Annotated in this window: 49 protein-coding genes and 7 pseudogenes (1 of these 56 cut by a window edge); 29 read left to right on the plus strand and 27 right to left on the minus strand. The window is 70.3% G+C overall.

Going from position 1 to position 57,466, the window contains the following annotated elements:
• A pseudogene (locus HN013_RS23905) lies at positions 1–723 on the plus strand (Tellurium resistance); the annotation flags it as partial.
• A 72-nt stretch (positions 724–795) separates the two neighbouring features.
• On the opposite strand, the gene HN013_RS23910 reads toward HN013_RS23905, so the two are convergent.
• Positions 796–1,956 carry a glycosyltransferase gene (locus tag HN013_RS23910; protein WP_212764745.1) on the minus strand — a complete coding sequence of 387 codons (1,161 nt, stop codon included), beginning with the start codon at positions 1,954–1,956 and terminating at the stop codon, positions 796–798.
• A gap of 349 nt (positions 1,957–2,305) precedes the next feature.
• Here HN013_RS23910 and HN013_RS23915 point away from each other — a divergent pair, with 349 nt between their 5' ends.
• From HN013_RS23915 to HN013_RS23930, 5 genes and pseudogenes are all read left to right on the plus strand, one after another.
• Positions 2,306–3,094: a glutamate racemase gene (locus HN013_RS23915; protein ID WP_171169595.1), complete on the plus strand. Its 789-nt coding sequence runs from the start codon at positions 2,306–2,308 to the stop codon at positions 3,092–3,094.
• A gap of 98 nt (positions 3,095–3,192) precedes the next feature.
• A complete protein-coding gene (locus HN013_RS23920) occupies positions 3,193–3,750 on the plus strand; it encodes a hypothetical protein (RefSeq protein ID WP_171169597.1) in 558 nt (185 codons plus the stop codon).
• Positions 3,751–4,293: 543 nt separating this feature from the next.
• On the plus strand, positions 4,294–5,727 hold the full coding sequence (locus tag HN013_RS23925; protein ID WP_171169599.1) for an MFS transporter: 1,434 nt from the start codon (positions 4,294–4,296) through the stop codon (positions 5,725–5,727).
• Between the two features lie 190 nt (positions 5,728–5,917).
• Positions 5,918–6,211, plus strand: a pseudogene (locus tag HN013_RS34225) (aldehyde dehydrogenase family protein); the annotation flags it as partial.
• 110 nt (positions 6,212–6,321) lie between these two features.
• Positions 6,322–7,428, plus strand: coding sequence for an aldehyde dehydrogenase family protein (locus HN013_RS23930; protein ID WP_398980614.1), 1,107 nt, complete (start codon positions 6,322–6,324; stop codon positions 7,426–7,428).
• Here HN013_RS23930 and dhaK read toward each other — a convergent pair whose 3' ends face one another.
• The gene (gene dhaK, locus HN013_RS23935; RefSeq protein ID WP_171169601.1) at positions 7,429–8,421 is read right to left on the minus strand and encodes a dihydroxyacetone kinase subunit DhaK; all 993 of its coding nucleotides are present in this window, start codon (positions 8,419–8,421) and stop codon (positions 7,429–7,431) included.
• Positions 8,422–9,343: 922 nt separating this feature from the next.
• Between dhaK and HN013_RS23940 the strand changes: the two genes are divergently transcribed.
• Complete coding sequence (locus tag HN013_RS23940) at positions 9,344–10,063, plus strand: hypothetical protein (protein WP_171169603.1); 720 nt, start codon at positions 9,344–9,346, stop codon at positions 10,061–10,063.
• A gap of 277 nt (positions 10,064–10,340) precedes the next feature.
• Here HN013_RS23940 and HN013_RS23945 read toward each other — a convergent pair whose 3' ends face one another.
• Complete coding sequence (locus tag HN013_RS23945) at positions 10,341–11,183, minus strand: DUF4231 domain-containing protein (RefSeq protein ID WP_171169604.1); 843 nt, start codon at positions 11,181–11,183, stop codon at positions 10,341–10,343.
• Positions 11,184–11,517: 334 nt separating this feature from the next.
• Between HN013_RS23945 and HN013_RS33215 the strand changes: the two genes are divergently transcribed.
• Both HN013_RS33215 and HN013_RS33220 read left to right on the plus strand, forming a co-directional pair.
• Complete coding sequence (locus tag HN013_RS33215) at positions 11,518–12,060, plus strand: hypothetical protein (protein WP_249375329.1); 543 nt, start codon at positions 11,518–11,520, stop codon at positions 12,058–12,060.
• Positions 11,996–12,241: a hypothetical protein gene (locus HN013_RS33220; protein WP_249375331.1), complete on the plus strand. Its 246-nt coding sequence runs from the start codon at positions 11,996–11,998 to the stop codon at positions 12,239–12,241. The genes HN013_RS33215 and HN013_RS33220 overlap by 65 nt, the downstream gene beginning before the upstream one ends.
• A 214-nt stretch (positions 12,242–12,455) precedes the next feature.
• Here HN013_RS33220 and HN013_RS23955 read toward each other — a convergent pair whose 3' ends face one another.
• The 3 genes from HN013_RS23955 to HN013_RS23965 form a co-directional block, all read right to left on the minus strand.
• Complete coding sequence (locus HN013_RS23955) at positions 12,456–13,484, minus strand: hypothetical protein (protein WP_171169606.1); 1,029 nt, start codon at positions 13,482–13,484, stop codon at positions 12,456–12,458.
• Between the two features lie 523 nt (positions 13,485–14,007).
• Complete coding sequence (locus HN013_RS23960) at positions 14,008–15,054, minus strand: hypothetical protein (RefSeq protein WP_312018701.1); 1,047 nt, start codon at positions 15,052–15,054, stop codon at positions 14,008–14,010.
• A 290-nt stretch (positions 15,055–15,344) separates the two neighbouring features.
• Positions 15,345–15,701 (minus strand): hypothetical protein, encoded by a 357-nt coding sequence (locus tag HN013_RS23965; protein ID WP_171169608.1) that lies wholly within the window; start codon positions 15,699–15,701, stop codon positions 15,345–15,347.
• Between the two features lie 510 nt (positions 15,702–16,211).
• Between HN013_RS23965 and HN013_RS23970 the strand changes: the two are divergent.
• A pseudogene (locus tag HN013_RS23970) lies at positions 16,212–16,472 on the plus strand (TrmO family methyltransferase); the annotation flags it as partial.
• Positions 16,473–16,652: 180 nt separating this feature from the next.
• On the opposite strand, the pseudogene HN013_RS33225 reads toward HN013_RS23970, so the two are convergent.
• Positions 16,653–17,162: pseudogene (locus HN013_RS33225) on the minus strand (cation transporter); the annotation flags it as partial.
• A gap of 86 nt (positions 17,163–17,248) precedes the next feature.
• Positions 17,249–17,899 (minus strand): hypothetical protein, encoded by a 651-nt coding sequence (locus HN013_RS23975; protein ID WP_171169609.1) that lies wholly within the window; start codon positions 17,897–17,899, stop codon positions 17,249–17,251.
• 654 nt (positions 17,900–18,553) lie between these two features.
• Here HN013_RS23975 and HN013_RS23980 point away from each other — a divergent pair.
• Positions 18,554–19,303: pseudogene (locus HN013_RS23980) on the plus strand (transposase family protein).
• Between the two features lie 547 nt (positions 19,304–19,850).
• Here HN013_RS23980 and HN013_RS23985 read toward each other — a convergent pair.
• Positions 19,851–21,113, minus strand: a complete 1,263-nt coding sequence (locus tag HN013_RS23985; protein ID WP_171169611.1) for an MFS transporter — start codon at positions 21,111–21,113, stop codon at positions 19,851–19,853.
• A gap of 163 nt (positions 21,114–21,276) precedes the next feature.
• On the opposite strand from HN013_RS23985, the gene HN013_RS23990 reads away from it, so the two are divergent.
• The 10 genes and pseudogenes from HN013_RS23990 to HN013_RS24035 form a co-directional block, all read left to right on the plus strand.
• Positions 21,277–22,311, plus strand: coding sequence for an ABC transporter substrate-binding protein (locus HN013_RS23990; protein WP_171169613.1), 1,035 nt, complete (start codon positions 21,277–21,279; stop codon positions 22,309–22,311).
• On the plus strand, positions 22,301–23,419 hold the full coding sequence (locus HN013_RS23995; RefSeq protein WP_249375333.1) for an iron ABC transporter permease: 1,119 nt from the start codon (positions 22,301–22,303) through the stop codon (positions 23,417–23,419). Before HN013_RS23990 ends, HN013_RS23995 begins: the two co-directional genes overlap by 11 nt.
• Positions 23,416–24,201, plus strand: coding sequence for an ABC transporter ATP-binding protein (locus HN013_RS24000; protein WP_171169615.1), 786 nt, complete (start codon positions 23,416–23,418; stop codon positions 24,199–24,201). Before HN013_RS23995 ends, HN013_RS24000 begins: the two co-directional genes overlap by 4 nt.
• Positions 24,202–24,208: 7 nt before the next feature.
• Entirely contained in the window at positions 24,209–25,057 is an 849-nt protein-coding gene (locus HN013_RS24005; RefSeq protein ID WP_171169616.1) for a Rossmann-like domain-containing protein, read from the plus strand.
• Positions 25,054–26,097: a GHMP kinase gene (locus HN013_RS24010; RefSeq protein WP_171169618.1), complete on the plus strand. Its 1,044-nt coding sequence runs from the start codon at positions 25,054–25,056 to the stop codon at positions 26,095–26,097. Before HN013_RS24005 ends, HN013_RS24010 begins: the two co-directional genes overlap by 4 nt.
• Positions 26,018–27,037, plus strand: coding sequence for a pyridoxal-phosphate dependent enzyme (locus tag HN013_RS24015; RefSeq protein WP_171169619.1), 1,020 nt, complete (start codon positions 26,018–26,020; stop codon positions 27,035–27,037). Before HN013_RS24010 ends, HN013_RS24015 begins: the two co-directional genes overlap by 80 nt.
• Before the next feature lie 109 nt (positions 27,038–27,146).
• A pseudogene (locus HN013_RS24020) lies at positions 27,147–27,224 on the plus strand (chemical-damaging agent resistance protein C); the annotation flags it as partial.
• Positions 27,225–27,272: 48 nt separating this feature from the next.
• Entirely contained in the window at positions 27,273–28,421 is a 1,149-nt protein-coding gene (locus tag HN013_RS24025; protein ID WP_171169621.1) for a DUF475 domain-containing protein, read from the plus strand.
• A gap of 131 nt (positions 28,422–28,552) precedes the next feature.
• Positions 28,553–29,434, plus strand: a complete 882-nt coding sequence (locus tag HN013_RS24030; RefSeq protein ID WP_171169623.1) for an LLM class F420-dependent oxidoreductase — start codon at positions 28,553–28,555, stop codon at positions 29,432–29,434.
• A gap of 123 nt (positions 29,435–29,557) precedes the next feature.
• Positions 29,558–30,190 (plus strand): annotated as a pseudogene (locus HN013_RS24035) (histidine phosphatase family protein); the annotation flags it as partial.
• A gap of 45 nt (positions 30,191–30,235) precedes the next feature.
• On the opposite strand, the gene HN013_RS24040 reads toward HN013_RS24035, so the two are convergent.
• From HN013_RS24040 to HN013_RS24065, 6 genes are all read right to left on the minus strand, one after another.
• Positions 30,236–31,597 carry an aldehyde dehydrogenase family protein gene (locus tag HN013_RS24040; RefSeq protein WP_171169627.1) on the minus strand — a complete coding sequence of 454 codons (1,362 nt, stop codon included), beginning with the start codon at positions 31,595–31,597 and terminating at the stop codon, positions 30,236–30,238.
• Entirely contained in the window at positions 31,597–32,655 is a 1,059-nt protein-coding gene (locus HN013_RS24045; protein WP_171169629.1) for an AMP-binding protein, read from the minus strand. Before HN013_RS24045 ends, HN013_RS24040 begins: the two co-directional genes overlap by 1 nt.
• A 43-nt stretch (positions 32,656–32,698) precedes the next feature.
• Entirely contained in the window at positions 32,699–33,811 is a 1,113-nt protein-coding gene (locus HN013_RS24050; protein WP_171169631.1) for an FAD-binding oxidoreductase, read from the minus strand.
• A complete protein-coding gene (locus tag HN013_RS24055) occupies positions 33,808–34,776 on the minus strand; it encodes a hypothetical protein (protein WP_171169633.1) in 969 nt (322 codons plus the stop codon). Before HN013_RS24055 ends, HN013_RS24050 begins: the two co-directional genes overlap by 4 nt.
• 94 nt (positions 34,777–34,870) lie before the next feature.
• Positions 34,871–35,164 (minus strand): hypothetical protein, encoded by a 294-nt coding sequence (locus tag HN013_RS24060; protein WP_171169635.1) that lies wholly within the window; start codon positions 35,162–35,164, stop codon positions 34,871–34,873.
• Between the two features lie 706 nt (positions 35,165–35,870).
• A complete protein-coding gene (locus HN013_RS24065) occupies positions 35,871–37,067 on the minus strand; it encodes a glycosyltransferase (protein ID WP_171169637.1) in 1,197 nt (398 codons plus the stop codon).
• 285 nt (positions 37,068–37,352) lie between these two features.
• Between HN013_RS24065 and HN013_RS24070 the strand changes: the two genes are divergently transcribed.
• Genes HN013_RS24070 through HN013_RS24080 form a run of 3 tightly spaced genes read left to right on the plus strand, consistent with a single transcriptional unit; the run spans position 37,353 to position 40,070 of the window.
• Positions 37,353–38,483: a glycosyltransferase gene (locus tag HN013_RS24070; RefSeq protein ID WP_171169639.1), complete on the plus strand. Its 1,131-nt coding sequence runs from the start codon at positions 37,353–37,355 to the stop codon at positions 38,481–38,483.
• A 28-nt stretch (positions 38,484–38,511) separates the two neighbouring features.
• Positions 38,512–39,303, plus strand: coding sequence for a glycosyltransferase family 2 protein (locus HN013_RS24075; RefSeq protein WP_171169641.1), 792 nt, complete (start codon positions 38,512–38,514; stop codon positions 39,301–39,303).
• Positions 39,303–40,070, plus strand: a complete 768-nt coding sequence (locus HN013_RS24080) for a glycosyltransferase family 2 protein (RefSeq protein WP_171169643.1) — start codon at positions 39,303–39,305, stop codon at positions 40,068–40,070. Before HN013_RS24075 ends, HN013_RS24080 begins: the two co-directional genes overlap by 1 nt.
• Before the next feature lie 7 nt (positions 40,071–40,077).
• Here HN013_RS24080 and HN013_RS24085 read toward each other — a convergent pair whose 3' ends face one another.
• Genes HN013_RS24085 through HN013_RS24105 form a run of 5 tightly spaced genes read right to left on the minus strand, consistent with a single transcriptional unit; the run spans position 40,078 to position 45,986 of the window.
• Positions 40,078–41,484, minus strand: a complete 1,407-nt coding sequence (locus HN013_RS24085) for an MATE family efflux transporter (protein ID WP_171169645.1) — start codon at positions 41,482–41,484, stop codon at positions 40,078–40,080.
• Positions 41,484–42,509 carry a cysteine synthase family protein gene (locus HN013_RS24090; protein WP_171169647.1) on the minus strand — a complete coding sequence of 342 codons (1,026 nt, stop codon included), beginning with the start codon at positions 42,507–42,509 and terminating at the stop codon, positions 41,484–41,486. Before HN013_RS24090 ends, HN013_RS24085 begins: the two co-directional genes overlap by 1 nt.
• 39 nt (positions 42,510–42,548) lie before the next feature.
• Positions 42,549–43,949: a Y4yA family PLP-dependent enzyme gene (locus HN013_RS24095; RefSeq protein WP_312018702.1), complete on the minus strand. Its 1,401-nt coding sequence runs from the start codon at positions 43,947–43,949 to the stop codon at positions 42,549–42,551.
• Entirely contained in the window at positions 43,946–44,962 is a 1,017-nt protein-coding gene (locus HN013_RS24100; protein WP_171169649.1) for an ornithine cyclodeaminase family protein, read from the minus strand. Before HN013_RS24100 ends, HN013_RS24095 begins: the two co-directional genes overlap by 4 nt.
• 31 nt (positions 44,963–44,993) lie before the next feature.
• Entirely contained in the window at positions 44,994–45,986 is a 993-nt protein-coding gene (locus tag HN013_RS24105; RefSeq protein WP_171169651.1) for a TauD/TfdA family dioxygenase, read from the minus strand.
• A gap of 411 nt (positions 45,987–46,397) precedes the next feature.
• Between HN013_RS24105 and HN013_RS24110 the strand changes: the two genes are divergently transcribed.
• The 4 genes from HN013_RS24110 (at position 46,398) to HN013_RS24125 (ending at position 51,299) form a co-directional block, all read left to right on the plus strand.
• Positions 46,398–47,909: an ABC transporter substrate-binding protein gene (locus HN013_RS24110; protein ID WP_212764744.1), complete on the plus strand. Its 1,512-nt coding sequence runs from the start codon at positions 46,398–46,400 to the stop codon at positions 47,907–47,909.
• Entirely contained in the window at positions 47,894–48,916 is a 1,023-nt protein-coding gene (locus HN013_RS24115) for an ABC transporter permease (protein ID WP_398980636.1), read from the plus strand. Before HN013_RS24110 ends, HN013_RS24115 begins: the two co-directional genes overlap by 16 nt.
• On the plus strand, positions 48,913–49,770 hold the full coding sequence (locus HN013_RS24120) for an ABC transporter permease (RefSeq protein WP_398980626.1): 858 nt from the start codon (positions 48,913–48,915) through the stop codon (positions 49,768–49,770). Before HN013_RS24115 ends, HN013_RS24120 begins: the two co-directional genes overlap by 4 nt.
• Positions 49,771–49,835: 65 nt before the next feature.
• Entirely contained in the window at positions 49,836–51,299 is a 1,464-nt protein-coding gene (locus HN013_RS24125) for an ABC transporter ATP-binding protein (RefSeq protein WP_171169656.1), read from the plus strand.
• Positions 51,300–51,352: 53 nt separating this feature from the next.
• Here HN013_RS24125 and HN013_RS24130 read toward each other — a convergent pair whose 3' ends face one another.
• From HN013_RS24130 to HN013_RS24155, 6 genes are all read right to left on the minus strand, one after another.
• Entirely contained in the window at positions 51,353–52,219 is an 867-nt protein-coding gene (locus HN013_RS24130) for an alpha/beta fold hydrolase (protein WP_171169658.1), read from the minus strand.
• Positions 52,216–52,809, minus strand: coding sequence for a TetR/AcrR family transcriptional regulator (locus HN013_RS24135; RefSeq protein WP_171169659.1), 594 nt, complete (start codon positions 52,807–52,809; stop codon positions 52,216–52,218). Before HN013_RS24135 ends, HN013_RS24130 begins: the two co-directional genes overlap by 4 nt.
• Positions 52,810–52,905: 96 nt before the next feature.
• On the minus strand, positions 52,906–53,313 hold the full coding sequence (locus HN013_RS24140; RefSeq protein WP_171169660.1) for a hypothetical protein: 408 nt from the start codon (positions 53,311–53,313) through the stop codon (positions 52,906–52,908).
• A gap of 58 nt (positions 53,314–53,371) precedes the next feature.
• Positions 53,372–53,788, minus strand: coding sequence for an SHOCT domain-containing protein (locus tag HN013_RS24145; protein ID WP_171169662.1), 417 nt, complete (start codon positions 53,786–53,788; stop codon positions 53,372–53,374).
• Positions 53,788–55,146, minus strand: coding sequence for a hypothetical protein (locus HN013_RS24150; protein ID WP_171169665.1), 1,359 nt, complete (start codon positions 55,144–55,146; stop codon positions 53,788–53,790). Before HN013_RS24150 ends, HN013_RS24145 begins: the two co-directional genes overlap by 1 nt.
• A gap of 187 nt (positions 55,147–55,333) precedes the next feature.
• Positions 55,334–56,200 (minus strand): SCO6745 family protein, encoded by an 867-nt coding sequence (locus HN013_RS24155; protein WP_171169667.1) that lies wholly within the window; start codon positions 56,198–56,200, stop codon positions 55,334–55,336.
• 99 nt (positions 56,201–56,299) lie between these two features.
• Between HN013_RS24155 and HN013_RS24160 the strand changes: the two genes are divergently transcribed.
• Positions 56,300–56,869: a TetR/AcrR family transcriptional regulator gene (locus HN013_RS24160; protein ID WP_171169669.1), complete on the plus strand. Its 570-nt coding sequence runs from the start codon at positions 56,300–56,302 to the stop codon at positions 56,867–56,869.
• 7 nt (positions 56,870–56,876) lie between these two features.
• Here HN013_RS24160 and HN013_RS24165 read toward each other — a convergent pair whose 3' ends face one another.
• Positions 56,877–57,466, minus strand: partial view of a LuxR C-terminal-related transcriptional regulator gene (locus HN013_RS24165; RefSeq protein ID WP_171169671.1) — the 3' portion only. It continues 2,074 nt past the right edge of the window; the window shows 590 of its 2,664 coding nt (coding positions 2,075–2,664); its start codon lies beyond the right edge, outside the window; it ends in the stop codon at positions 56,877–56,879.

Below are 57,466 nucleotides of genomic sequence, written 5' to 3' on the forward strand. Positions count from 1 at the left end.
GTGAGCCCGCCGGCCGCGCCCGCCGCCCCGGCGACGCCGCCCCCGGCCCCGCCGCAGGCGGTCCCGGCGGCGCGGCCCGTGAGCCTCAGCAAGGTGACGCTCACCAAGGAGGCCCCGTCCGTCTCGCTCACCAAGCAGGGCGGCACCTCCGGGTCCCTGCGCGTCAACCTCAACTGGCAGATGCGGCAGCAGGAGCCGGCCAAGGGCGGCGGCTGGGGCCGGCGGCTCAGCCGGGCGCTCCAGGGTGACCTGGACCTCGACCTCGGCTGCCTTTTCGAGCTCAACGACGGGACCAAGGGCGTGGTGCAGGCCCTCGGCAACTCCTTCGGCTCGCTGCAACGGCCGCCCTACATCCACCTCGACGGCGACGACCGCACGGGCGCGGCGGCGGCCGGTGAGAACCTCACCATCAACCTCGACCACACCCGTGACTTCCGGCGCATCCTCGTCTTCGTCACGATCTACCAGGGGGCCAGCAGCTTCGCGGGCCTCCACGCCACGGTCACCCTCCAGCCGCAGCACGGCGCGCCCATCGACTTCTCGCTCGACGAGTGCACCGTGCCGTCCAACGTCTGCGCCCTCGCCCTCATCACCAACAACGGCGGCGACCTCGTCGTCCAGCGCGAGGCCCGCTACCTGGTGCCCGACCGGGGCACCAGCCCGCAGCGCACGCTCGACCACGCGTACGGCTGGGGGATGAACTGGACACCCGGGCGGAAGTGACGCCCGGCCGGGAGTGAGGGTGTGGGGGCGCGGGCGCGGAGCTGCCCCGGCCCTCACTCCCGGATTCCGGCTTCAGGGCGCGGCCTCCGGGCGGGCGTAAGTCCGTCCCTTCCAGGCCGCGCCCCGGCCCCGGTAGTGCTGGACCGCCGAGTCCACCGTCATCAGCAGGTAGAGCACGGCGGTGAACGGGAGCAGGGGAGCGAGCCACAGCGGCTGCCGGTAGTAGCGCAGCATCGGGAAATACGTCCCGGTCATCACCGCCCACGCCGCCGCCCCGGCGGCCAGTGGCAGGGCGCTTCCGGTGAGGGCGCCGGTCACCACGGCCACCGGCGGCGCGAGGTAGACCGCGGCCAGCCCCGCCACCGTGGCCACCAGCAGCAGCGGTTGGTACAGCAGCTGCGCATAGGCGCTGCGGGACACCATCCGCCACAGCTGCCCCAGGCGGGGATAGGGGCGGACGCTGTCCACCTGCTCGGCGAGGCCCAGCCAGATCCGGCCGCCCGTGCGCTTGACCGCCCGCGCGAGCGTCACGTCGTCGATGACCGCGTGGCGGATGGCGTCCGGGATCCGGGCCCGCTCCGCAGCCTCCCGGCGCAGCAGGACGCAGCCGCCGGCCGCCGCGGCCGTCCAGCCGCCCGGCCGGTTGACCCACCGGAACGGATAGAGCTGGGAGAAGAAGTACACGAAGGCGGGGACGATCAGCCGTTCCCACCCGGTGGCCACCCGCAGCCGGGCCATCTGCGAGACCAGGTCCAGCCCGTTCGAACGGGCCGCCGCGACCAGTTCGCGCAGACTGCCGGGCGCGTGCGCGATGTCGGCGTCGGTCAGCAGCAGGTACTCGGAGTCCGTCCGGGCACGGGCCAGCGCCATGCCGTGCCGGACCGCCCACAGCTTGCCCGTCCACCCGGGCCTCGGCTCCCCGGGGGAGTCCACGGTCAGCGGCAGCCCGCCGTGCTCCTCGGCCAGCGAGCGGGCCAGAGCCCCCGTGCCGTCCGTGCTGCCGTCGTCGACGAGGAACACCTCCGCCCGCCCCGGGTAGTCCTGGGCCAGCAGCGAGGGCAGGCTCACCGGCAGCACCTCGGCCTCGTCCCGGGCGGGCACCACGATCGCCACGGACGGCCACGCGTCCGGTGGCGTACGGCGCGGCAGACGCACGTCCGTGCGCCAGAAGAAGCCCTGGCCCAGCAGCAGCCACACCCACGCGGCCAGGGAACCGACGGAGATCCATGTCAGCGCGTTCACCTGTCGCAGTCTGCCGGACGGGCCGGTCGCGCGGGGGGATCCGGCGGATGGATCAGGGGGAGATCGGGGGGTGCCGGACGGGTGCCGTCGAACAGAACCCGGAGAAACCCGGGGACGGAAGACGGAAGCCCCGAAGCCCCAAGCCCCGAAGCCCCAAAGCCCCAAAGCCCCAAGCCCCGAAGCCCCAAAGCCCCAAGCCTCGAAGTACTAAAGCTCCGAAGCTGTCCGGGGATGGGGAGGGGAAGCCGCCGGGGGAAAACGGAGGCCAAAGCCGAACGGACCGTGTCATCAGGCCGGGATCCGGCGGTCCCGGGCGCCGGCCATCCATTAAAGTGACCGGGTGAAGATCGCGCTCATGGACTCCGGCAACGGCCTTCTGGCGGCGGCCGCCACCGTGCACCGGTTGCGGCCCGACGCCGATCTGGTCCTCTCCTCCGACCCCGGCAGCATGCCCTGGGGCCCCCGCACCCCGCAGGACGTCACCGAACGCGCCCTGGCCTGCGCCCGCGCGGCGGCCGCGCACCGGCCGGACGCCCTGATCGTCGCCTGCAACACGGCCTCCGTCCACGCGCTGGCCGCGATCCGGGCGGAGCTGGAGCCCGGCCTCCCGGTGATCGGCACCGTGCCCGCGATCAAGCCCGCCGCGGCGGGCGGCGGCCCGGTGGCCATCTGGGCCACCCCGGCCACCACCGGCAGTCCCTACCAGCGCGGGCTCATCCGTGACTTCGCGGCCGGCGTCGAGGTCACCGAGGTGGCCTGCCCCGGCCTCGCCGACGCCGTGCAGTGGGCCGACACCGCGGCCGTCGACGCCGCCATCGCCTCGGCGGCGGCGCGCACCCCGCGCGACGTCCGCGCCGTCGTCCTCGGCTGCACCCACTACGAGCTGGTCGCCGAACACATCAGGGCCGCCGTCCAGAGCCCCACCGCGCCGCCGCTCGTCCTGCACGCCTCGGCCGGGGCGGTGGCCGCGCAGGCGCTGCGCCGGATCGGTGCCGGTCCGGCGCCGGACGCGGAGCCGACGGGACGGCTCACGGTGCTGCTCGGAGGGCAGGAAGGGGTCCTGGACGCGGCCTCCCTGAGCTACCCCGAGGGCCGGTCCCTGATGACGGTCGGGGCCGGGCGCCCGTAGGAATTCCGGGCGGGGCCCTACGGGAGGGACCCCGCCGCCGCGGCCCGTCCGCGCGGAGACCCCTGCCCCCGGAGCGGAACCTCGGTACGCTGCCTGATATGAGGGACCACCCGAAGGCCCCGCAGGGTCACGACGACAGTGAGCCGGCCGTCTGGACGGGACGTGCCACCAACCGCGTGCAGTGGCTGCTGGCCGCGGTGGGCGCCGCCTGCATGGCGCTGGGCATCGACCTGGCCGTGGCCCACCCCTGGACCTCGGGCGTCATCCCTCTCGTGATGTCGGTCGTCGGCTGCGTCGCCGCCGGGCTGCTGATGCTCTACGGCACGCTCGCCTTTGTGCACGTGGCCGTGCGGGTCGACAAGGAGACCCTGGAGATCCGCTGCGGCCACATCGGGCTGCCCCGGACCCGTATTCCCCTCTCCCTCGTGGTCGGCGCCGATTTCGCGCCCCGGGTCACCCCCCGCCAGTGGGGCGGCTGGGGTTACCGCTGGCGCCCCGAGAAGGGCACGGCCGTCGTGGTGCGCCGGGGCGAGGGCTTCGTGGTCCGGCTCGGCGACGGCCGGTCCTTCACGGTCACCGTGGACGACGCGGAGGCCGCCGTGCGGGTGATCCGCGATCGTCTCGGCCTCGGCGGCGGACGCCCGGCATCCGTCTGACACGGGCCCCCTTCGGCCGCTCCCCGGTTCTGAATGCCCCCGTCGTGTGACGTCCGCGGGCTCCCCGGGCCCGTCGCCGCCTGATGCCCCGGGCGTCGGAGGCCAGTTCACAGTACGCGAGTTCCAGTGCTCGAAGAAAAAGGCGGAAATAAATTCGGCCAAGCCTCGGCCCTGTCACTTGAAGTCCCCGCCTTCCGCTCTATCCGGGAACCGTTTGCTTTGCTAACGTGTGGGGTGCGTATTCTTCCGAGCGCAGTCGGGAGTCGTTGAGGATGCACCGCAAAAGCATATGATCGACCGCTCGATCCCACGTCAGTAAGTGCGGCTTTTCCCTTTGGGTTTCCCGGGGGAGGGGCATTCTGACGAACCGGACGGCGGGGGTGCCCCCGACCCCTGATCACACCTGTTGATCAGGAAGAAGCACGAGGTCAGGACGGCAGCCGTCCCTATCGCATTGCGCACTGTCAAACCCTCCGGGCCTATCTGCCCACCTCGGCGCAGGGAGATTATTCTCGCCTGTTCGAGCTGAATGCAGGGACGCGCATGAAAGCTTTTCGGGTCACTCGCGAGTTTCCCCTCGCATTGCGACTGCTATTGATCAATCAGTTTGGCATCGACATTGGGTTCTATATCCTGGTGCCCTTTCTCGCGGCATACCTGGGCCAAGAACTCGGAATGTCGGACGCGCTCGTCGGCCTGGTGCTGGGCGTACGCAACCTGGGCCAGCAGGGCCTGTTCCTCCTCGGCGGATCCGCCGCCGACCGGCTCGGTCCGCGCGCGGTCATCATCGCCGGATGCACCCTGCGCACCCTGGGGTTCTCCCTCTTCGCGTTCGGCACCACGCTTCCGGTCGTCCTCGGCGCCTCCCTGCTCAACGGGCTGGCCGCCGGCCTCTTCTACCCGTCCGCCCGCGCCTACGTCGCCCTGGAGGCCGGCGACCGCAAGGCCGAGGCGTTCGCGATGCTCAACGTCTACGCGACCATCGGCTCACTCATCGGGCTGCTGCTCGGCAGCGTGCTGATCCGGACCGACTTCCGGATCTGCGCCGTGGCCGCCGCCGTCGTCTACGGGCTGCTGACCGTCGCCCAGGCCATGGTCATCCCCGACCGGCCGGCCCCCTCGGCCGACCGCAGCACCGTCCTGGGCGACTGGCTGGAGGTCTTCGGCAACCGCCGGTTCCTGCTGTTCTCCATCGCCACGACCGGCATGTTCACCGTGGAGAACCAGCTCTGCCTGCTGCTGCCCGCCGGCGCGAAACAGGCGTCCGGCTGGGAAGGGGCGGCCGGGATCCTCCTCGGGGCCGGAGCCGTGGCCAACCTCTTCCAGATGCCCATCACCCGCGCCCTGGAACGCCACGGCGGCGGCACCCGCTGGGTGGGCGGCGGGCTGGTGGTCATGGGCCTGGGCTTCGTCCCCCCGCTGCTGATCTGCGCCGACGGCCCGCCCGAGGGCCTGCGCGAGATCGTGCCGCGGATGCTGGTCATGCTCGTCGGATCCCTGCTGCTGTACGTCGGCACCATGGTCGCCCACCCGGCCGTGCTGGAGATGATCCCCCGGTTCGGCCGCGAGACGCTGGCGGGCACCTACTTCGGCCTCTTCTACGTCTTCGCCGGACTGACCGCCGCCGGCGGCAACGCCGTCGTCGGCTGGACCATGGACGTCGGCAAGCAGTACGCCTGCCCGTGGCTGCCCTGGCTGGGATGCCTGATCTTCGGACTGTCCTCCGCCGCGGCCGTCACCGCCCTCTACCGCACCCGGCTGCTCCCGGACCAGCCCGAGGTTCCCGCGATGGAGGGCAGGATCATCTCGTCCGGACTGCCCGAGCGGAGCGGGGCGGTGGCCGCGGAGGCCGCCTCCGGACCGGCGGGACCGACGGCCGAGGGCGTCGGCCGCTGGGAGACGGGCCTCTGGGGACGGGCCCGGTTGCCCGGCCCCGGGCGGGCCACCGACGACGCGACGGAACAGCCCCCCCGCTGACCCCGCGCCCGAGGGAGGACGCCCCGGTGGTCACGGACCACCGGGGCGTTTCGCGCACCCTGACGACCGGCCGCTCCGCCCGCCGTCTTGCGCGGCCGGGCCGGGCACCGCAAGGTCGAGTCGAGGACCGCGCCCGTTCGGACCGGCCGGGCGCGCCAGGTCCGTTCCGGCCCGCTGAGGAAGGACGCCCATGCCCATCGCCACGGTGAACCCCGCGACCGGCGAGACCCTCAAGACCTTCGAGGCCCTGTCCCCCGAGGAGACCGAGCGCCGGGTGGCCACCGCGGCCGCCGCGTTCCGCCACCACCGCACCAGGGACTTCGCCGAGCGTTCCCGCCTCCTCCGCCGGGCCGCGGACCTCCTGGAGGAGGACCGGGACGACATCGCCCGCACCATGACCACCGAGATGGGCAAGCCGCTCGCCGCCGCCCGCGCCGAGGCCGACAAGTGCGTCAAGGCCATGCGCTGGTACGCGGAGCACGCCGAGGCCCTGCTCGCCGACGAGCGGCCGCCGGACGCCGCGGTCGCCGACTCGGGGGCGTCCGCCGTCCGCGTCCACTACCGCCCGCTGGGTCCCGTCCTCGCCGTCATGCCGTGGAACTTCCCGCTCTNGCGGTCGCCGACTCGGGGGCGTCCGCCGTCCGCGTCCACTACCGCCCGCTGGGTCCCGTCCTCGCCGTCATGCCGTGGAACTTCCCGCTCTGGCAGGTGGTCAGGTTCGCCGCCCCCGCCCTCATGGCCGGCAACGTCGGCCTGCTCAAACACGCCTCCAACGTGCCGCAGACCGCCCTCTACCTGGAGGACCTCTTCCGCCGGGCCGGATACCCCGAGGGCTGCTTCCAGACCCTGCTCATCGGCTCCGGAGCCGTCGAATCCGTGCTGCGCGACCCCAGGGTCGCCGCCGCCACCCTCACCGGCAGCGAACCGGCGGGCCGTTCGGTCGCGGCCGTCGCGGGCGACGAGGTCAAGAAGACGGTCCTGGAGCTCGGCGGCAGCGACCCCTACGTGGTGATGCCCTCCGCCGATGTCGCCCGGGCCGTACGGACGGCGGTGACGGCCCGGGTCCAGAACAACGGCCAGTCCTGCATCGCCGCCAAACGCTTTATCGTGCACGCGGACGTCTTCGAGACGTTCCTGGAGCGGTTCACCGCCCGGATGGACGGGCTGGCCGTCGGCGACCCGCTCGACGAGACCGTCGACGTCGGCCCCCTCGCCACCGAGCAGGGCCGCGCCGACGTGGAGGAACTGGTCGACGACGCCGTCCGGCTGGGCGCGGTGGCCCGCTGCGGCGGTGGACGTCCGGCCCTGCCGGGACGGCTGGCCGACGGCTGGTTCTACGAGCCCACCGTGCTCACCGACATCACCCCCGAGATGCGGATCCACCGCGAGGAGGCGTTCGGCCCCGTCGCCACCGTCTACCGCGTCGAGGACCTCGACGAGGCGGTGGCTCTGGCCAACGACACCCCGTTCGGCCTCAGTTCCAACGTCTGGACCCGGGACGAGGCCGAACAGCGCCGCTTCGTACGGGACCTGGAGGCGGGCGGCGTCTTCTTCAACGGCATGACCGCCTCCCACCCCGCCTTCCCCTTCGGGGGCGTCAAACGCTCGGGCTACGGGCGCGAGCTGTCCGGGCACGGCATCCGCGAGTTCTGCAACGTCACCACCGTGTGGTACGGAGCGGAACCGGGCGCCGGCGGCTGATCAGCTGCCCCAGCGCAGGGCGGCCGTCCGCACGGGCGCGTCCCACAGCCGCAGCATCTCGTCGTCCACCTGGCAGAGCGTCACCGAGGCACCGGACATGTCGAGGGACGTGATGTAGTTCCCCACCAGCGTCCGGGCCACCGGCACCCCCCGCTCGGCCAGCACCCGGTGCACCTCCGCCGCGAACCCGTACAGCTCCAGCAACGGCGTCCCGCCCGCGCCGTTGACCAGGACCAGCACCGGCCCGCCCGGCCGCAGGTCCTCCAGCACCGCGTGCACGGCGTAGTCCGCGATCTCCCCGGACGTCATCATCGCCCGGCGCTCGCGCCCCGGCTCGCCGTGGATGCCCACCCCGAGCTCCAGCTCCCCGGCCGGAAGGTCGAAGGTCGGACCGCCCTTGCTCGGCGTCGAACAGGCCGAAAGCGCCACCCCGAAGCTCCGCGCCGCTCCGTTCACCCGCCGGGCGATCGACTCCACCCGCTCCAGCGGTGCGCCCTGTTCTGCCGCCGCCCCGGCGATCTTCTCCACGAAGAGCGTGGCACCCGTGCCCCGCCGGCCGGCCGTGTGCAGGCTGTCGGTCACCGCGACGTCGTCGTTGACGAGCACGCTCGCGACCTGGATCCCCTCGTCCTCCGCGAGCTCGGCGGCCATATTGAAGTTCAGGACGTCACCCGTGTAGTTCTTCACGATGAACAGCACCCCCGCCCCACTGTCCACAGCCGCTGCCGCCCGCACCATCTGATCCGGCACCGGAGATGTGAACACCTCCCCAGGACACGCGGCATCCAGCATCCCCGGCCCCACGAACCCCCCGTGCAACGGCTCATGCCCCGACCCACCCCCCGACACCAGCCCCACCTTCCCCGCCACGGGCGCGTCCCGCCGCCGGACGACGCGCCCTTCGACGTCGACCGAGAGCTCGGGGTGGACGAGGGCCATACCGCGCAGGGCGTCGGGGACGACGGATTCGGGGACGTTGATGAGCATTTTCATGTGGGTCTCCTCCAGTAACAGGCGGTTAGGTCGCCGACCTGCATTTCCGCAGGTCAGCCGGAGTGGTGAAGAGAGTCGTTGATCTTGACGGGCTCTGACGGCCGGTGACGGTCTGTGACGGTACTGATGCTGACCTAATGCTGACTTTACTGACGCTCCATCAGTTGAGTCATGGGCTACTCAGCGTGATGGTTTTAGCGTACTGAGGCTGGTGCGCCGAGGAACTCGGGTGCCTCAAGAGCCGAGCCCCATCTGGTGGAGGCCGTCTCGACTGCTGTGGTGAGTGTGGCGGCCAGGGGGAGGGTCGCTGCGAAGGTGATGGCTGCGCGGGTCAGCGCTTGGGGATGGCGGATTCGCACATCGCCGACACTTCACGAGATGGCGCCGCCCCCGCTGCTGCCAGCCGGCCTACGCCGAATGCCTCGAGGCCCTGGGGCTGCGGCTGTACAACCTGGGACAGCTCGCACAGGCCCGCCGAGTCTGCGCGTCGGCAGCGCGCGAGTGGAAGCAGATCATCCGCAAGGATGTCCGCCCCGCTCGCCGGCTCATCGACGCGCTGCTGGGTGTGGGGCGGCTGTGGTCAGAGACGGGGTGCGGCGATCGTACGCTGTCCGCGTTCCAGCACGCCGCCAGCCTCGCCTTCGAACTGGCCAAGGCCGACCAGTTCGCAGACGCATCCCAGGTCCCGCGTCTGGGAGATGACGCTCGCACCGTTGTCGCCGCTGACACCACGAGGTGTAGGCTGCCGACAGCCATGCGGATCCCGGGCTGAAGCGCCGGGTTCGACAGCACCTCACCTCCGATCCACGCGGACGAACCAGTAGCTCGTGCGACACATCGGATGCCAGGGTTCCCTCATTCTTCTGCGGCCCAAGCACGTGTGCGTGCTGGGACCGCTCCTGAGATGCGATGTGAGACAGAGATGACCCATTCGTTCATCGCCCACACCAGCCCCGGACGCAGCAGGGTGTTCGCCCTTGTGAGGAGTCCTGCAGACGAGCTGGAGGCAGTGACCACACTGGGAGCGGGCGATCTGCACCTGACCGGGGAACTGGTCAGCGCGCTCAACTCCTTCCTGTACGACCGAGACGACAGCGCTCTCGGAAAGGTGCTGGACCGTGTCCCGAAACCGGTGCGTATGGCCGCACAGCAGTACCTCAGGAACCGGTGCGAACCGGTGATGGGGGCCTTCACCGAATACGGGCCGGTGGAGGTCGTCCGTGAGGCGGTGTACTTCTCGCAGATCGACGCGGAACTTGAGGAGTACCTCGAAAGTGCCTACATGATCGGACTCGGGATCCGCATGTCGAATGAGAGGCTGCGCGATGGCGGCGTCGGGTGGGTCATCCGGCTGCTCAACGACGAGGTTTCCGTGCGGGCCAGCGCCGAGCCGCGTACCTGGGCCCTGCCTGAAGGGGCGAAGCTCGTACGGACCTGGACGAGTAGGCAGATGACCGGCAGTGTCAGTCCTGTGCGTGGCGCGCTCCAGGTTGCGGTGGATGCGACGGATCGGGGCCGGTGGGTGCGGATCCACACGCTGCTGCACAGCCGCTACGACGTCGACTTCGAGGGCAGCGGAACCTCGGAGTTCGTTGTCGACGTCTTCGACTCTCCCATCCCGCTGAAGCAGCGGGGCGAGTGAGGCCGGGGGCTGTTGCCCCGGCCGCTCGCCGGGCCGCCTGGGGCCGGCGGGAGAGATTGCCTGTAGCCGTTGCCGCCACGAACGTGAACGAGGCGGCAACGGCCGGCCGGTCCGCCTTGCTCTGGCCGTCTCTCAGCTATGTACGGGGCTGTGCTGTCCGCAGTGGCGCAGGCCATGCCGAAGGTCCTCATCGCTGGTGATCAGCCGGACGACCTGCTCGCGGGGCTGCGGCCTCTCGGCCATGCGGCAAACCTTGCCGGGCGGCTTCGACGGAGTATCAGACGGCCGGTTCGCGAGCTTCGGGCGGCTGGTCCAGTTGTTGTTCCCGGCGCCTTTGCTCCACCCTGAGGGTTTCTACTCTGGCGGTGAGCAGGGCGAGGTTGGCTGCAGGGTCTGCACTGTCGTAGGGCGGCAGAGCGAGTTGGAAGGCGTTGGCGTGCTCCTCGATCGAGTCCGCTGTCTGCTGCAGGTTGAAGCTGCGTTCGCGGAACTTGTAGTACCCGGTGATTCCCGCGCAGATGGCGACCAGCATGGTCAGGCCGATGATGATCGATTTGAGTGGCTGGGCGGTGTCGCTGAACGCTTGTGCACCAGCGTTGGCGATCGAACCGACGATGATCAAGAGCTGGAAGAAGTTGTGCCGCCGACGGTAGCGGTGGCTCTCCTTGCGTAGCTGATCCAGCTCCTCGGGGATGGACTCGCTGTAGGCGAACTGCCTGTTGCGGATCGGGATGTCGAGCGGAGGGGCATCGATGAGCCGGTTCTCGATTGCGACTTCGAGATTCAGCTCCAGTTCCTCGCGGGTGAGCCGGTTGCCGGGTGTCCCGGGCTGCGGGCCTGCGTGCCTGATCGTTTCTATCCACGAGGACCCGACGAACCCGATGACACATACGATGCCCAGGAGGATGAGCACCGTGTTGATGGGGGCCATGTCGAAACGGCGCCACGTCAGCGCTGTGGGGACAGCGACGCCAAGGACGCAGAGCACGCCACCCGCACCGAAGCTGTACATCAGGCGCTGCCTGAACCGGACGTCCCGAATATGCTGACGCCACTGCAGAACCCGCTCGTTATGCTCGCGCAGGCGTGTGGCTGGCCCTCGCGACAGCGGAGCCGACATCCATCTCCCCCTACCGTTTTACTCTTCCCGATCCCGCCTCGGCCTCGATCTTCAGCGCGGCAAGCCCGCAGGCAGATCGTCTTCGTCCGCGTATCGGCACGATAGGGCCACGGCCTTGTTCAGGGGGTGGAGATGCATCAGTTGGCCACAACGCGATCCTCGGACCCTGCGTGGCTTCGTTTCCGTCGGCTCGCCGTAACGGCCCCTGCTGTGATGCTGGCCGCGTTGTCAGTGGGAGAACGTAGGATCTGCCGATCCGCGAGGCGTCAGCATCCTGAGACCGCGCGAAGGAGGCTCGTCGGTGGGTCAAGGAACGCGGGGGGGGGGGCGGTCGGTGAAGGCGGAGCTTGAGGAAGCCGTGGTCTGGGGGCGGCAGAAGCTTGGGGAGATGGGGGTCTTCGCTGTCGATGACGGTCTGCGCTGGGCTGCTGCTCACGGACTGGTTCTGTCTGTGTGGCGTAATGGCCCGGTCGAGGACGCGCATGTCGCTCGGCCGACCAGCCGACGCAAAGACATGCCTGACGGGGTGATGTTCGCCCGCAACACCTGGCTTACCCGGCAGGCATTCGATGTGTTGGGATCGACGCGTCAGTACCGTCTGTACGGGCTGGAGCGTCTGAACCTGGACCGCGACACCGAGTGGCCCAGATGCGGCGGAACGCTCACGGACTTCGGCTGGGGCATCCTCGGAGAGATCCAGAAGCACGTGACGAAGCGCATCGACCAGTTCGCGTACTTTGAGGAGATGCTGGAGCCGGAGGACTTCCTCGTCTTCGCCGCAGCTCCTCAGATCGGCACCCATATTGATCACTATGGCATGCCAACAGTGGCCGACCTGCGTGGAAGCGGCCCTGCGCCGGCTGCGCGGCGAGGATGAGGAGTTCCTCCACAAGTGGGGCGACTTGATGGAGCGCATCGGGCCGGCGCCCGACCGCGTCACCGCGGACATCAATACGGCGGGCCAGCTTCTGCTGGAGTCGCCCTGGGAGCTGGGCGCCGACGTCCTCGAGTGGTTCGCTTGGAACCCTGTCCTGAGCAAGCCGGACATTCCCTCGTAGCGCCTCGCGCCGCCCGCTCGATTCGAGGGCTACGGCGGCGGGCGGCGTCAGCGGTGTTGCGCGCGAACGGTGTCGACTCGCATGAAATCGTCAGGCATCTCGTCCATGAGCAGGCCGCCGGGGTCCACGAGTGCCGCCACCATGGGGTGGAGGTCCTGGCCGGCGGGGTCGTCCTGGCCGGCGTGCCATCGCGCAACCGCCCGGCCGGCGCCTGCTACCAGGTCGGCAAGCTGGAGGGAGGGTGGTCCACCGAGCGGCCGCGGACCAGGCTCTGAAGGTGGCTCTGCTTGATCAATCCTTGCACCAGGCCCACGGCTGTCGCCCCGCGTTCCAGGACGTCGAGTTTGTCGTCGGTCAGCAGCCGTTGGTCGTCCGCAAGGACCTGGAGCTTGCCGCCGTAGCGGATCGAGGCGTGGAGAATGACTGTCGGCACGGCGGTGACGAGCGGATCGGTGGAGTCGTCGAGCAGTCCGTGCTCTCCGGTCGGAGTGGCCTCGGCCGGACGTTCACAGGCGAAGGCTTCGGCTTCGGCGCGGGTTTCTCGCAGTATCTCCAGGACCCGTGTCGCCTTCTTCGCCTGCGGGGCTTTACGGCGGCGGGCGTAGGCGTGGCACTGCTGGATGACGGTGAAGAGGTCGTCGACGGTGACATGGTCGCCCGTACGGTTCTTCTTGGAGAAGAAGCCCACGGCGGTGGCAATGAGTCGGTCGAAGCCGTCGCGGCCCATCGCCCGGGGGCCTTCGGTGGCCAGGTCCAGGGCGAACTGCCGGGCGACGCCGTTCATGACGATGTCGATGCCCATGGCGTTGAACCGCTCCTCCAGCAGGAGGTCGACAAGTTTGGCCGCGACGAAGTAGTGCTTGTCGATCACGTATACCGAGGCGCGGTCATGGAGCGGACCACCGGGTGCCAGCAGGTCGCCCAGGAGGTGACGGCGCCGGCCCGCAGCCGGGTCGGCGAACATCTTCTGGAACTTCAGCTCTGTCGCGGACTTCTGGATCCCCGCCTCGACACGCAGGGTGTCCACGATGGCGGCAGCATCGGCGTCATCAATGGCCACCGAGCCCAGGATCATGGAGCGGTCGCCGCCGTGCAGCTGATCGCCGTGGTAGCCGGACTCGTCGATGGCGATCCACCGCCCGGCCCCGGCCCGGTCGTCGGTCGGTTCCAGACGGCTGCGACGACTGAAGTTCGCTCCGAGCAGTCCCGTCCCGGCGTTCGGCGCATGGTCACGTTCGATCATCCCGCCATCCTCGGCGCACGACGCCGCCCCGACAAGCTGCCCGACTGCTCCACCCGACTCCCGTGCCTGCTGCTGCGCTGCAGGCACGACGAGCATGCCGGTGAAGTCTCTTTCTCGCAGCTGGGCAGGGATGACGGGGTGTATCGCAGACGAGGGGTGCGCCGCGCAGTTGTAGCGTCGGTGTACCGGTCCGGGGAGGACTGGACCGGGCGCAGGAGACATCCCGGATGCTCCGTGGCGCCGGCAGCGGGTGCGGGGCACCCACTTCGCCCTTCATGATCGTTCTCGATCCGCACCATGTAGTCCTCCAGCCGGCCGGGCAGCACCGAAGGGCTCACCGTGCCCTCCTCGCTCCGCCGCCGGGCAGACCACCTCCGTGCCGCCGGCGAGATCCGTTCCCTTGCCGGCGCCGGCATCGCCGGCACGACGTCGACGCTCCCGACGCCGACCGCGGCCTTGCGGCCCGGGTGCAGGCCGCATGCCGTGAGCTGCTCCTGTCGGCCTGCGGGAATTGCTGTGCAGGTCAGCGCTGCATGAGCCGGATGTCGGGGTCCTGGCGTTCGTCGGCAGGCCATGGAACGGCCCAGGGCTGGTTGTCCCCGTCCCGCAGGAGGGTGACGATGTTGCGTCCGTCGTACAGCTCCTCGAGGGGCTGACCCGTGACATGGGACAGAACCTGTGCGTAGTCGCCCACGTCGAAGGCATCGAAGACGAACTTGGTGGACATGCCCTGGAGGGGCAGCGTCATGACATCGACGTGGTTCTCACCTGCATACAGAAGGTGCTTGGGGACGCGGTTGAACAGGGTGGTCATGTAGGCGGCCAGGGCAGCCACCTCACGGAACTGCTGTGGGTGGAGGACGAGTTGTCGGGCCGCCTCGAAAGCCGGGACAGTCACGGCCTGGGCAAGGGCACCCCAGTCCTGGAGCACGGCGACGACGGCGGTCGCTCTGACTCTGATGGCGAAGAACGGGAAGTTGATGATGTCCACGTAGTCGAAGCAGTGGCGCGGGTCGGTGGGCTCCTGCGCCTGGAAAACGAACACGGAGGCCGGATGCTGATCTTTTTGCCAGCGTACGGCGCCGCGGGCCGCCTGCAGCAGCAGGTGGTGCATGCGGAAGGTGGTCAGGAATTCGGGCGAGACGATGGAGCCGCCCTGCGGGTCGCGCCGGTCAGCGAGGAGCGACAGTTCCCGGAACATGAGGCCGTAGTAGATCTTGCCCATCCACAGGAACAGGGTGGTGGCGTCCAGGGCCGCAACCGCTTCGGGGCCCTCCGCGAAGGCGTCGCCCACGGCTTGTTCGATGCGGGACAAGTGTTCGTTGTTGCAGGTGCTGCAGCAGGGAATCTTCATCTGCTTGTACGGCATCAGGGTGCCGTTGAGCAGTGTGATCTTCTCGTTCCACAGGTCGCACCGCCGCAGCAGCCACTGGGGGAAGACATGCTCGTCGGTCCGGCCTCCGGCAAGGTCGGCCCCGCACAGGAAGCATCGGTCCTGGGTGAGCGCCTGGTCGCGGTCCCACTGGTAGAGGAAGCCCGGTATCTCGTTCTGATCGTCGGTCTGTGACACGGGCCGACCCTAGACCAGCTGGCGAGCCTTATGGGCAGGGCAGCGTCGCGACCGGCCGCGCCAGACGGTTCAAGGCTGCCGAACACGTCGTGACAAGTTCCTTGAACCCTTGGCGTCCGTCCTGCAGATTCCGCGGCTCAATCTTCGTTCGTGTTACGGCCAGTACCGTGGTCACGAGGTTGTGTGAGGAGCCCGTACGCCACATGTCGCAACTCGGCCGGACCATCGAACGCGGCTGCGCATCATGGTCAGGAACCGGGCGCGGCCAAGCCCTACGGCGCCGTACACACTCACATGCGGTGACTGTCGTTGATCACGACATGCCGGGGTGCGGGGTCTGTTGCCTTGGTGCGGCTGGCAAGGGAGAGGATATGGCCGGGGTGCGGATGGAGTACCGGACCGTGACAGCGCGGCTGCGTCCTCCGCGTTTCGCCGTAGCCTACCGCCCAGGGGCTGACTGGATTCACATGGCCCGCGGTGCTGTGGCGGTGACCGCCAGGATCTGGGGTGGATCCGGTGGTGTCGTGCTGCCCGCTCGTGGTGATACGACGCAGGGCCAGGTCGATCGCGGTCTTCTGCCGTCGCTCGCGCACTACGATCCTGACATTGTGGCTGGTTTGCTGAGGATGCTGGCCGATGCCGCGCATGCGGATCCGGCGATTGTCGGCTTGGTGACCGCACGTTGGGTGGCCGACGGTGAGGACGGGGCTGCGACGTGGAGCCAGATGCAGTCTCAGCTGGTTCAGTCGGGGCTGTCGAGGATGAAGGGGATTCCCGGGCGGGGGCGGGTGGGGTGTGCAGGGCAGCGAGGTCCTGGTCGGTGTCGAGGAGTTCGGTGGCCCGGTCGTGGAGCATTTCCCCGGCCGGCAGAAGCTCTGCCACAGGTCCCCGGTATTCGGGGTTGCCCGAGGCGTGGTGGTAGGAGCTGATGCGTGCGGCGCCCTGGACCAGGGACAGATGGCTGAGTGCGTCGTTGTGGTCGAGGACCGGGGCCAGGAGCTGGGCTGCTTAGTGTGCGGAGATCTGGCCGTCGAGTGTGCGGGCGAGGCGTAGCAGGGGGTGGGAGGCCGCGGGGGCGCGGAGTTGGTGGTGGCGCCGTCCGCTGGCTGGTGTGTACGGATCGGTCGTGGCGGGGGTGGGTGCGGTGCTGCCGGAACAACCCGGAATGGCCGACGACGGGAACGTTCGTTCACCGCAACCACCGACGCCCTGCTCAGATCGCGACGTCGTTCCCGCGGCTGCTCGGGGTGGATGGGCGCGACCTGCACGTGACAGATCTTGACGCGGTCGACGGCACACCGGTCATCGACATCGCTCCCTACTTTCAGGAGATGGGCCCTCGGGGACCTGTGAGGGAGCCGGCGTGGCCTTCCGAGATGCTCCAGGACTACTGGAAGGATCCGCGGGAGCGAAGTTGAGCCCGATCACCTAATCCGACTGCTCTCCTCGGGTGTTGATGGAGGGGCGGCGTCCACCGCCTGCTGGAGTACTTGGCGTGTCCTCCTAGTGCCGCACGGCCAGCCACGCCCATCTCAGCCTCATCCCCAACGGGCGGTGAATCAAGTGGTCAGTGGCTGATCGTGTCGCTCGGACCTGGCTCAGCCGCAGCACTCACCTCCGGGACGACAACCACAGGCATCCGTCTCCTGGCGTTGGGCCGGGATCGTGGTCTCGGGGGCCGCGCATCAGCCCTTGCCCTGCCAGGCATCACGGCCTTCCTTCACGGCGATGGCGGCGATAACCAGGGCGGCGATCGGATCGGCCACGACAATCCCAGAGCGGCGTTGAGGACCAGGCCGACCAGCAGCACCGCGGAGAGGTAGGTGCACAGCAGGATCTGCTTGGAGTCCGCGACTGCCGAGGCAGAGGTGAGTTCCCGTTCGACCTTTCGCTGGGGTGGCAGACAGGAACGGCATCACCAGCAGGGAGAGGGTGGCGAGCACGATGCCGGGGATCGAGAGGTCCGCTTCCCCGGTACCGGCCAAGGCGCGGGCGGCGTCGACGGTGGGCTACGTGGCGAGCAGGAAGAAGGAGGAGGCGATGATCCGCCGTGCATCGCGTCGGGCATGGTCGCGGGCGAAGAACTGCCAGGCGACGGCGGTCCCGGTGCGCAGGGACGGGGCCTATCCGTACCGGTACCACCGCACCAGCACGAGGGCTTCCACGCGCAGGCCGTGACGAGCGGCCGAACCCGTCAGCCGAGAAGCTGTCCCAGCTGATCGGCGGCCGCTGTTACCTCAAGCGACAGCGCCGGCACCAATCGAGTGGCCACCCGTGTGATTCGGGTCAGTCGCCGCCGGGCCGTGCCGGGTTCGACCTCACCGTCCTGGATATCGTCATCCAGATCAGCGGCAATATCCCGCAGCTCGTCTGCCTCATCGTCATGCACTTGAGGGTCGTCCGCGCAACGACGCAACAGATCTGCCAATGCGGCCAGATCTTGGACTTCGAGGTTCGGCTGCACTGTGTTCGTCTGCGTGATCGTCTCTCCGACGTTGCCGAACTGGTTACCCTGTCCTCCGTAAATGTTGAACTCCATCCGAGTTCCTGGCTCGCGGTCCCGCACGTATGCCTCCAGATCTCCGCCTTGATAGAGGCAGTCGCGCCCCTCCAGCGTCAGCGCCAGGTGCACTGGGGTGTGGCTCCATGCCCTCCGCACCGTCAGTAGCCCCCGCGTTTCCATGAAAGCCGCGGTGTGCTCCGCCAGTTCTTGGCCTACGCGCATGGAGCGTGCGACGTCCGACGCCAAAAACAGCTCCAGGCTACGACGAGGGTGACCAGCCATTTCGTCGACCCATCGGAGGATCGCTGTACCGATGCTGTTCCTTGTCGCCGAGTCGCTCATGGGACGTGAGTGTATGGGCACCGAGCCGCCGTCCGTCAGATCTTTGACGGTTGCATGCCCACTGCCGTTCGGTTGACACCGACGCTGAGGTCGGCACCGTCTGCCGGTGCGATTCACGCTGTCGCCGAGGCGGACGCGTTCGCTACGCCCTGGGGGCGGGTCACTCTCGACCATGAGTGAGCCCCGCGAGTTGACCGGCCGGCCGGCGCCGGGCGTCGGAGCCATGTGTCGTCAGGCGGTAGCCCGAGCGTCGGCGTGCTGAACCGGGCGGCATGTGGCTCTGGTGCAGTGTCATGGCCGCCGCGCGGCGACGATTTCGGCGCGGGTTCGCACGAGGCGGGCCCGGTGAGGGTCGGCCAGCCATTGTTGGCCGTCGGCTTTCCAGCGTCTGAAGTGCAGTTCAAGGGCAGCGGTTCCGTCTTCGGCTGATAGGCGCAGCATGTCTGGAATTTCAATCGGCATTTCATGTGCCCGCATGGGCAGTCCGAACTGGGGGTGGGTCAGTGCCCCAGGCCTTGTGGATCACTGAGCTCTTTCAGAGTGGCCAGTGATCGAGTGACCCGGACCGAGTCAGGACGAGGATCGCAACGCGCAGGGCTCCCGCGCCGTTGAGGGAGGTGTTCGAAGTCTCAACCCATCGGTACAGCAGCCCTGTTGGAGCCCCATCCTGCCGCACTCGACCTTCCTCATGCTCTGGTCGAGTGGGTATCCATGCTCATCGTCACCCGTGAGGGTGACCGACGCTGCAAGCTGCCGCCTCACCAGCGTGCTCTCGTCGGCCTGGTCTACCTGCGCCGGCACGACCCGCTCGTACAGATCGCCGCCGGCTTCGGGATATCCGTCGGCACCGCCCATGCCTATGTCAAGCTGTCGTCGAGCACTTGTCCCGCCAGGCACCCGGACTGCTGCGGGTCCTGCGGGAAGCCGACCCTGATCACGTCCTGCTCGACGGGACGCTCGTTGAGTGTGACCGCGTCGGCGACAGCCGGGCCGACTTCTCGCAGAAGCACCGCCGTCACGGCGTGAGCGTGCAGGTCGTGGCCGATCCCACCGGCAACCTGCTGTGGAGTCTCGCCCGCGCTGCCCGGCCGCACCCATGACCTGACCGCTGCCCGCACCCACCGCATCATCCGGATCTGCGAACGCCAGGGTGTTCCCGTCCTCGCCGACCGCGCTTACATCGGCGCCGGCCCCTGGGTGACCACACCGATCAGACGGCTACCCGGCCGGGACCTCACCACGACCCAGCGAACGATCAACCGGGCTCTGTCAGCGGCACGAGCACCGGTCGAACGGAGCATCGCAAGGCTGAAGTCCTGGCGAATCTTCCGCCGGGCCCGCTGCAGCCCCAACCGCATAACCGCCATCGCCGCAGCCATCCTCACCCTGGAGCGTCAACGCTGAAAACGCTCACGGAGTTGTAGTGGGCTGCCAAGCACACGACAGCCCACTGACAATGGCCGGGGCTCTGGGGGAGAGGACGGCCGGCCTCGGGATTTCCCCGGCCAGGGTGCAGGTCGCGGGCCTCCGGCCGCAGGGGTCGGCGGTTACGGTGAGTTATAACGGGCCCCGGCGAAGTTGTCGTAGCGGGGCCGGTTAGTGGCTGCGGCCGTGGGCCCTTGCTGACTCTTTGCTGACCTGTCGACTCCAGTTGGCCCTCTGACCTGTGAGAATGTCGAGTTCCGAGACGTTGATGAGCATTTTCATGTGGGTCTCCTTGGAGGTTACGAGGACGGGCCGCTGACCTGCGTATTCGCAGGTCAGCGGTGGTGCGACAAGTAATGGTCCCGGCGGACTCCAGCGGCCCCGGATGGGCTCCGGCGGTGCTGATGCCGATTAAATCCTGACTCTACTGACGGACGGTCAGGAGGTTCTCCCGACTCCCGGTCGAGGACAGCATCGAGGCGGGCGGTTGGCAAGCTGTCGACCTGTGTGCCGTGACCGCCCCGCGTCAGTTCGTCGTCGCCGGGGCCGTGCGCGTGAAGTGGCGGGTGGTGGGCACCAGGGCCGCCGCGGCAGGTACGAGGAAGCAGGCGGCGGCGCACACGGCGAGCACGGGCGTGGCCCCGAACGCGTCGATGGCCGGGGCGATCAGGGCCAGGCCGACGGGCGCCAGGCCGTAGGACACCAGGAAATCCAGCGAGGAGACCCGGGCCAGCTTGTCCGGGGCGACCTCGCGCTGGGTGGCCGTGAACCAGGGCACGTTGAACAGCTCGATGCCGATCCCGGCGACGGCGTACGCGGCGACGACCACGACCGGGTGCACGGGCAGCGTCAGGCTCAGCGGCGCGACGCCGTACGCGGCCAGCCCGGCGAAGGCGGCCCAGCCCTGGGAGCGCGGCCGCCAGCGGGCGATGGCCAGGGCCCCGCCGAGCGCGCCCACGGTGTACGCGGTCATGGCCGCGGCCAGCACCCACTCGGTGTCGTAGCGGTCCCGGCTGATCAGGGGCAGGGCGACGCCGGTGGCGGAGTAGCCGAGGGCGATGACGGCGACGAGGGCGGTGAGCCCGGCGAGGAACCAGGGGTGGCGGCGTGCCTCGCGTATGCCTTCGAGGAACTCGGCGCGGAAGCCGGCGCGCGGGGCGGGCTCCGCGGCGAGGTTCGCCGCAGCGCCCCCCTTGCCCGGGACGAGCGCGGCGACCAGCCAGAGCAGGCCGATGCCGAGCAGGAGCGTCGAGACGTCGAGGAAGGCCGCGAGCAGCGCGGTCAGGGCGGGTCCGGTGAGCGTGGCGCTCCGAACGGCCATGGTCATGGCGGCGTTGGCCTGTTGACGGCGCTCGGGGGCGAGGATTTCGGCGGTGAGCGCCTGGAAGGCCGGGCGGCAAGCGCCCTGGCCGGCGCCCGCGAGGGCGGCGGCGGCCGTCATCAGCACGAGTGAGCGGCCGAGGCCGGCGGCGAGGAGGGGCGCGGCGACCGCCGCCGCGAGGCCTGACCAGAGGACGACCGCGCGCCGGGAGTGCCGGTCGGCCAGCACGCCGCCGACGGCCACGGCGACGAGGAAGCCGGCGGTGCGCGCGGCGAGGACCAGGCCGAGGCCGGCGGCGCCGAGGCCGCGGTGGAGGACGGCGAGGCCGAGGACGAAGGGCAGGGCCCAGGTCGCGAGGCCGGAGGCGGTGGTGCCCGCCCACAGGCGCAGGAACGCGGTGTCGCGGAGGACCGAACGCGGGGGCGGGGCATCGGTCTTGGCCGCTGTCGGCGCGGGTGTGGTCGGCACGGTGTGGTTGCTCCTCGGGGGTGGGGGCGGCGGCTCGGTGAACCGCACCCGGATTCGTTAATGAAAATGAATACCATTACAGTACCTTCGAACGCGGCACTCCTGCCCGGTGCACGACAACACCCACGCCTGCCTCCCCCTCCCTTCCCAGACCGGAGAATCCATGCGCCACCCAGCACGCCTCGGCATCGCCCTGACCATCGCCCTCGCCACCGCGGGCTGTTCCACGGCAGCCGGCGACGGCACCGGAACGGACGCCGAGTCCGGCGCCCGGGCCTCCGGCCGGCCGGCCTCCGTCACCAGCTGCGGCCGCCAGGTGTCCGTCGCGGAGCCCCCGAAGCGGGCCGTCGCCCTGGACCAGACCTCGACCGAGACCCTGCTCGAACTCGGGCTCCAGGACCGGATGGCGGGAACGGCCAACCTCAAGACGAAGATCCCCGCGCAGTACGGGGCCGCGTACGCCAAGGTCCCGGTCATCGCCCCGAAGATCGCCACCGGCGAGCAGCTGCGCGCCGCCACCCCCGACTTCGTCGTCGCCGGCTCCACGGACCTCTACACCAAGGACCGCGCCGGCACCCGCGAGGAGCTGGCCTCCCTCAAGGTCCCCACCTTCGTCAGCGCCGTCGACTGCCCGCAGCGGAACCCGGCCGGCAAGACCTCCTTCGAACTCCTCTTCTCCGACTACGAGAACCTGGGCAAGGTCTTCGGCACCGAGAAGCGGGCCCGCGAACTCGCCGCCGACCAGCGCGCGGCGGTCGCCAAGGCCGGGGAGAACGCCTCCAAGGTCCCCCGGGGCGACGACCGGCCCACCGTGGTCTACCTCTACTCCGTCTTCAACGGCATGCCGTACGTGGCGGGCAGGAGCGGCCTGCCCAGCGAGATGAGCCGGATCGTCGGCGCGAAGAACGCCTTCGACGACGTGAACGAGGACTGGCCGGAGGTCTCCTGGGAGGAAGTCGCCGAGCGCGACCCCGACTTCATCGTGATCGGCGACCTGTCGGAGCGCGGGCGGCCGGGCGACAGCGCGGGCGAGAAGCGCGCCGCGATGACCGAGCACCCGGTGGTCTCCAAGCTCTCGGCGGTCCGTGACAACAAGATCCTGGAGGTGCCGGGCATCGAGCTGGACCCGTCCGTGCGCTCGGTGCACGCCCTGGGACTGCTGGCCAAGGGCATGAAGGACCTCGGGTATGTCCGCTGACCCGGCGGCCCGGGCGGGGGCGGCGGACCTCCTGCTTCCGGGGGCCCGCGGGCGGGTGGTGACGGAGGACGCCGTCACCACCCCGCGGCCCGGCCGGTCCGCCGCGACCCGGGCGGTCCTCTTCCTTCTCGCCGCACTCGCCCTGGCGGGCTCGGTGGCGTCGGCCGTGCGCATCGGCACCGCCGACGTGGGCTGGACCGGCCTCGCCCGCGTCCTCGGCACCCATCTCGGCCTGGGAGTGGAGCCGTTGTCCCCGCTGGTGGACTCCCTCATCTGGGACCTCCGGCTGCCGCGCGTGCTGACGGCCGCCCTCGTCGGCGCCTCGCTCGCCGTGTGCGGCACGGTGCTCCAGGCGGTCACCCGCAACGCACTCGCCGACCCCTACCTGCTCGGCGTCTCCTCGGGCGCCTCGGCGGGAGCCGTCGCCGTAGTCGTCCTCGGCGTAGGCGCGAGCGCGCTCGGGGTCACCGGTGGCGCGCTCGCCGGCGCGCTGCTCTCCTTCGGGCTGCTGCTGTCGCTGTTGCGGCGCACCGGGCTGGACTCGGTCCGTATCGTCCTCACCGGCGTGGTCGTCGGCCAGCTCTTCACCGCGCTGACCTCGCTCGTCCTGATGGCCTCGGCGGACGCGGACACCACACGGGCCGTCACCCACTGGCTGCTGGGCTCGATGGCGCCGGCGCGCTGGAACACCGTCGCGGTCTGCGCGATCGTCACCCCGCTGGGACTGCTGGTGGCGTGGCTCTGCTCGAACGCCCTCGACGGACTCGCGTTCGGCACCGACACCGCCGCGTCCCTCGGGATCGGCGTACGGCGCACGCGGATGCTGCTGCTCGTGGTCACGGCCACGCTGACCGCCGTGGCGGTGGCCACCGTCGGCGCCATCGGTTTCGTCGGACTGATCGTCCCCCACGGCGTGCGGTTCCTCGTCGGGCCGCTGCACCGGGTGCTGCTGCCGTACGCGGCGCTCGCGGGCGCGGTGTTCCTGGTGTGGACGGACGCGCTGGCGCGGATCGCCTTCGCACCCCGCGAGGTCCCCGTGGGCGTGATCACCGCGCTGCTCGGCGTGCCGCTCTTCCTCCTCGTCCTGCGCAGGAGAGGTGAACTGTGAGGATCACCGCCGAAGAGCTGAGCTGGTCGGTGGCGGGCACCCCGGTCGTACGCGACGTCAGTGCGGACATCGTCCCCGGCGAGACGGTCGGACTGCTCGGCCCCAACGGCTCGGGCAAGTCCTCGCTGCTGCGCTGCCTGGCCGGGCTGCGGGCCCCCGACGCGGGCACGGTCCGGTACGACGGCGAGTGCGTACGGGACTGGAGTGCGCGCCGGACCGCCCGCCATGTCGCCTTCGTCGAACAGGACTCGGGCGCGGAGAGCGATCTGCGGGTCGCCGACGTCGTCGGGATGGGACGGACCCCGTTCCGGGACCGCTGGCGCGGACCGGACGCCACCGACCGGGCAGTGGTCGCCGCCGCGCTGGAGCGCGTCGGACTCACCTCGCTCGCCGGCCGCTCCTGGAACGCCCTGTCGGGCGGCGAGCGGCAGCGCGCCCACATCGCCCGCGCGCTGGCCCAGCAGCCGTACGGGCTCCTGCTCGACGAGCCCACCAACCACCTCGACGTCAAACACCAGCTGGAACTGATGGAGCTGCTGACCGGTACCGAGCAGACGGTCCTGGTCGCGCTGCACGACCTGTCGCTCGCCGCCCGCTACTGCGACCGGCTGCTGCTCCTGCACCACGGCCGCCTGATCGCCTCCGGCACCCCCGCCGCGGTCCTGACCGCCGAGCGGCTCGCCGAGGTCTTCGAGGTGGACGCCGAACTCACCACCGATGCCCTGGGGCGCCCGGTGGTCATGTACCGCGGACCGCAACGCGCCACCCCTCCCTGCGAATAGGAACCCCATGAACCGGACGTCCCCCGCCCCTGCCCTCACGCCGGCCGTCGACGCGCTCATCGAAGCCGTCCTCGCCGGCGAACACGGCCCGCTCCCCTCCGGACTCGTCGCGACCAGCGTGTTCTGGATCCACCACGGCACCCGCCTGGCCGGCGGCGACACCACCTACCTCAACCAGTACGTCCTGGTCCGCCTCGGCGGCTCCTTCGGCGGCTGTGCCTTCGAGGCCGGCGAGATCGACCCGTCGATCTGCCGCGACTCCTCCGGCACCCCGCTCGACGCCCTGCTGCGCGAGGGCCCGCGTCCGCTGCGGATCGCGGCCCTCGACGCCTACCTCTCCGAGGCCCGCCCCCACCGCGTGGCCGCCGAGGCGGGCGACGCCGAGCCCGTCACCCTCCCCGCCGGTACCCCGGAGGTCCGTGCGAAGGCCCGCGACGCGGCCATCGCCGGCCTGTTGGACATCGAGGAGGGCGCGAAGGTCGGCCTCATCGGCGTCGTCAACCCGTTGATCGCGGCGATACGCGAGCGCGGCGGCGAACCGCTGCCCTGCGACCTCAACCTCAAGGCCACCCAGTGGGGCGACCCCGTCACCGACGACATGCACGAGGTGCTGGACCGTGCCGAGGCCGTCGTCGCCACCGGAATGACCCTCGGCAACGGCTCGTTCGACACCATCCTGGAGCGCTGCCGCTCCCGGGGCGTCCCGCTGATCGTCTACGCGCAGACCGGCAGCGCCGTCGCCCGCGCCTTCCTCGGCTCGGGCGTCACCGCCCTGTCCGCGGAACCGTTCCCCTTCTCCCAGTTCAGCGCCGAGGAGACGGGCCTGTACCGCTACCGGACGGTGGGCGGCGCATGATCCCCGCCGCCCGCACGGCCGTGCCCGGTGCCGGTGGGGAGGTCACCGGCACCGGGCACGCCCCCTGCCACCACGGCGAAATCCTCCAGGGCGTCTTCCTCGACGACGAAGGGCGCCGGTGCGCCGGCCTGGTCACCCTGCCGATGGCCGGGCCGGGCAGCGGCGCCGAGTTCGTCCGCCGGCCCGGCACGGCGCCCGAGGCGCTCACCGTCGTACCCGCCGACCGTACGAAGGCCGCGCGGGCCGCGGGCCTCGCGGTGGCGGAGTGCGCGGAGCGGACCGGCCGGCCGCCCTGCGGCGGGGAGTTGCGGCTCACCGGAGACATACCGGTGGGCCTGGGCATGGGCAGCTCCACCAGCGACGTCATCGCCACCGTGCGCGCGGTCGCGGACTCGTACGGGCTGCGCCTGGCCCCCGACACGGTCGCCCGGCTGGCCGTGCGCGCGGAGTCGGCCTGCGATCCGCTGATGCTGGACGGCCGCCCGGTGCTGTTCGCCCAGCGGGAGGGCCGGGTCCTGGAGGTCCTCGGTCCGGCCCTGCCGCCGCTGGTCGTCGTGGGCTGCGCCCTCGGCGGGGGCGCGCCCGTGGACACCCTGTCCCTGCCCGTACGCCAGCCCGGCGACCGTGACGTACGGGCCTGGGAGCGGATGCGCACGCGGCTGCGCCGGGCGGTGGTGACCGGTGACGTACGGCTGCTCGGCCAGGTCGCCACCGCCAGCGCGCGGCGCGGCCAACAAGTGCTCGGTCACCCGGAGTTCGACGCCCTGACCGAAATCGCCCGCCGGGCCGGGGCGGCGGGTGTCCAGATCGCGCACAGCGGCGCGGTGGCCGGAGTGCTGTTCGACCCGGCCGCGCCGGGCCTGCGGCACCGCGTCCGCAGCTGCCTGCGCGCCCTGGACGCCCACGGCATCCCCGCCACCCGGACCTTCACGACGTTCACCACCACCAAGGAGATCCTGGATGGACCAGCACATCGCGGAGTCGATCGGCCGCCCGGACCTGATACGCCTCGACGACCGGCTCGTCTGCCTGCGCTTTGAGACGATGAAGGTGGTCTCCGCCCTGGCCGCGGTACGCCACCTGCTGGACACCGGGGCGGTGCGCCGCGGGGACACCCTGCTGGACAGCTCCAGCGGTATCTACGCGTACGCCCTCGCCCTGGCCTGCCACCGGCACGGTATGCGCTGCCACATCGTCGGCTCGACGACCGTGGACCACACGCTGCGCACCCAGCTCGCCGTACTCGGGGCGACGCTGGAGCAGATGGAACCGTGCAGCGACCTCAAGCTCGATCAGAAGCGGCGCGTCGAGCGGATCCACGAGATCCTTGCCGAACACCCCGAGTACCACTGGATGCGGCAGTACCACGACGACATCCACTACCTCGGCTACCGCGCGATCGCCGATCGGATCCGGGAGGCGACCGGCGCGGAGGGGCTGACCGTTGTCGGCGGGGTCGGATCAGGGGCCTCGACCGGAGCCCTGGCCCGCTATCTGCGCGCGGCTTCGGAGGGACCGGCAGACGTCGAACTGGTCGGCGTCCAGCCGTACGGCAGCGTCACCTTCGGCGCCGAGCACATCTCCGACCCGGAGATCATCATCGCCGGGATCGGCAGCTCCATCCCCTTCGGCAACGTCGCGCACGACCTGTACGACACCCTGCACTGGCTCTCGTTCGACGCCGCGCTGGCCGGAAGCATCGACCTACTGCGCCGGCACGCGGTCTTCGCGGGCCTGTCGACCGGCGCCGGCTACCTCGCCGCCCGCCACGAACGGGACCGCTCCCCCGGGCGAACGGTCCTCTTCATCGCCGCCGACACCGGCCACCGTTACGTCGATACCGTCTACGCCCGTCACCGCGAGGCCACACCGATCGCGGACCTCGCCCCGCGAGAGGTGCCCGACCAGAGCCGACTGGCCCTGCCCTGGTCCCGGATGCGCTGGAACCGCGCCCCGGCGACTCCGGCCATGGCGTCGTGATGTGCTGTCACGAGGCGCCTCAAGATCTTCCGCCGAGGCGGCGCGACGACCTGATGCGTGACGTGGCGTCAACTTGGCGAGTAGTAGCCGGTCGCGGGGAGCGCCCGGGAAGTTCCGCGCCGTTGGCCCGGGGTATGCGTCAGAGTTGCGAGGCATCGCTCTAGACTTCGAGGTCAATGTTTCCTAAAGCCAAGTACGGCGCGGGGGAGCCCCGTACAAAACGATTGGGTAGCCAGTGCTTCTGAAAACATTCGGCTGGTCGTTCGCGGTCACCGCGCTCGGCCTGGTCGCGGCCGTGTTCTACGGGGGGTGGACCGGCTTCGGGGTTGTGGCGATCCTGTCCATCCTCGAGATCTCGGTATCCTTCGACAACGCCGTGGTCAACGCCGGGATCCTGAAGAAGATGAATGCCTTCTGGCAGAAAATCTTCCTCACCGTCGGCGTTCTGATCGCGGTCTTCGGCATGCGCCTGGTCTTCCCGGTCGCGATCGTCGCCATCAGCGCCAAGATCGGCCCGATCGAAGCGGTACGGCTCGCGCTCGACGACAAGGACAAGTACCAGCAGCTGGTGACCGACGCCCATCCGTCGATCGCCGCCTTCGGTGGCATGTTCCTGTTGATGATCTTCCTTGATTTCGTCTTCGAGGACCGGGAGATCAAGTGGCTCGGCTGGCTGGAGCGTCCGCTCGCCAGGCTCGGCAAGTTCGACATGCTCTCCGTCTGCATCGCGCTCATCGTGCTGCTCGTCTCCTCGATGACCTTCGCCACCCACGCCCACCAGCACGGCGGCATCCATGTGGACAAGGCACAGACCGTCCTGATCGCCGGCGTCGCGGGTCTGATCACTTACCTGATCGTCGGCGGCCTCTCCGGCTACTTCGAGAACAAGCTCGAGGAAGAGGAGGAGCGCGAGCACGAGGCCGAGGAAGAGGCCAGGAGGAGCGGCAAGGAGGTCCCGGCGGTCGTGATGGCCGGCAAGGCCGCGTTCTTCATGTTCCTCTACCTCGAGGTCCTGGACGCGTCCTTCTCCTTCGACGGCGTCATCGGCGCCTTCGCGATCACCAACGACATCGTCCTGATGGCGCTCGGCCTCGGCATCGGCGCGATGTACGTCCGGTCGCTCACGGTCTACCTGGTCCGCCAGGGCACCCTCGACGACTACGTCTACCTGGAGCACGGCGCGCACTACGCGATCGGCTCCCTCGCCGTGATCCTGCTCGTCACCATCCAGTACGAGATCCACGAGGTCATCACGGGACTCGTCGGCGTCGTCCTGATCGCCTGGGCCTTCTTCTCCTCGGTCCGGCGCAACCGCAGGCTGGCCGCGGCCGAGGGAAAGGACACGGGGCCCGACGAGAAGGCCGAGGTGTCCTCCGGCGTCTGAGCCGGGCCGCCGGCGTCAGTCCCACGACTCAACTATGGCCTTGCCCAGGGGGCTTGATGGACAACTGATGGAGAGGAAGTCGTCCCATTCAGTGGGATGACGGGGTGATCATCGCGTGGTATACAGACACCATGCCTTCGCAGCGCCCCTTTCGCTTCGGTGTCAACATGTTCGTTCCCGGATCGCGACGCGAGTGGATCGCGAAGTGCCGCAGAGCCGAGGAACTCGGTTTCGATGTGGTCGGAGTGGCCGATCACCTGGGGTTCTCCGCGCCGTTTCCGGCCATGGTGCTCGCAGCCGAAAAGACCGAACGGGTGCGGCTGACCACGTTTGTGCTGAACACACCGTTCTACAACCCCGTCCTTCTCGCGCGTGACGTGGCGAGCACCGACCAATTCGTCGACGGACGTATGGAACTCGGGCTCGGCGCAGGCTATGTGAAGGCCGAGTTCGACACCGCGGGGATACCGTTCCCCAGCGGCGGAAAGCGGGTCGAACAGCTGGAACAGACGGTCACCACGTTGCGCCGACTGTTTCAGGACACTGAATATCAGCCGCGTCCGGCCCAACCTTCCGGGCCCCCACTGCTGATCGGCGGCTGGGGCGACCGGCTGCTGCGGCTGGCCGCCGAGCACGCCGACATCATCGCCTTCACCGGAGGCTGGGCCAACGCCACCGGTGATGTACTCCATATGGCCGGAATCGCACAGACGGAAGAACGGGTCGCCTATGTGCGCGGCCTGCTCGGTGACCGCGCCGACGCCGTGGAGCTGAACATCATGGTGCAGCAGGTGATTCCGCCCGCCGAACGCGCCGCGGTACCCGACAGGTTCGTGCCGCTGCCGCCCGACGCCGAGCACAGCCCCGAAGAGCTGCCCAGCGTATTGACCGGAACCCCGGCGGAGATGGCGCAACAACTCAAGGAACGCCGCGAACGCTACGGCTTCACCTACTTCACGGTCATGGAATACAACATGGAGAACTTCGCCCCGGTCATCGCCGCGCTGCGCTGAACCGCACACTTCTCCACGATGCCGCCGACGACGGGGGCCGTGACCGAAAGGGGTGACCCGATGCGTATCGGCTCCGGAACCAGCCGTGAAGCGGCCGGTGTGAATCTCACGCTCCCCGGCCAGGGCACCCCCACGACCCTTGTGCTGCTGCGCCACGGTGAGACGGCATTGACTCCGGAGAAGCGGTTGTCCGGCAGCGGCGGCTCCGATCCGGCATTGTCGGAGACCGGGCTGCGGCAGGCCGAGGCCGCCGGGAGGACGCTCGTGGCACGCGGCGCGGTGCAGGCGGTGGTGTCCTCACCGCTGCGCCGGGCCCGGCAGACGGCCGGGGAAGCGGCACGACGGCTGGGCCTGGAAGTCCATGTCGACGAAGGGCTCACCGAGGCGGATTTCGGCGCCTGGGAGGGACTCACGTTCGCCGAGGTGCGTGAGCGCCACCCGGACGAGTTCGCAGCCTGGCTCGCCTCTCCGGCGGCGGTACCGGGTGGAACCGGGGAGACGTTCACCGCGGTCGCGCGCCGGGCCGCGCTCGCGCGCGACCGGCTCCTCGCGCGGTACAAGGGACAGACGGTGCTGGTCGTTTCGCACGTCGGGGTGTTGCGGACGCTGGTTCGGCTGGCGCTGGGCGCGCCGCCCGCGTCGCTGTTCCGGATGGAACTGTCGGCGGCCTCGCTGTCGGCCGTGGCCTATGACGGGGACGGGAACGCGTCGGTGCGACTGCTGAACGACACATCGCACCTGGCGGACCACCTCTGACCTCGCCGGCCGATGGGGCGGTGCCCGGCACTGCCCCATCGTCGGTCAGCGTCGAATCGTCTTGGTACGCATGAGGAATTCGCCGAGGTAGCCGTCGTGCGGCAGTCCGTGCTCCGTCCATGGTGTCGGATGGTCGCCGACGTAGACGTTGGCGATGGTCGGCTCGGCCACCAATGCGTCGATCAGGTCCTCGTCGGTGGTGACGGCGGTGAGGACGAGCGTGTCGCGCAGCGGCCGGATTCCGGCGTCGCGATCCCACGGTGCGACCCACGCACAGGGGAAGCCCAACTCCATTCCGAGCTGTTCGGCGAACGGGCTGTCGAGCTGGTGCACCGCCGGCCGGAGCACCGCCGAACCGTCGCCGAGATCGTCGGCGATACCGTCACCGCCGAGCCACGCCTTGGTGCCCGCTGCCCGCTGCCGCAGAGCCTCGTCCCACCGACGGGCGGGACCGATGGGCATCACGGGCAGGACCGCGCGTTCGTCCGTCGCGGGCAGGCTGGGCAGCGCGGCGAGGCGTTCGGCGATCGCCGCGGCCACGGGGGAGGGGTCGCCCTCGACCAGTACGCCGGTGGCGTTGACGCAACCGACGCCCGCACCACTGCTGATCGACTCCACGATGGTGTCGACGATCGGCTCCCACTCGGTTTCCGCGGTGATGAGTATTTTGGAGCGGCCGGGGCCCTGCGGCAGAATGCGTCCGTCGCCCGCGTATTTGCGCACGACATCCGCACCGCCGTACACCATTCCGAAGTCGGCGTGCCGGAGGATTTCGTCGGCCACGTTGTGGTCGGTGGGCAGCAACGCGATTCCCTCGTCGCCGAAGCCGGCCTCGCGCAGGGCGGTGATCAGCCGATGCGGGGTGAACGGCTCACGACGGGAGGGACGTACGGCGACGCGATAGCCGAGCGCCAGGGCGTCGAACCAACCCTGGTGCACCGCGGGGTGATTGCCCGCCGCGTGGACGGCGAACACCTCACCGCGCCGGGTCCATACCGCCGCACCGTCCCGGGCCCGCGGATCGCGCCACGAGCCGACCGCGGCGGCCGGCCGCGCGTTCTCCACGGTGTGGTGGATCCGCTCGGCGGCCCGCGCGATGTCGTCGGTGGCATGGCGCACCACCGTGATCGGTATCCCGGTGGCCGCGCTGACGGTGTGCTGGTATTCCTCCGGCGTCAGTCCCGCGACCGACCGCGTGGCGAAGGCCCGGCCCGCCTGTGCGAACGCCGCGATCCGTGCGTCGACGGGTAGCGCCGGCGCTCGGCGCAGGGCCTTTATCGTGCGGGTGATGTAGAGCGAGGGTGCGAGACTCAGTGTCGCGACCTGGTTTCCGGCGATATCTCGAATGGCCTCCTGGCGCCGGGACCGATAGGGGCCGCCGGGGCCGAGAACGTCCAGGGACAGCATCAGTACACGCCCTCGATCACCTTGGTGTCGCCGAAGGACGCCACGGGTGCGACGTCAGCGACCGCGTCACCGAAGCCGCCGTCCACGGGTGCGATCCGGGTCGCGTAATCCCGCTCGATGTTGTTGACGAGCAAGGCGGTTCGGCTCATGTGATGCACGACTATCTGCCCGCGCTCGCCGTACGGAACAACCCGGCCGGTGTCGGGGTCGATCACCCGCAACGTGGTGTACGGAGTGAAGGAGTCGAACACACACGGTTCGTCGTCACCGAGGCCGGGCCGCTCCACCGCTGTCCCCAGCATCATCGTGCCGCCGTACCCGCCGACCATCCTGGCGTTTCCGAATACCTCGTCGCGCAGCAGATCCCGGGTGTCGGCGTCCAGATGGGTACCGCCCCAGATGATCGCGCGAACCTTCCGGTTCACCAACTCGACCAGGTCGTCGTGCTGCGCGAGGCGCTCCAGCATCGGCGGGGTGGCGAAGAGGACGCCCACATCCTGGGCGTGCAGAATGTGGCCGACCTGTTCGATGAGGTGGTCGGTGTAGGCGTCGGCCACGTCCGTCCGGCCCTGCGCGAGCACCTTCTTCACCCATCGCGGGTCCAGATCGATGCTGAAGTTGAGCCCACCCCGAATCATCGCGGTGTCGACCGCCATCGCTCCGACATTGTGCGGCCCGCAGGGAACCGCACTCAGCCAGTCGACATCGCGAGGTACGCCGTGAGCATCCAGTCGCTCACTGAACCATTCGACGTTGCGCCGCTGCCACTCCGCGGCGTACGCCACTCGCTTGGGTTGCCCTGTGGTACCGCCGCTTTCGTAGACGGCCACCCCGTGGTCGTCACCGTAGCCACGGGGAATCAGCTCACGGACGCCGACGTCGCGCAGCTCGTCCACCACATTGGGAAACATACCGAGATCGTCGAAATCCCGGACATCGGTCAGTGGATCGAAGCCGAGGGTCCCGGCCCGTTTCAGCCAGAACGGTGACCCGGTCTCCGGACTGAAGTGCCACCGCATCATCTCCCGGACGAACTCTCCGTCAGCGCGCTCGATCATGGACTTTCCTCTCGAAAGAATGGGCTGATGACGTCTTTTCTTCCTACCCGGTCCCGGCCGAGCCACTGAGGCAGCGGTCGGTGGAGAGGCCGGACGTGTCGATCCAGGATTTCCTGTCGAGCACGAGGTCTCGGATGATCTCTCCGGCGGCAGGTGCCTGGCACAGTCCCTGACCGGAGAATCCAGCCGCGTAGAGGAACGGCCGGGAGGGATCGCGGCCGATGAAAGCCATCCCGTCCGGACTGACATCGAGGTCTCCGCTCCACCCGTGCTCGAGGCTGTTGCCTGCGAGGGCCGGGAAGGCCGTGCCGAGGTGGTGTGACACCCGTCGCAGCCAGGCCTGCCGGGTCTCGTCCGGAGCGGGGCGGCCCATTCCGACGAGGATGCGGTCTCCCCAGCTTCGAATCCGCAGGCTGGACGGGTGCATGGTCATCGGCAGAGCGTCGCGCGGGGCACTGTCGGGGGTGTCGGTCAGGAGCATTTCGACGGGGTAGGGCGTCATAGGGATGCGCACGTCGGCCATGGCGGCGACCGTTCCCGCCCAGGGGCCTGCCGCGCAGACGACGGTGTCGGCGCGGATGCTGCCCGCAGGCGTGTGGACCCGCCCGTCCGGGTCGATGCCGGTGACGGGTGTCTCCGTCCGCAGGATGGCGCCGGCCTGCCGGGCGGCTGTGGCGTAGCCGCGCACGATCGCCGCGGGCTCGCACGCGTAGGCCTCGGGCGACCAGGCCGCGGCCAGGATGGCTCGCTCGTCGACCAGCGGGTTGAGCCGCGCCGCTTCAGCGGCGGTCACGAGTTCGACATCCACTCCGGCTGCCTGCTGGGCGGCCTGGGTGTGTCGGAAGTCCCGCACCTGGTGTTCCTCGGTGAACAGCACGAGCAGGCCGATCCGCTGCAAACCGAGGTCGGTTCCGGTCCGTTCGGCGAGGGCGTGGTAAGCCGCCAGGCTCCGGACGGCCAGGCTGCTGATGAGAGGTTTGCCGGGAAAGTAGGTACGCACAACGCCCGCAGTGGTCCCGGACGATCCCGATCCGAGCGCGCCACGCTCCAGCAGGACGGTACCGACGCCTGCCTCGGCGAGTTGGCACGCTGTCGAGTTGCCGATGACGCCTCCGCCGATGACGACGACGTCCGTGCGTTCGGGGAGTTGACTCATGACTGGCGGACCGATTCATCGGGGCGCAGCTGGCGCAGGTGATCTCCGGAGTCCCACGGGTACAGATGCAGGTTCCAGCCACCCAGGCAGTTGACGTAGAGGGCCAGTTGGCTCACCACACTCAGGAAATCATCGCGATCGAGCTGGTCGAGGCAGTTCAGGAAGCGCTGAGTGAAACTCCAGAGCTGCTCCAGGCCGCAGTAGCCCAGAAACTCGGCCGGAAGACCGACCAGCAGCCGCGCCATGTGACGCAACGAGTCCATCGGCATGTCCTGGACCGCGGCCCGGACCAGACCACCATAGGTGGCATATCCCAGCGGCCGGGTCTCACCGTTGACGAACAGCAGAGTGGGCAGCACCGTCTCAAAACTCCCTGCCCCGGAAGGGATCACCCCCTCATGGAGATCAGCGAGCTCCTGCGGCGCGGACAGCCAGGCCCGCTCGGTCGCGGTGCAGACGTCGTGGATGAGACGGTTCGCCTCCGGATCCGCGGCGGTCAATCGCGGAATACGGTGGCCGCCTTCGCTTCCCGCCTTGCGGACCTCCGCCAGGATCGGCTTCTTCGACGAATAGACCGAGTCCCAGACCGCCTGCCCCGCTTCCTGCAGTGCGGGAATATCCTCCTGCCGGATCTGGCCCACCGGAGACGCCGGCATCGGTTCTGTCAATGTGCCGTACTTGATGCCCAAATGCTGGAGCGCGGAGCAGAATACGGTCCCGTCGGGCGCCTCGCGTCGATCCGGGATCCGAGTGGAGGCTGACAGATGGAGCAGCGACGGGATCGGTGCCGCGTGATACAGGTGCTGTCCCGCCACCAGCGCGTGTCCCTGCAGGCTCTGATAGGGCAACGCCTCCCACAGCGCGTCGGCGAGTTCAGGGTTGCGACCGTCGAGTTCCGCGGTCACGGTGATACCCAGGTCGGGCCAGGATATCTCGATATGCCGGCCGGAAAACGTTTCAGTCAAGGTATTCCCCTTCGTTCGGTGAGATGTCGCAGCTTCTGTTTCTCTGCGAAAGATTCACGGACGGAGTCGGTTTCCTACGTCATCGTGGCGGGGTTCAGTGAGCAGCTCTCCAGCTCTCCAGCTCTCCAGCTCTTGAGCCGTGCGAAGTGCCGCTCTGCGGGGACTCGCGGGCGCGCAGAGGCAGTGTTGGCCGTTTCTCCGGTGCCGGGCTGGTGCAGCGCCAGGCGGACATCAAGAAGCCGCCCAGCAGCAAGCGTCGCTCCTCACCGGAGGTGGCGAGGGCGTGGGCCAGGCTGGGGGCAGGCACGGCGAAGGCGTGGATGCCCTCGTTGAGACAGCGGCGGGCGGTCTCGGTGCCGAGCCCGAAAGGGGCATCCGAGTTGCTCAAGGGTCGCCCTGGCGAGGAAGGCCGGCAGCGCGAGCGCCTGGCCTCTCAGAGCCGGCGCCTGCCGGATACCGCCCGCGTCATTCCTTCGGGCGGCGGTCAGGTTCTCTCGTCAGGAATCCAGGGCGGAGGGGCGCCGAGCGTGGCGCGCGATAGGTGACCAGCGAAGCGCCTTTTGTCGCACGGTGATTGACTCTCCATGCGATATCAAAGGACTTCATTGCGTTACGGGTCCCGCCCGCACGCGAACCGGGCGTGATGAGATTCGCTCAGTCATCTGCTGGGAATTCATCCGGCCAGCGGCATGCTTCATCAGCCATTTACGCCGCTCGGGAATGGGCGTGAGTACCCCGTGAAGGTAATCCTCGTTATGGGTATGTCCACTGACGGTAACTGGATCGCTAACTTGCAGCTGCCAATCGAACCGGTCTAACAAGGATCCCTCCGGGGTCTACCGAGGTCTTCCTAAGTGGTGGCGTCTCTCAAACGAGAATACATGCCACGATCAACTGGTCAACCCTTGACTTGGGGTTCGGCCCGCGGCGCTCGTTCGGCGCGGGCGGATGTGTGGTAGCCGTCCCGGCGGCCGATGGCGGTGACCGGTTAGGTGCACTTCGGCAGCGGGACCAGGGCGTGCTTGCCCGTGGGCAGACATCCGACGACAGAGGACGCGAGAGGTCCCGCGGACGTACAAGCTCCATTTCACCCGTTACCGCCAGGCCTCACCGATACGTGGAAAACCTTCCGCGTTCTCGTCTTCGATTGGAGGTGCGTGGCGGGTCAGCCACGTCTGGCGGCGCATGGTGAGCAGGCCGACCAGGTCGAGATTCCGCAGCACGAGTTCGATGGCGATCTGGGCGACGACGTGCCACCGGGGAAGGGCGTGCCGGCGCACGAACGTCCGTGCTGTGACCGCCCGGTGCAGGACGTAGCACGCCCCTACGGCGGCCGGCACGAGCGGCTGCCCGTCGACGGCCAGCAGGACGAGGTAGATCTCGCACAGCCAGAACCCGCCACGGCTGATGACATCGGTGAGCGTGCCGAAGGCGAGGTAGGGATACCGCCAGACCCAGCCCGTGACGAGAGCGGTGAGCCTCACCCGCCAGAAGTTACGGGCGTTCCTCAGCCGTTGGCCGAGGAACTCACGTCCGGTGCCCGGATAGCGTGACCACACCCTGGCGGTGCGCTGGTAGACGGTGCGGTAACCGGCCCGCAGGGTCAGCTCGGTGAGCCGGGTGTCGTCCCCGACGACACACCGGCGGCCGAGGAAGGACTCGTTGACGAAGTCGTCGGCGACTGCCGTGAGCACCGTACGCCGGTAGACCCCCGTGCGTCCGATGACGCACATCATGGCCCGGCCCGCCGCGGTGAACGCGGGCAGCCTGCCCTGTCCCTTGAAGCGTTCTCCCGCGTACTCCCAGAAACTGTCCGGGTCGAGGGCGTACTGGGCGGTCGCGACGCCACCCACGCGGGGGTCGGCGAACGGGGCACGCACCGCGTCCGCCACGCCCGGCGCCCAGACGACGTCGGAATCGACGAGCGCGACCAGGTCGGCGGAGACGGCCTGCCATCCCCGCCGCAGCGCATCGCGCTTGTCCGCCCTGTCGGTGGTGAGGACGCGCACGGGAAAGCGGCGCGCCACGTCGAGGCAGGCACGGTCGTCCTCGTGGATCACGCAGACGACTTCGGAGACCTCGTCGGCCAGCCACGATCGCAGGGCCCGCCGGAAGAGCAGCGGGTCCTCACGGTAGACGGGCGAGACCACGGCCAGCGGCCGGCGGTAGGGGGCCGTGACGGGCCGGTAGCGCCGTCCCACCCGTCGGTGGACGGTGTTCACGGCCCACCCGAGGGCGGCGAGGGCGGCGGGCGGCGCACTGGTCAGGAGGTACGGTGCGGACAGGGGCACAGCGTGGTCCTCCGACGCTCCGGCCGACGGGACGGCGGGGCAAGGCCAGTTGGCGTCCCGCACCGTCAACGGTGCCCGTCCGCCGAGGAATTCGAACATGCCCGCCGCCCTCATGGCCGGTTCCTGATGGTCGGCCCGCCGGTGGGGGCGAGGGCACCCCCGGCCCCGGTGTGCACCGCAGGGCGATCTGCCATGCTGGCGACCATGGTCGGCACACCTTCCCCGCCGGGGCCGGAATCGGAGAGTGCTTCCGGACCACAGGAATCACCAGCGCCAGCCCGTATCGTGCTGCACGCCATCAACGGCGTCGGGGCGGGCCACCTGGCCCGCCAGACCGCGCTGGCACGGCATCTGCGGCTGCGGCAGCGCGGGCTGGATCCGGTCATTCTCGGCTCCGGTCCCGCCGTGGACGAGGTCTGTGGTGAGGTGCCGGTGATCGAGCTGCCGTCGATGGGACGAGCAGGGCGGTACCGCGACGAGCCGGCCCATCCCGACATGCTGGCCACCATCACGGCCATGACCCACGCGGCACTGGCGGGTCTGCGTCCCCGGGTGGTCGTCCACGACACCCTGGTATGGCCCACGGTCGAGCGGGCGGCGGCGCTGGTCGGCGCGCGGCAGGCGATCTGCCTGCGGCCGCGCCGGGATCTCGCCGAGTACCTCGCGCGGCCGGACTGCCCGCTGCGGCGGATGGACTTCGTCTTCGTCCCCGACGACCCTGTCCCGCATGCGGAGTTCGAGCGGCAACTGGAAGCCGCCGGAATCCGGGCGGTCTGGACGGGGCCGGTCTTCCGGACCGCCGCGACCGACGCGGTGCGGGCCCGCGAAAAGCTGGGCGTCTCCGCCGTGGAGCGGCTGGTGGTGGTGATGTCCGGCGGCGGACGCGGCCACGGGGCCGAAGCACGGCAGCACTTCGACCACAGCCTGGCCGCCCTCGCCCGGGTGACCGAGCCGGGCCTGTCGGTCCTGCTGGTGCTCGGCCCGATGTTCCGGTCCGGGGTGGAGATCCCCGCGGGATTCCCGCACCGTCTCACCGTGCTGCGCGGCGCCCGCGAACTGCCGGACGTCCTGAACGCGGCGGACCTGGTGATCTGTCGTGGCGGCTACGGGTCCTTGCACGAGGCCACGGCGGGAGGCGCCCGAGTCCTCGCCAGCCCCGCCCAGCGGAACTTCGACGATCAGCGCGCCCGGGTCGAGCAGTTCGCGGCGGACAGCTCCTGCGAGGTGGTGGAAAGCACCGTTCCGGAGGACCTGGCGGTGCAGATCGGCCGCGCGCTCAAGTCCGGAAGGGTCAGGAACGAGGAGAGGACGCCGCGGCGGGAGTCGCTCGACCAGGTGGGGGAGCGGCTGGTGCACCTGGCGCGCCAGGACGGGAACGTTCCCCGGGGCCTGGCCGAGCAGTTCGTGTACCGCTGATTCGCAGGACGAGTCGGGAGAGGGCGAGATGTCGGGTTCCGTGGGGAGGATTTCCTATTGCACGACGTGCAAGAACCGTCTGTGGCAACTTTCGGAAACTCTTCCCGGCAATCTGCGGCGTGTTGCCGAGGCGGGCAACAGTGAGATCGTTCTTGTGAACTACAACTCCGACGATGAGCTCGACAGGTGGGTCCGGCGGTTCGAGCGCCACATGGAGAGCGGGATCCTGCGCTATCTGCACCAGCAGACCGAACCCTATTTCCATGCTTCGAAGGCAAAGAATCTCGCGCATCTTGCCGCCACCGGTCAATATCTCGTCAACCTCGACGCCGACAACTACATCGGCGAGACCATCCCCACCTGGCGCACCCTCTGGCAGGAACGGCCGGACCTGCTGATCCACGGCTTCAGCCCCGACAAGAACCGCCCACAACGCTCCGAGGAGGAGGCGTCCCGCATCCGTCCGGACAGCGGCAACGGGACGTACGGACGAATCGGGCTGCCACGCACCCGGTTCCTCGCACTCGGCGGCTACGACGAGCACCTCCTGCCCTCGGCGCACGAGGATCAGGACCTGATGGACCGTGCCGCCGCCACCGGGCTGCCCATCGTGCGCAGCCGACAGCCGGGGCCGGCCGCGATCCGCAACAGCCACCGGGAGACCATGCGGTACTCGGGGACAGGCTTGGACTGGTGGGATGCGAGGGAGCTGAACAAGAAGACATCGGCCGAGAACCTCCGGTTCGGCAGACTCACCGCCAACTCCGATCGCTCCCCGATGAAGGCGTTGTTGAACTTCAGTGAGGAAACCGCGTTCTGATGCCGACCGCGCAGCTTCCGCCGGGGAAGGTTTCCTACTGCACGACGTGCAAGAACCGTCTGTGGCAACTTTCGGAGACGCTTCCCGACAATCTGCGGCGTGTCGTCGAGGCGGGCAACAGTGAGATCGTTCTTGTGAACTACAACTCCGACGATGAGCTCGACACATGGGTCCGGCGGTTCGAGCGCCACATCGAGAGCGGCATCCTGCGCTATCTCCACCAGCAGACCGAGCCCTATTTCCATGCTTCGAAGGCAAAGAATCTCGCGCATCTTGCCGCCACCGGTCAATATCTCGTCAACCTCGACGCCGACAACTACATCGGTGACACCATCCCGACCTGGCGCGCCCTCTGGGAAGAGGATCCGCACCTGATCATCCGGGGATTCAGCCCCAACGCGGACGGCCGGCTGGACCCCGGAAACGGTTCGTACGGACGCATCGGACTCTCCCGTACGGCCTTCGACACGCTCGGCGGATATGACGAGGGGCTGCTTGCGATGGGCTGCCAGGACAGGGACCTGGTGGACCGGGCGCGCGCCCACGGCATGCGCGTCGTCCGGGTGGACCAGCGCATGCCGTTCGCCATCCGCAACACCGATGCCGAGAAGGTGAAGTACACCGGAAGCTCATTGAGCTGGTACGACATGTGGCAGGAGAACATCGGCCGGGCCGAGAAGAACCTGCGTCTTGGGCGGCTCACGGTGAACCAGGACCGCACACCGGTCAAGGTGCTGCTCAACTTCAGCCAGGTCATGGAACTCTGACAGACAGTCAGGCGACTGCTGCCGGCCGGGATTCGCGGGCCTGGAGTGCGGTGTTGTAGCGGCGCAGGAGGAGAATCGCGGTGGTGGCGAGGCCGGTGAGGAGGCCGAGCCAGATGCCGAGGGTGTCGAGGCCCGCGGCGTAGCCGAGGAGCCAGGCGGCGGGGAGGCCGACGGCCCAGTATCCGACGAGGGTGATGCGGAAGCCGCTTCCGGTGTCGTCGAGGCCGCGCAGGAGGCCGACGCCGATGTTCTGGGCGCAGTCGAAGAACTGGAGCACGGCGATGACGAGCAGCAGTTGGGTGGCGATGGAGACGGCTTTGTCGTCGCCCGTGGCGCCGGCGTCGAGGAAGGGGCGCAGGACCAGGCCGGGCAGGGTGGCGTAGACGACGGCGACGGCTGCCATGACGGCGGCGGCGCAGGCGAGTGCGGTGTTCTTGATGCGCCGGGCGGCGTCGACGCGGCCGAGGGCGAGTTCGCGGCTGACGTTGATGGAGGCCGCGTGGGAGAGGCCGACGGCGACTTGGAAGACGATGTAGACGAGCTGGTTGACGGCGGTGTGGGCGGCGAGGGCGGCGCTGCCGAAGGAGCCGGCCATGAGGGCCGTCACGGAGAAGAACCCGGCCTCGGAACCGTAGGTCGCGGCGATGGGGATGCCGAGCCCGATGAGTTCGCGCACGGTGGCGCGGTCGGCCCCGAGCGCGTTGAGGCCGAGCAGCGGGCTGAGGACGGCGTCCTTCCTCGCCGAGGCGTAGAGGGCGAGGAAGGAGAGCAGATGGACCGTGGACGTGGCGACGCCGATGCCGGGCAGGCCCAGTTCCGGAAGTCCCCAGCTGCCGTGGATCAGCAGCCAGTTGAGGCCGGCGTTGACGGCGACGGAGGCGATGGTGATCCGCAGCAGGGCCTGTGGGCGGCGCATGCCGACGGTGAACTGGCGGACCGCCTGGAACCACAGGCAGGGCAGCAGGCCGGGGGCCAGTGCCAGCAGCATCGTCCGCGCGCGGTCGGCGACGGCTGTCTCCTGGCCGAGTACGGGGAGGGCCTGGCCGATGAGGAGCATGAGGACCGCACCGGCCAGTCCGGCGAGCGTGGCCACCGCCATGCTCGCGCGGACGATCCTCCGGACCCCCTCGTCGCTCTCCGCGGAGTCGCCTTCCGCCGTCTCCGCGCGGGCGGCGGTGGCGGCGATCCGGTTGCCCACGGAGGTGACGAGGCCGACGCCCATGGTGCGGAGCTGGTTGAAGATGACGAGGGCCAGGCCGCCCGCCGCCAGGTCCCGGGTTCCGAGGAGGCCCATCATCACGGTGTCGGTGGTGGTCAGCGCCACCTGGGCGAGCTGGGTGAGGATGAGGGGGACGGCGAGGCCGGCCAGGGCGCGGCTGTCGCGGAGGAGAGCGGTCGGCTGTATGGAGGGCATCAGTTCTCGCGGAGCTTGGTGAGGATTTCGTCGATCTCGCGCTCCGTGGCGGGGTCGATGAGGTTCCGGTCGTTCATCCAGTCGTCGTTGAAGACGGTGTCCATGTACTTCTCCCCGCCGTCGTTGACGAGGGCGACCATAGTCGTGCCGGGTGGCAGACAGGGCAGGCGGGTCAGGGCCTCGTGGACGACGCCGCCGGCGGATCCGCCGATGAGCAGGCCGGTGCGGGCGACGGCCCGGCAGGTGGCGAACGCTTCCACGTCGCCGACCTTGACCCCTTCGTCGATCAGGGCGAAGTCGACCAGGGCGCCGATACCGGCGCCCTCGGGGGTGCCGGTGCCCGACTGGTAGTAGTCGTGGGCGGGGCCGCCGAAGGCGATCGACCCCTTGGGCTCGACGCCGATGGTCTTCACTCCGGGGACGAGCCTGCGCAGCTCGCGGGTGGTGCCGCAGAGGGCGCCGCCGGTGCCGACGGCGCCGATGAGGACGTCGACGCGGCCGTCGAGCGCCTGGTGGAGCTCGTGGGCGACCGGGTAGTAGCCCACGCCGTTGCTGGGGTTGTTGTGCTGCTCGGTGAAGACGGTGTTGTCCCGGCCGCGGGCCATCTCCTCGGCGAGTTCCTCGCGGGCCGCGGTGGCGAGCTCGTCGGTGCCGTCGTCGACGACGTGGACGAGTTCCGTGCCGAGGGCTTTCATACCGCGCAGCTTGTCCGCGCAGGCGTGGTTGTCGACGACCGCCGTGAATGTGTAGCCGCGCTCGGCGGCGATCACCGACAGGCCCAGGCCGGTGTTGCCCGAGGTGGACTCGATGATCCGGCCGCCGGGGCGCAGCTCGCCCGCGGCCTCGGCGGCGTCGACCATGGCGCGTGCCATGCGGATCTTGGCGGTTCCTGTGGGGTTGTACATCTCCAGCTTCAGGAGCAGGCGGCTGCCGTTCTCGGTGCGGCCCAGCTCGAACAGCGGGGTGTATCCGATGAGGTCGGATATGCGGGAGACCACGGCGGGGCGCGTCAGTGCCTCGTTCATGGGGGGAGCTCCTGTGACAGGCGGGACGGACGGAGGGGTTCAGCAGGAGGGGCGGCGGTCCAGGCGCCAGCGCGGCCGCCCGCCGGTGGTTTCCAGGACGACCTTGGGCGGCAGCGGCAGGTCGTGGAACGGGGACTCGTTGGAGTCCATCTGGTACCCGGCCGTGTTGGGGTAGACCAGCAGGTCACCGACCGCGGGGCGGGCGGGGAAGGGGATCTTTCTCCAGGTGAGCATGTCCGACTCCAGACAGGTCGCGCCGCCCACGCACGCGGGGTGGACGCCCCGGCCGCCCGCCCGGCCGGCCCGGGTGACCAGCACGGGGTCGGGGAGGTATTCGCTGTTGAACCACTGCTCGGACAGGCTGAGGCTGGTCCCGTCGACGGTGAGGATCGCGTAGCCGTCACGGTCCTTGACGCCCTGGACGCGGAAGACGGAGGCGCCGGCCCGGTCCAGCAGCGCACGGCCGGGTTCCATCAGCAAGGTGGTGCCGGTCTCCCGCAGCCCGCGGCCGAGGCCGCCCCGGCCGCCCGCGGGGACGGACGCCAGCACGGCCCGGAGCGCGTCGGCCCCGGCGTCCGGCGAGTGGTACGGGTAGAAGCCGTCCGCGGCGAAGGCCTTGCGGGCGTGGTAGTGCCCGGGCCGCTGCGCCGCGAGGAAGGCGTGCCAGTCGCCGGACGCCGCGTAGTCGACGGCGAATCCGCCGCCGATGCTGATCCGGTCGGCCGGGAGCCCCAGGGCGCGGGCCTTGAGACAGAGGCCGACGAGGTGGCCGCCCAGGTCGGCGCGCGGCTGGACGGCGTAGCCCGGCAGATGGAAGCTGAAGCCCTCCATCCGGACGGCGTCGCCCGCCCGTACGCACCGCGTCAGCGCCTCCTCCAGCTCGGCCTCGTCCAGGCCGAAACGGCTGTGGGGCTGCGCCGGGGGGAGCCGTCGCAACAGCAGCCGGGCGGGGCGGCCCGGGCAGGTGTGCGCCAGGGCGACGATCCGGTCCAGCTCGTCGAGGGAGTCGACGGCGGTCAGGGCGCCCTGGAGGACGGCGACCCGCAGCAGTTCCGCGTTCTTGGCCGGCCCGGTCACCACGACGTTCTCGCCCCGCACCCCGTGGCCGAGGACCTCGCGGAGTTCGCCGGAGCTCGCGACGTCCACTCCGGCGCCGGTGGCCGCGCAGCGTTCGATCCACGCGGCGGCCTTGTTGGCCTTCTTCGCGTAGTACACGCGCCCGTCCACCCCGGCGTCGGCCGCCGCCGCGCGGAACGCGGCGAGGTTGTCGTCGAAGCGGTGCGGGAGCAGGAAGTGGAAGGGGCCGCCGAAGGCGTGGGCCAGCTCGTGGAGGAGACCGCTGTCGAGGACCGCGTCGGTCTCGGGGTCCGGGTGCACGGGGAGCGAGGGAAGTGTGGGAAGCGCGGGGGGTGTGGGGAGCGCCTGGGGTATGCCGTTCACCGCCACAGCGGCACCCGCGTTCCCAGGCCCTGCTCGATGGCGAGCTGGGCGAAGCGGTGGCCGAGGGCGATGTCGGTGACGACCAGGCCGCTGTTGTAGGCGAAGATCCGCTGTTCCGGCGCGGTGCGGCCGGCCGCGGCGCCCGCGAGGACCGGCGGGAACTCGGCGTCCACGGCGGGGAAGTCGCCGTCGGCGTCCGCCATGTCGGTGCCCGTGACCTTCATCTGGGCCTCGCTGGTGGCCACGACGCGGTCGGCGCGGAGCAGGGTCGAGGGGGCCAGCCCATGCCCGACGAGGACCGACAGCGCGCCGGGCTTCAGGTCGTCGGCCTCGATCGCCGCGGGGGTGTGGGCGCCCGCCGTGGCCACGATGACGTCGGCCTCGGCCGCGGCGGCCCGTGCGTCGGTGACGATCTCGACGTCCCGGCCGGGGAAGTGGGCGCGCAGCCGCGCCCGGACCGCCTCGATTCCCTCCGGGTGGGTGCCGAAGAGCATCAGCCGGTCCAGATCGGGCAGCGTGGTGAGCAGGAACGGCAGGGCCAGCCGCCCTTGTGTGCCGGTGCCGACGACCAGAGCGCCGCGCGCGCCGGGGGCGGCGAGCTCGCGGGCGAGGAGCGCGGAGACGGCCGGGGTGCGCAGGGAGCCGATCCGGCCGCAGTCCATCATCGCGACGGGCAGGCCGGTGACGTCGTCGTAGAGCGTGAGCGAGGTGTAGTAGTGCTGCTCCTCGCGGCCCTTGTCCAGGCCGTGCTTGTACGAGGTCTTGACGGCGACGACATCGCGGGAGCCGTCGCGGCCGAGCATCGCGTACGAGACGGAGTGGCCGTCGGAGGGCTTGACGGTGAGCTTGCGCGGGTTGTCCGACCGGCCGGCGGCCAGGGTGCGGTAGGCGCCCTCCACCGTGGCGACGACGTCCGCGAGGGTGATGCCGATGCCCGCGAGGTCGCCGGTGGACAGCAGACGCAGGGTGGTGTCGTCGGCGGGTATGCAGGGGTCCGTGGTGGGACTGGTCATGGTCCGCTCCTCGTCTTGCCGGTTTCGGTGATCAGGTGGCGTACGCCTCAAGGGCGGCTTGGCCGTAGCCGTGTTCGGCCGCCTCGGCGGGCGGGCGGGTGGCGCGCCCGGGGACGCGTACCGACGCGCGCTTGAGCCAGCGGTCGGTGCCGTCGTAGCGGGCCTTGAAGGGGACGCGGCCGTGCACGACGAGGTCGTTGTCGACGACGAGGACCTCGCCGGGCTCCAGGCTCACCGCCACCGAGACGCGGGCGAGTTCGGCCTCCAGCCGCCCGTACGCCGCCCGGTAGGCGGGGCCGGCCTTCTCCAGCGGGGTGTAGGCCGGGTCGAAGCGCAGGGTGAGACCGTCCTCGGACTGCCACAGGACGGGGACGTCGGGTGGGCTCCCGCCGAAGCCCTGCGCCTCCGTGTAGGCGTCGTCGGGGAGGATCGGCAGCTCGGCGCGCGAGAGCGTGGCGATGTCGGTGTCCGTCAGCCGTACCTTGCGGATGCTCGCGGCGGTGGTGGCGACGTGGTCGTGGTTGCGCATGCAGCCCAGCATCAGCAGATGGGCGCGGCCGGGGTGGAAGGCGTCCTCGGTGTGCGGGCTGAGGAGGACCTCACTGCCGGCGCCGGTCTGCTCCTGCTCACGGCCTGCTGCGGGGACGATGTTGTGAACGAAGCGTCCGTTCTGCTGGCCCTCCCAGGCGAGGGGATGGCCCATGGCGGTGGCGAGCAGCAGCATCGCGATGTCGTGGACGGCGCCGCTGTCCCCGGCGGTGGCCCAGCTTCCGGGCGTGGGGCCCACGGCGGTGTCGTCGACGGTCAGGCCGCGGAGCACGAACAGGCCGTCGTCGGTGTCGACGGGCCGCAGCTGCCGCCGGACCGGTTCGCTGAGGGCGGCCGCCGACTCGGCGACCAGCCCGAGGAGTTCGGGGGACGTGGCGGAGGTACCGGATGCGGCGAGGATCTGTCCGGCGGCCCGGTGGAGCTCGGCGGCCGAGGCGGAGTCGAGCGGGCGGACAGGGGCGGGTCCCGTACTCATGGCGAAGTCATCCGTTTCCGTGGGGTGGGCGAGCGGATTCCGGGCATGCCTCGGGGCGGTCGCAAGGCAGGGCGGTACGCGGAGAGCGCGGCCGGTGGCGGTGCGCGGGAGTGCGGCCGGTGGGGGAGGGCGGATGGCGGGAACTGACGGTTGGCGTCAGCGGCTGCCGAGGAAAGTACCACCGAAGTTAGGTAAGGCAAACCTTACTCGCGAGTCGTCCGTTTCACCCGATTTTAGGCAATTGGCAGGCGGGAAACGGAGGTTGAGGGCGGTTTGGCTTTCGCTTCAAACCCCACACATCTTTGCGATCACGGCAGAATTAGGGTAGGCAATCCTAAGTAGCCCATAGTCGCAGCGAACGGGGACGACGTGAATTGGACAAGGCGTCAAGCGCTGGGCACCGGCGGAGGCATGGCCGCGGCCGTGCTGCTCGCCGCCTGTGGGGGCGGCAAGGACACGTCCTCCTCACCCGCGGACTCCGCCGGCGGCACCCCCCGCAAGGGCGGCACCCTCCGCATCGGCGCACTCGGCCGCGCCTCCGCCACCACCCGCGACCCACACGGTGTCCAGGGCAACGAGAGCGACTACCTCATCATCGCCCTCGTCCACGACACCCTCACCGCACCCGGCCTGAAGGACAACACCGTCGGCCGCCTCGCCTCCGGCTGGAAGGCATCCGACGACCTCAGGACCTGGCGCTTCACGATCGCCAAGGGCGCCACCTTCCACGACGGTTCACCGGTCACCGCCGACGACGTGGTGTGGTCGCTGCGCAGGCTGCGCAACACCCCCGCCGGCGCGGCCCGGCTGCCCGGCATCAAGGCGGAGAACATCACCGCCGACGGCAAGGACACCGTGGTCCTCGTCTCCGACTACGCCAACGCCGAACTCCCCCTGCTCCTCCGCCTGACGACGTTCGTCCTCAAGAAGGACACCGCCGACAAGGACATCGCCAAGGCCCCCGGCACCGGGCCGTTCACACTCGACTGGTTCCGCGGCGGCAACACCCGTCTGCTGCGCAACGACAAGTGGCACGGCGGGCCGGTCCACCTCGACGCCATCGAGGTGACCATGTTCGAGAGCCCCCAGGCCATGGCCAACGCCCTTCTGGGCGGCCAGATCGACGTCGCCTCCAACGCCGGCCCCGTCGCCGCCCGCACCGCCGCCTCGCGCAAGGACGTCCAGGTCGTCCGCCGCCCCAACGACATGGCGATGCCCATCGTGATGCGCACCGCCGACGGGCCCTTCGCCGACGTCAGGGTCCGCGAGGCCATGAAGCTCGTCGTCGACCGCGAGGCCATGGTCAAACAGGTCCTCTCCGGCTACGGAACCGTCGCCAACGACATCCTGGGCACCGGCGACCCCGCCTACGCCAAGGACATCCCCCAACGCGCGCGGGACCTCGCCAAGGCCAGGAAGCTGCTCGAAGAGGCGCACTTCGACTTCTCCAGGACCTACGAGCTCATCACCACCGAGGACGTCCCCGGCCTGGCCGAGTCCGCGACCCTCTTCGCCCACCAGGCCCGCGAGGCCGGTATCAAGATCGAGGTCGTCAAGCAGGAGTCGGGCGCCTTCTACGACAAGACCTGGCTCAAGGGCGCGTTCTACACCAACTACTGGGGCACCAACGACTCCGTGGTGTACCTCGCCTCCAAGACCATGGTCACCGGCGCCGGTCAGAACGAGGCCGGCTGGTCCGAGAAGACCTTCGACGACACGTACCGCAAGCTCCTCGGCACCGCCGACAAGAAGGCCCGCGCCACGTCCCTGCGCGAACTCCAGCGCATCGAGCACGAGAAGTCCGGCTATCTGCTGTGGGGTGTGGCCGACGGCATTGACCTGGCCGGCGCCAAGGTCCGCAATCTGCCCAGGCTGCCGGGCTACGGGCGGGTCCAGCTCGAGAACGTCTGGCTGGCGCGTTGAGCGAGGCAGTGAGGGAAGGGGCCGGGGCCGCCGCAGCACCTGCGGCGGCCCCGGCCCCGCGCCGCGCCCTCCGGGCGGCCGGCCGCGTCGGCGTCGTCATCGCCAAACGGGCCCTGATGCTGAGTGTGCTGCTCGCCGTCGTCTTCGCCGCGATCGAGCTGCTGCCCGGCGACGCGGCCTCGGCCACGTCCGAGCGCGGCGAGAGCGCGGCCGACACCACGGCCCGGCGCCACCTGCTCGGCCTGGACCGGCCCGTGTGGGAGCGGTTCCTGGACTGGATGACCGCGTTGCCCACCGGTGACCTGGGCACCTCCGCGCGGGGTGAGCGCGTCACCGACCTGCTCGCCGCCCCCTTCCCCAACACGCTCCTCCTCGGCACCATCGCCTTCGCCGTGACCCTCGCCGCCGCGCTCGCCCTGGGCTGCTGGGCGGCGGTGCGCCCCGGCGGCGCCGTGGACCGGATCATCGGCTTCACCTCCGGCATCGCGCTGGCCCTGCCGGAATTCGTCGTCTCCATCGGCCTGTTGCTGGTCCTGTCCCTGTGGACCGGCTGGCTGCCCGCCGTCACCCTCACCGCCCCCGACGGCTCGCCCGCCTCCTGGACCATGCTGGTCATGCCGGTCCTGGCCCTCGCCGTACCGCAGATCGGCTGGAACGCCCGTATCGTCCGCGGCGCGCTGGCCGACCAGGCCCGGGCCCCGCACGTGGCGGCCGCCCGGCTGGACGGACTGTCCCCCCGGCGCGTGCTGCTGCACCACGCGCTGCCCGGCGCGTGGCCCGCGATCGCCACGGGAGCCGCGACGTCCACCGGGATGCTGCTGGGCGGGGCGGTCGTCGTCGAGACCCTCTTCAACTACCCCGGCGTCGGCACCGTCCTGTCCGGCGCCGTCACCGACCGCGACACCCCGGTCATCGCCGGGGTCCTGGCCTGCACCGGAGCCGTCATCAGCCTCGTCCTGCTCGGTGCCGACCTCGTCCGTGCCCGCACCTCGGGAGCCCATCCATGAGCGCCCCCGTCCCCGTCCCCGCCTCCGTCCCGCGCAGCTCCCGGCGCCCCTCCGCCCGCATGCTCCTCGCGGTGGCGCCCGGGCTCCTGCTCACGCTGTTCGCCCTGGCCGGACCGCTGTTCGCCCCGCACCCCGTCGGCACACCCGTCACGGCGCCCTACGCCCCGCCCGGTGCGGACGCACTCCTCGGCGGCGACCAGCTCGGCCGCGACGTGCTCAGCCGGATGCTGCACGGCGGCAGCGCCCTCATCGGCAGCGCGCTCGCCGTCGCCCTGCTCGTCACCGCCCTGGCCGCCGTGCTGGGCTGCTTCGCCGTCCTCACCCCCACCCTGGGACGGCTCGTCGAGCGCGGCGCCGACATCGCCATCCTGCTGCCACCGGTCCTGGGCATGATGCTCGTCGCCCTGGCCTGGCCCGGCGGCGGACGTCTCGCCGTCATGGCCGCCGCCACCGTCCTCGGCGTGCCGTACGCGGTGCGCGTCGTCGCCGGCGCGGCCGCGCCCATCGCCGCGTCGGGCTTCGGCGAGGCCGCGACCGCCGGCGGCGAACGGCTGTGGCACCTGGCGCTGCGCGAGATCCTGCCCAATCTGCGCTCCACCGTCCTCGCCCTGTTCGGCCTGCGCTTCGTCGCCGCCGTCTACGTCATCTCCATGGCCGGCTTCCTCCAGCTCGGGCCCCAACCACCCGCCGCCGACTGGGCCCTGATGATCCGTGAGAACGCTCCCGGCGCCCTCCTCAACCCCTGGTCCGTCGTCGCGCCCAGCATCGCCATCGGCCTCCTGGCCGTCAGCGTCAACCTCGCCGCCGACGCGCTCGTGCCCACCGCGCGCCGGGCCCCGGCGGCAGCCCGGTGATCCCCGTCGGCAGGCGACGGCCGCCCGTACCCCCACCCCGTCGAGCAGAGGAACCCGCCACGGCCATGACCGACGACGAGACCGTGGTGAGCGTCACCGGCCTGGAGATACGGATACCCGACGGGCCGGTGCTGCTGTCCGGCGCCGGCCTCACCCTCCGGCGCGGCCGCATCACCGCCCTCACCGGCCCCTCGGGCTCAGGGAAGTCCACCCTGCTGCGCGCTGTCGTCGGTGACCTCCCCGACGGTGCCCGCGTCTCGGCGGGAACGATCGACGTCCTCGGCCACGACGTCCTCGGCCTCTCCGCGGACCGGATCCGGGACCTGCGGCGCCACCGCCTCGCCTACGTCGGCCAGGACCCCGGCTCCGCCCTCAACCCCCGTATGCGCATCCGCCGCCTCGTGGCCGAGACCGCGGTGGACCCCTCCCCGCAGGCGGTGCGGGACCTGCTCGCCGAGTGCCGTCTGCCCCTCGACGACGGGCTGCCGGGCCGCCGGCCGGGCGCCCTCTCCGGCGGACAGCAGCGCAGAGTGGCCCTCGCCCGCGCCCTCGCCCGCCGCCCCGACATCCTCCTGCTCGACGAACCCACCGCAGGACTCGACGCCGCACTGCGCGACGAGATCGCCGACCTCCTGCGCCACCTCGCCACCACCCGCCGCCTCGCGATCGTCCTCGCCTGCCACGACCCGGACCTCGTCGGCCGCTGCGCCGACGACGTCGTCGACCTCGCCGCGGCCGCGCGGCCGGTGCCACGGCCGGCCCCGCCCCGGGCGCGTCCGGAAGGCACCGGACCGCGCCCCGGCGGCACGGCGGGGACCGGGCTGGCCGCCCACGGCCTCACGGTGCGGTTCACCCGTCACGGGCGCGGGCGCCCGGCCCTGGAGGACGTGGACTTCGCGGCGGCTCCGGGCAGTTCCACCGGCATCGTCGGCCCCTCCGGCTCCGGCAAGACGACCCTGCTCCGCGTGCTCGCCGGACTGCGGCGGCCGGATGCCGGCACCCTCACGCTCGACGGCCGACCGCTGCCCACCGTGGCACGCCAACGCGGCCGGGACCGGCAACGCCGCATCCAGCTGGTCCCGCAGAACCCCCTCGGCACCCTCAACCCCGCCCGGACCGTCGGCGCCGCCCTGGCCCGGCCCCTCCGGCTCCACCAGGCCCTCGCCAGGGCAGACCTCGCCGACCGGGTCGCCGCGCTCCTCGCCGATGTCGGCCTGCCCGCCGACGCCGCCCGCTGCCACCCCGCCGAGCTCTCCGGCGGTCAGCGCCAGCGCGTCTCCATCGCCCGCGCGCTCGCCGCGGGCCCCGACATCCTGCTCTGCGACGAGGTCACCTCCGCCCTCGACCCGGACACCGCCACCGCCATCATGAATCTCCTCACCGCACTGCGCGAACAGCACGGCATGACGCTGGTCGTCGTCTCCCACGAACACCACCTCGTCGCCCGCTACACCGACACCGTCCACCTCCTCGACACCGGACGCGTCACCGACAGCGGGCCCACGGCCTCGCTCCTGACAGCGACCTGACGGGGACCCGCCCCGCGCCCGGCGGCCCCGTTCGAACCGAACAGGCGAAGTGATTACTTATCGGACAGGCTGTAGGCGCGGAAGGTCTCGCGAAGGAGTTCGCCGAATGCGGCGGGGTGTGTGGTGAGGCCGGTGTGCCCGCCGGGGAAGTGCAGGAGTTCCGTGCCGAGGCGCTCGGCCAGGAAGGCGGCTGAACGGTAGGGGAGTTCGCCGCGCGAGTCCTGGCCGCAGGCGAGGACGAGGCGGTCGGACAGGGCGTCCAGCCGGTGGAGGTCGGGGGCGTAGGACATGAAGGCGGGCACGATGCGCCCGAGGAAGTACGGCAGGTTGGCCATCGTCCGCTCGGCCCGTGCCGCTGCCTGCGGCGGGAGTTTGAGCTCCGGCTTCGGCTCGGTGGCGGCGCCGTCCTCCTTCGCTCCCGCCGTCAGCCCGGCGGCGAACTCGGCCATGGCCGGCATGAGCCCCTGGGTGCGGAACGTCTCCTGCACGCGTGCGATGAGTGCGCGGTGTTCGGCTGCGTCCGGCAGGACCTCCACGACCGGCGGTTCGTGCGCCACGACGCGTTCGACGTGGTCGGGGTGGGCGGTGAGCAGGTGCAGGGCGGCGATCGCGCCCGAGCTGGTGGCGAACACGCGGGCCGGCTCACCGGGCGACAGCGACTCCAGTACGCGGAGGGCGTCTTCGGCGTGCTCGGCCACGTGCTGCTCGGCCTCGGGGTCGTCCAGGGTGCTCCGGGACATGCCGCGCGGGTCGTAGGTCGCGACGGTGTACTCGGCCGCCAGGCCGTCGGCGATGCCGTCGAAGGCGGCGGCGCCGCCCGCCCCTCCGGGGATCAGCAGCAGGAGCGGGCCCCGGCCGCGCACTTCGTAGTGCAGGGTCGCGCCGTTCACGCGCAGGGTGCCGGTGGTCGGCGCGGTCATGAGGGGTCTCCTTCTCGGGACGTGGGCCAGTGCTCCAGCAGGGTGTGCAGGGCATCGAGGGAACGGCTCCAGGACTGCTGCGGCGTACGCCGGTGCGCGAATCCGCCCGCGGCCTCCAGGGCGACGAAGCCGTGGAAGGTGCTGCGCAGCAGCCGGACCGCGTCGGTCAGGTCGGGCTCGGTCAGCCCGTAGCCGCGCAGCATGCCGTAGGTCAGCTCGACCGCGCGCCGGGGTCCGGGCGCGTTCGCGGCCAGTTCGGGGTCGATCTCGATCGGAATCTGCGTCGCCATGTAGCGGCCCGGGTGGCGGTGGGCGTACTCCCGCCAGGCGTTCGCGTACGCGACCAGCGCGTCCTTGCCCGCCCGGCCTGCGGTCGCCTCCGCGATGCGGATGGTCTTCTCGTCCGCCGCCAGCAGCGCGATCCGTCCGCGCAGGTCCTCCAGACCACGGACGTGCGAGTACAGGCTCGCGTCCTTCACACCGAGCCGCCGCGCCAGCCGCGCCATGGTCACCTGGTCGAGCCCGACCTCGTCCGCCAGCTCGGCGCCCGCGATCGTCACCCGTTCCGCCGTCAGACCGGCCCGCACCATGCGCCCTCCCTTGGTTCCTAGGGCTCCTAGTTTTACCCTAGGAGTCCTAGGAACACCAATAGGGCATCATCCCCGGCCGGGTCGGTCCTCGGGCCGTCACTCCTGATGACGGACGACGCAGAGGCCCCAGATCACGAACGCGCAGAGCGCCATGACCACGATCGACCACAGCGGGTAGTAGGGAAGGAAGAGGAAGTTGGCGATCAGCAGCAGTGCGGCTATGGCGATGCCCAGAATCCTGGCCCAGGTGGAGACCTTGAACAGGCCTATCGCCACCATGACCGCCGCTATCCCGAGGAAGAGGTGCACCCAGCCCCAGCCCGCCACGTTGAACTTGTAGACGTACTCGGGTGCGTTGACGTACACCGCGTCGTGGACTATCGCCGAGATTCCGCGGAATATGTCGAGGAATCCCGCGATCAGCAGCATCACGGCCGCGAACACGGTCAGCCCGGCGGCTGCCGTCAGGGACCGGTCGCCGTGGTGGTGGTGCGAGGTCGTCATGATGCTTCTCCTTTTCCGTCGATTCGGTGTTCGGCGCAGGGCGTTCAGTGCAGGGTGTTCAGTGCAGGATCTTCTCCTTCGCCCGGCGGAATTCCTCCTCGGTGATGTCGCCCCTGGCGCGGATCTCCGACAGCTTCATGAGTTCTTCCGCGTCGCTCCTCCCGCCCGCGCCGGCGGTCGTCTCACGGATGTACTGGTCGAACGCCTCCTGCCGCGCCTGGAGATGACGCCGTTCCCGAGCCCCCATGGTCCGGCCCCTGGTGAGGACGTAGACGAAGACGCCCAGGAAGGGCAGCAGGATGGTGAGGAAGAGCCAGCCCGTCTTGGCCCATCCGCTGAGCGAGTCGTCGCGGAAGATGTCGGCGATCACGCGGAAGAGGAGGATGAACCAGGAAACCCACAGCACGATCCAGAGAACGGTCCAGAAGGCGCCCAGAAGTGGGTAGTCGTATGCCAGGTATACGTAGCCGTTCATCATTCGGGTCCTTGTCGTCGTGACTGCTGGTTCCGTTCTGCGCCTGTCACGGTGGAGGCGGCGCCGAGGATCGCAAGGATCGCCAGTACGAGGACGGCGATGCCGAGGGTCAGCGCCACGACGGCCGCGGTGGGGTAGTTCCACAGGAAGAGGGCCAGGGCCGCCGCCGCGATGACGATGCCGGTGGTCCAGCGCCGGTGCGTCTCCAGCCAGTGGCCCGTCGCCCCGGTGCGCAGGCCGGAGCGGGCCATGGCCCGGCCCGTGGCTCCGGTGGCCCTGGTCGTCACCGAGCGGGTGAACCGGGCACCCCGGCCGGGGCCGTAGAGGTATCCGGCCAGTGCCGTGATCACCGCGGTGACGAGGACGGTCCCGGTGGCATTGCGCAGGAAGCGGACGAAGGTGTCGTAGACCGAGGCCGCCGCGTCCGGGGGCAGGGCGGTGGGCGGAACGGAGTCCAGATAGAGACGCCGTGCGACGGCGAGCCCGACGAGGAGCACGATCATCATCACGCCGACGCCGATGGCCGCGGTCATGAGCGTCACCCTGTGCGCGGGCGCCGTCCACACGGCGAGGGCCGCCAGGACGACCACCGTGACCGGCAGCCACACCCCGACGAGGTTCAGCAGGCGCATGGCGTCCTGGGCGTCGTCGAGCTTGTCGGTCCGGAACAGGGTGATCGTCTTGTCGACGTCGGGGATGTCCGCGGCCTTTCCGTAGCCCTCGTCCACCAGCTTCTGCTTGACCTGGTCCACGACGGTCCCGATGTCCAGCACGACGGCGTCGCCCTTGGCCTCCACGGCACTGTTCCCCTCGCCGGTGAGCGTCTTGACGACAGCCGCGTGGGCCCGTCGGTTCGCCTGGTCCCACAACTGCGCGACCTGGTCGCTCGTGATGACCTTGTCGACCGCGTCGTGGACGGCCGTGGTGAGCGCGTTCTTCAGGGGGCCGGCGAGGAGGTGCGACTTGTCCACGACGGCCGGTGGAGTGTCGGCCTTGGCAAGTGCGTCGCCGAGTGCGTCGGTGATGCCCTTGACGTCGACGTTGTCGACGACGCGTGTGGTCAGCCGGTCGGTGACGGCGTTCTGCACGGCCGGTTCCTTGGCCAGCGGAGCAACGGTCTGCACATAGCGGTCGGTGTCCGACACCTGGCTGTTGACCCAGGTCGCCACCACCGCGAGCGGCGACAGGACGAAGGCGAAAATCAGCAGGACGGACGTCGCCGCGTAGCGCAGCCGCCGGTGGTGCAGCGCCTCGCGCTCGCGGAGCCTGGCGTAGTCGTCGCGTTCGCCGGGGAGCAGCGGACCGTCCCCGGACGGGGGGCCGGAACCGTGCGGGCCGGGAGCGCGAGGTGGATCCATGGCCTGGGCTCTTCCTGTACGGGTACCTGCCGAGCAGTCGTAGAGGTGATCCACCACCAGCGTTTCCGACGTCCGGCGCCGGGGACATCACCCTTGGCGGGTGAATCGGGAGGAGACTCCGCGGTGGGGCGGGGGCTCTTCCGAGTACGCGATCCGCCGCGACGCGATCGTCGTACGGCAGGAGACGTCAGACCTTCCCGATGCCGAGCGTGGTCTCGCGGGGCAGCATTCCCGTGCCGATGATCTCCAGCCAGAGCGGGCCGAGGAGCTCGACGAGCCGAGCGGTGTCCTCGGCGCCGAGCGCCTGCCAGGGGGCGGCGGCCAGTTCTTCGGTGCGGCGCTCGACTTCGGAGCGCAGGGCGTGGCCCGCGTCGGTCGCGGTGCCGTCGGCGTCCAGCAGTCCCCGCGCGACGAGCCGTTCGCGGGCGGCCGCCCACTCGTGCTCGCTCCAGCCGCGGCTCGCGAAGACCTCGGCCGGCGCCGCGCCGATCGCGGCGAAGGACACCAGCGCCTCGACGGAGTCGAGGCCCGCGGTCAGGAGGGCGGCGAGATGGCCGTCACCGCGGTGCTCGCGCAGGATCGTCGCGGCCTGCCACAGCACGAGGTGCGGCTCCTGGGGCCAGGGCAGCGCGGCGTTGGCGGCGGCGAGCGGGCGGCCCTCCGTGCGCGCGGCCTCCGCCGCCCGGCGGGCGAGCGCGGCTGCCTCGGCGAGATCGGCACTGCCCGTCCGCTCACCGATGAGCGTGCGGTATGCCCGGTCGACGCCGCGCGTCCGGGCCTCGACCACCTTGTCCGGTGCGGCGACGTCCCAGGCGGCGGGGATGTGTTCGGCGACCATGCGCGGGCTGAAGCTGTAGAAAGCGGAGGCCACTTGACGGGATCCGGGTGCCCCGAGCGGCGCCGCCCGCAGGGCGAAGTAGCTCGGCCAGCGCTCGTCGGTGTCGTAACCGAGTGTCCTTACCTCTTCGAAGACTTCGGGAGCGTAATAGAGGACGGCGTGCAGGGGCTCCAGGAGGTGCCACATCTGCCGTACGCGTCCGTTGTCGATGTTCATGACGATCCCTCTTTTTGTGACCTGCACATCTTGACATCGGCTAGATTGCATCCGACGAGCAAACTTGTCAACGTCTAGATAGTGCGTAACCTGCTGACCATGACCACCGAACGCGCCTACCATCACGGGGACCTGCGACGGGCCGTGCTCACCGCGGCCCTCGACGTCATCGCCGCCGAAGGGCCGGCGGCCCTGTCCCTGCGCGACCTGGCCCGCCGCGCGGGCGTCTCCCACGCCGCGCCCGCACACCACTTCAAGGACCGCGCAGGCCTGCTCACCGCCATCGCGGCCGAGGGCCACGGGCTGCTGTCCACCGCCCTCGGCGAGGCAGAGGGCCTGCGTGACCTGGGCGTCCGGTACGTGCGCTTCGCCACCGCGCACCCGGCGCACTTCCAGGTCATGTTCCGCCCGGAACTCCTGCGCCCGGACGACCCGGAGCTCCTCGCGGCGCGCGAGCGGACGAGGAGCCGGCTCCGTGCGGCAGTGGAGGGCCACGGCGACGACCCGGCTGTCGGCTTCATGGCTGCCTGGTCGGTGGCCCACGGCTTCGCGACGCTGCTGCTCTCCCAGAACCTGGACGGCCTGCTGGACGGGCGGGACCCCGAAGAGACCTTCCGGGCGCTGGCGAACGAGATGTTCCAGCCTGCTGAGAACCCCGCGACCGGCTGACCCGAACCTAGAGAATGCGCAGTTCCCTGCCCCGCTCGACGGCGTCGCGGCGCCTGGAGACGCACAGTTTGCGGTAGACGCTGCGCAGGTGGGTCTTCACGGTGTTGACGGAGAGGCCGAGTTCCGCGGCGATCTCGTCGGCGGACATCATTCTCTGCACGCATACGAGCACTTCTCGTTCACGGCCGCTGAGGGGCTGGACCGGGACGGGAGGTCCCGCGTTCTCGCCGGGGGCGAGCCAGGCGTCCCGCGACCGTGTGGGAGCTGTGCCGTCGGCGCTGTCCATCAGGTGGTGCAGCCAGGGGCCCGCTTCGAGGAAGGGCCGGCGCAGCCGTTCGGGACGGGCGGTGTTCAGGGCCTGGCCGACGAGGTACCGGGCGGTTGGCCGGTCGTCGGCCAGTAGGGCGAGGTGGGCGCGTGCCAACTGGACGGTCACGCGATCCGGCAGCGTCAGGCGGGGGGAGCGGTCGACGCGGGCCAGGAGCCGTGCGGCGCGGGCGGAGCGTCCGGCGGCGAGGTGTGCGCGGGCCAGGGCGACGAGGGGTGCCGGTCCGTCGGCGCGGATGTCGTGCACTGACGCGACGGCGGCCTCGTGGT

Source organism: Streptomyces sp. I05A-00742, from assembly GCF_013055795.1.
In the GTDB taxonomy this organism is placed as follows: Bacteria; Actinomycetota; Actinomycetes; order Streptomycetales; family Streptomycetaceae; genus Streptomyces.

Coding starts and splice junctions, on each gene's coding strand:
- HN013_RS24040 (WP_171169627.1), bottom strand. CDS start 31,597: ATGCTGTCCCTGGACGTTCTCGGCCCCGGCGGCCCCTATCGGTCCCGG.
- HN013_RS24140 (WP_171169660.1), bottom strand. CDS start 53,313: ATGACGACCTCGCACCACCACCACGGCGACCGGTCCCTGACGGCAGCC.
- HN013_RS24130 (WP_171169658.1), bottom strand. CDS start 52,219: ATGACCGCGCCGACCACCGGCACCCTGCGCGTGAACGGCGCGACCCTG.
- HN013_RS24160 (WP_171169669.1), top strand. CDS start 56,300: ATGACCACCGAACGCGCCTACCATCACGGGGACCTGCGACGGGCCGTG.
- HN013_RS24015 (WP_171169619.1), top strand. CDS start 26,018: ATGGACCAGCACATCGCGGAGTCGATCGGCCGCCCGGACCTGATACGC.
- HN013_RS24105 (WP_171169651.1), bottom strand. CDS start 45,986: ATGAGTACGGGACCCGCCCCTGTCCGCCCGCTCGACTCCGCCTCGGCC.
- HN013_RS24085 (WP_171169645.1), bottom strand. CDS start 41,484: ATGCCCTCCATACAGCCGACCGCTCTCCTCCGCGACAGCCGCGCCCTG.
- HN013_RS23975 (WP_171169609.1), bottom strand. CDS start 17,899: ATGAGCGACTCGGCGACAAGGAACAGCATCGGTACAGCGATCCTCCGA.
- HN013_RS23920 (WP_171169597.1), top strand. CDS start 3,193: ATGAGGGACCACCCGAAGGCCCCGCAGGGTCACGACGACAGTGAGCCG.
- HN013_RS23965 (WP_171169608.1), bottom strand. CDS start 15,701: ATGCGCGGCATCGGCCAGCATCCTCAGCAAACCAGCCACAATGTCAGG.
- HN013_RS24145 (WP_171169662.1), bottom strand. CDS start 53,788: ATGAACGGCTACGTATACCTGGCATACGACTACCCACTTCTGGGCGCC.
- HN013_RS24010 (WP_171169618.1), top strand. CDS start 25,054: ATGATCCCCGCCGCCCGCACGGCCGTGCCCGGTGCCGGTGGGGAGGTC.
- HN013_RS23940 (WP_171169603.1), top strand. CDS start 9,344: ATGACCCATTCGTTCATCGCCCACACCAGCCCCGGACGCAGCAGGGTG.
- HN013_RS23945 (WP_171169604.1), bottom strand. CDS start 11,183: ATGTCGGCTCCGCTGTCGCGAGGGCCAGCCACACGCCTGCGCGAGCAT.
- HN013_RS24075 (WP_171169641.1), top strand. CDS start 38,512: ATGTCGGGTTCCGTGGGGAGGATTTCCTATTGCACGACGTGCAAGAAC.
- HN013_RS24090 (WP_171169647.1), bottom strand. CDS start 42,509: ATGAACGAGGCACTGACGCGCCCCGCCGTGGTCTCCCGCATATCCGAC.
- HN013_RS24050 (WP_171169631.1), bottom strand. CDS start 33,811: ATGAGTCAACTCCCCGAACGCACGGACGTCGTCGTCATCGGCGGAGGC.
- HN013_RS24110 (WP_212764744.1), top strand. CDS start 46,398: ATGGCCGCGGCCGTGCTGCTCGCCGCCTGTGGGGGCGGCAAGGACACG.
- HN013_RS24005 (WP_171169616.1), top strand. CDS start 24,209: ATGAACCGGACGTCCCCCGCCCCTGCCCTCACGCCGGCCGTCGACGCG.
- dhaK (WP_171169601.1), bottom strand. CDS start 8,421: ATGAAAATGCTCATCAACGTCCCCGAATCCGTCGTCCCCGACGCCCTG.
- HN013_RS24135 (WP_171169659.1), bottom strand. CDS start 52,809: ATGGTGCGGGCCGGTCTGACGGCGGAACGGGTGACGATCGCGGGCGCC.
- HN013_RS33220 (WP_249375331.1), top strand. CDS start 11,996: ATGGCATGCCAACAGTGGCCGACCTGCGTGGAAGCGGCCCTGCGCCGG.
- HN013_RS23990 (WP_171169613.1), top strand. CDS start 21,277: ATGCGCCACCCAGCACGCCTCGGCATCGCCCTGACCATCGCCCTCGCC.
- HN013_RS23995 (WP_249375333.1), top strand. CDS start 22,301: ATGTCCGCTGACCCGGCGGCCCGGGCGGGGGCGGCGGACCTCCTGCTT.
- HN013_RS24030 (WP_171169623.1), top strand. CDS start 28,553: ATGCCTTCGCAGCGCCCCTTTCGCTTCGGTGTCAACATGTTCGTTCCC.
- HN013_RS24155 (WP_171169667.1), bottom strand. CDS start 56,200: ATGAACATCGACAACGGACGCGTACGGCAGATGTGGCACCTCCTGGAG.
- HN013_RS24125 (WP_171169656.1), top strand. CDS start 49,836: ATGACCGACGACGAGACCGTGGTGAGCGTCACCGGCCTGGAGATACGG.
- HN013_RS23925 (WP_171169599.1), top strand. CDS start 4,294: ATGAAAGCTTTTCGGGTCACTCGCGAGTTTCCCCTCGCATTGCGACTG.
- HN013_RS24100 (WP_171169649.1), bottom strand. CDS start 44,962: ATGACCAGTCCCACCACGGACCCCTGCATACCCGCCGACGACACCACC.
- HN013_RS24080 (WP_171169643.1), top strand. CDS start 39,303: ATGCCGACCGCGCAGCTTCCGCCGGGGAAGGTTTCCTACTGCACGACG.
- HN013_RS24120 (WP_398980626.1), top strand. CDS start 48,913: ATGAGCGCCCCCGTCCCCGTCCCCGCCTCCGTCCCGCGCAGCTCCCGG.
- HN013_RS24150 (WP_171169665.1), bottom strand. CDS start 55,146: ATGGATCCACCTCGCGCTCCCGGCCCGCACGGTTCCGGCCCCCCGTCC.
- HN013_RS23955 (WP_171169606.1), bottom strand. CDS start 13,484: ATGATCGAACGTGACCATGCGCCGAACGCCGGGACGGGACTGCTCGGA.
- HN013_RS24045 (WP_171169629.1), bottom strand. CDS start 32,655: ATGATCGAGCGCGCTGACGGAGAGTTCGTCCGGGAGATGATGCGGTGG.